Origin of the sequence: Pedobacter petrophilus (assembly GCF_009674725.1) — a bacterium.
GTDB lineage: Bacteria > Bacteroidota > Bacteroidia > Sphingobacteriales > Sphingobacteriaceae > Pedobacter > Pedobacter petrophilus.
In genome coordinates this window covers 172,361-230,031 of the sequence record NZ_WKKH01000002.1, presented here as the reverse complement: position 1 = coordinate 230,031, position 57,671 = coordinate 172,361, and the positions used below count along the sequence as shown (strand labels likewise).

The following is a 57,671-nucleotide window of genomic DNA, read 5'->3' as shown; positions in this document are numbered from 1 at the left end:
CAGAATATTTCAACCTTCGTTATTAATACAAACACCAATAATTTTTTAAGCTACAATAAGACGACAGGAAAAAGTGCTTTTGATGTTATTTTAGGTACAAGTTATCAAAAATCTACTACTAAATATAGTACCATCGAAGGACAGGATTTTCCTAGTGATTCTTATATAAAATTAGGGTCTGCTGCTACAAAGGTAATAGCAACCAGTAACGAAAGCGCTTTTAGCTTTTTATCTTACTTTTTTAGAGCGAATTATAAGTACAATGATCGTTATTTAGTTGGTTTCAGCGTTAGAGCAGATGGATCATCTCGTTTTGGAGCCAACCAGAAGTACGGTTATTTCCCTGCAGGATCAGTTGCCTGGATAGCTTCTGAAGAAGATTTCTTAAAACAAAGCGAAAGCATTAGCTTATTAAAACTAAGGGCCAGCTACGGTTTAACGGGTAATGCGGAAATTGGAAACTATTCAGCACGTGGCTTATTTAGCGGAACAGGTGCATACGGTGGCCTGCCCGGACAAATCCCCTCCAGAATTGCTAATCCGGATTTGACCTGGGAAAAAACCAAACAACTTGACATTGGCATTGATTTCGGTATTTTCAAAAACCGGATTACTGGTGTTTTTGATTTCTATCAGAAAAATACAACAGATTTATTATTAGATGTACCCGTACCACAAACTACAGGGTTTTCTACCAAAACCCAAAATTTAGGTTCATTAAAAAATACGGGATTTGAATTGGGTATCAACACCGAAAACCTTATTGGTGCTTTTAAATGGTCTACCGCAATAACGGGTGCAATCAATAACAATAAAATTACTGATCTGGGCGGCCAGGTTCTAAATACTAATGAGATTAATGCAGCTGTTGCAGGTCAGCCGATCGGTGTATTTTATTTACCAGAATATGCAGGCGTGGACCCGGCAAACGGAGATGCACTTTACTACCGAAACTCAACAGATGCTGCCGGTAATTTAGATCGATCTACTACTACAAATATCAATGAAGCTCAACGAATATTTGCAGGCAATCCTAACCCAAAGTATACTTTTGGCTTGAATAACACTTTTTCATATAAAAATTTCGACTTAGGCGTATTTTTTCAAGGGGTATCCGGAAATAAGATTTTCAATGCCGGCGGTCAGTACATGAGTGCTAATGCCTCAAATGGTTATGATAATCAAACTGCTGATCAAATGGATTATTGGGATAAGCCCGGAGATGTTACAATTGTACCGGAACCACGCTTATTTGCGGGTAATGGTATTGGAAACTCTACCAGGTACCTATCAGATGGAAACTACATCCGACTAAAAACTCTAACCCTCGGCTATACTTTCCCTACATCAGTATTATCTAAAATCAAACTCAGTAAATTGCGCTTATATGCAACAGCCCAAAATTTAGCTACCATTACAGGTTATAAAGGATGGGATCCGGAAGTAAATGCAGATTATCAATCATCAAACATTAATCAGGGTGTAGATTTTTACTCTGCGCCCCAACCACGGGTGATTTCAATTGGTCTAAACATTGGCTTGTAATTTAAATAGAATCGAAATGAAAAAAACATATATAAATAACCTCATATTCGCTTGCCTGCTATTAATAGCTTTATCATCGTGCAAAAAAGCCCTCGATATAGATCCTGTTGATACCATTGAACAAAGTAATGCTTTACGTACCTCTAAAGATGTAGAAGGTGCTTTAGTTGGCGCGTACTCAGATCTCGGTAGCCGTAATTTCTTTGGCGGCCGTCCGTTTTTAATTACCGATTTCCTGGCAAATACCGATGCCATTGAATGGTTTGGAACTTATGAAGAATTAACCCAAGCCATTAACAAATCACTACTTAAAACAAACACCTTTGTTGATAATGTTTGGGCTTCAGGTTATACTGCAATTAATGATGCCAATAATGTAATTGCGGCGATAGATAAAGTAGACGCAGCCAAAAAAACCAGGGTTGAAGGAGAAGCCAAATTTATTAGAGGAGCTGCCTACTTTGAATTGGTTCGGATATTCGGAAAAGCCTATAATGATGGCTCACCAACAACAAATTTAGGAGTGCCAATAGTGTTAACACCAACAAGTTTAGTAAATGAATCAAGCTATGTAAGTAGAGCAACAGTATCTGCAGTATATAATCAGGCAATTGCCGACTTAACCGATGCGGAAGCTAAACTCCCGGCAACGAATGGTTTCTTCGCCACTAAATCTGCTGCAGCAGGCATGTTAGCCCGGTTGTACCTACAAATGAGCAATTACAGCGCGGCAGCAGCAGCGGCAAACAGGGTAATTACATCAGGAAACTATCGTTTAACACCTACCTATCTGGATGCTTTCCCACAAATGCCGGAAAGTGGTAAACCAGCAAAACCAGGGGAAAATTCTACAGAAGATGTTTTCGCCATGCAGGTGACGACATTAACTGGTTTTAATGGTTTTAACGAATTTTATGGCTCTTCAACATTTGGTGGACGTGGAGATGCCGTAATTTCACAAGATTGGATCGATGCTACCTATAGTGCAGATGATGATCGTATTAATGCCTTTTATGACGATGGCGATATTTTCACTGCTAAATTTGGAAACCAGTATGGAAATGTTCCTGTAATTAGATTGGCAGAAATGTATTTAATTAGGGCAGAAAGCAATGTTCGTTTATCACCGGCTGCGCCAGTAGGCGGCCAAACACCTTTGCAGGATTTGGCTGCAGTTAGGGAAAGGGCAGGATTAACGACCACTACAGCTACCTTAGCAAACATCCTCAATGAAAGAAAACTGGAATTTGCATTTGAAGGATTCGCTTTAAACGATGCGAAGAGAACCCAAACCAATATTGGTAATTTAGCCTGGAATTCTAACAGATTGGTTTTTCCTATTCCTCAAAGGGAAATGGATGCAAACACAAAGTTAGTTCAAAACCCGGGATACTAACCCTAATCTTTTAAAACAAGAAATGCTCCTGAAGTCGGGAGCATTTCTTGTTTAACTGATATTTTAATTATTTCAGCGCCTTCGCTGCTTCAATTATTTCTTCTACCACATTTGGATCAAGTAAGGTAGACGTGTCGCCTAAATTAGCGGTATCGCCCTCAGCAATTTTCCTTAAAATTCTCCGCATAATTTTACCAGATCGCGTTTTAGGTAATCCGGAAACAAATAATATTTTATCTGGCTTTGCAATAGCGCCAATCACCCTGGTAACGGTTTGCAGGATATCTTTTTTAGTTAGCTCTGCTTCACCATGCATTTCCGGATTGATCACAAAAGCATAAATCCCCTGCCCTTTCACATCATGCGGATAACCCACCACTGCGCTTTCTACTACACCTGCATGCATGTTAATGGCATTTTCTACTTCAGCGGTGCCAATTCTATGGCCTGATACATTTAAAACATCATCTACCCGGCCAGTAATCCTGTAATAACCATCCTGATCGCGCAAACATCCGTCTCCGGTAAAATAAAGATCCGGGTAAGTAGAGAAATAAGTTTGCTTGCAACGTTCATGGTCGCCATAAGTTGTTCTTAACATGCCTGGCCAGGGAAATTTAATACAAAGATTCCCCATTACATCATTGCCCAGAATCTCTTTTCCGTTCTCATCAACCAGAATAGGCTGAATTCCGGGTAAAGGTAAAGTAGCGAAACTAGGTTTAGTCGGCGTAACGGTTGCTATCGGCGAAATCATAATCCCCCCGGTTTCCGTCTGCCACCAGGTGTCTACAATTGGCGCTTTACCATGACCAATCTTCTCATCAAACCAATGCCAGGCCTCTTCGTTGATGGGCTCTCCTACCGACCCTAAAACACGAATACTGCTTAGATCTTTCCCCTCCAATGGCCCCTCACCATAACTCATCAAAGAGCGAATAGCTGTAGGTGCGGTATATAAAGTATTTATTTTATGCTTTTCTATAATATCCCAAAAACGTGACGGCGTTGGGTAAGTAGGAATGCCCTCGAACAATACAGAGGTAGCACCCTGAGAAAGCGGACCGTAAACAATGTAGGAGTGGCCTGTAATCCAGCCAATATCTGCAGTACAAAAATAAACTTCGCCGGGTTGATAGTTAAATACATTGGTAAACGTGTAACCTGCGTAAACCATATAGCCGCCACAAGTGTGAACTACACCTTTCGGCTTTCCGGTTGAGCCTGAAGTATAGAGAATGAAAAGCATATCTTCTGCATCCATCTCTTCGGCTTCACAAATATCATTTACGTGTTTAACTTCATCTTCCCACCAAACATCACGCCCTTTTAGCATGGAAACCGGCGTACGCACATGGGTTAACACGATACACTTCTCTACGGTAGGGCATCCGATTAAGGCATCATCTATTACATCTTTTAACGGTATTTGTTTACTTCCACGGTAGGCGCCATCTGCAGTGATGACTAACTTACATTGGGAATCGTTGATGCGATCTGCAATAGATTTAGCAGAGAAACCACCAAAAATTACAGAGTGCACGGCACCTATTCTTGCACAGGCCAAAACGGCAATTGCAAGCTCCGGAACCATAGGCATATAAATACAAATCCGGTCGCCCTTTTTTGCCCCATTGCGTTTTAAAACGTTGGCAAAGCGGCAAACCCGTTCGTGCAACATCTTATAAGTTAGGGTTACACTTTCCTCTTCATGGCTATTGGGTTCCCAGATAATGGCTGGTTTATCGCCATTTTTTTCGAGGTGACGATCAAGACAATTTTCGGTAATATTAAGTTTTGCACCTTCAAACCATTTGATATTGGGTTCTTTGAAATCCCACGATAATACTTTATACCAGGGTTTTCGCCATTGAAAATTCTGCGCAACTTCACCCCAGAATTGCTCGGGATTTTCTACGCTTTTCTTAAAATCTTCTTCGTATTGCTTAAAAGATGTAATTTGCATCGCTCGATTATATGTTTTGGATTAGTATCGGCTAATTTAATTAAATAATGATAAGGAGAAATATTCAAACGAGATTAAAATCAATCTGCCGGAGTAATTAAAAAATATATGAAAATATTTAGCGGTGCTCTTGCTCTTTTCATTTATTATTCAGATATTTGCACACTCTTAAAAAAATTAAGCGGACGATATTAACAACTATATTTACAAGTCATGTCAAGAGTTTGTGATTTAACAGGAAAAAAAGCAATGGTAGGTAACAACGTTTCTCACTCAAACGTTAAAACCAAACGCAAATTTTACCCGAACCTTCAACTTCAGAAATTTTATATTCCTGAAGAAAACCGTTGGATTACGTTGAAAGTTTCGACTTCAGCGATTAAAACCATTAATAAAGTGGGTATCAGCGAAGCCATCAACCGTTTCGTTAAAAAAGGATTTTTGTAAAAAACATTAACTGTTGAGATTAACAGTTTAAATTTATATTATAATGGCAAAAAAAGGTAACAGAGTTCAGGTTATTTTAGAATGTACTGAACATAAAGAAAGTGGCATGCCAGGTATGTCTAGATATATTTCTACCAAGAACCGTAAAAACACAACAGAGCGTTTAGAATTGAAAAAATTCAATCCAGTGTTGAGAAAAGTAACCGTACATAAAGAAATTAAATAGTTGAATGATAGATTGACCGAAAGGTTGAATTAATTTCAATCCTTCCAACATTCTCTAACTCAATCATTAAAAACATAAGAACATGGCAAAGAAAGTAGTTGCGACCCTTAAAACAGGTAGTGGTAAAGAATATTCGAAAGTAATTACAATGATTAAATCACCAAAAACCGGTGCTTATTCATTCAAAGAACTTATCGTACATAACGACCACGTAAAAGATGCTATTGCATCTAAATAAGATTAATATTTTTAATATTTAAAATATTAAAGGCCGTTCCGTTTTAACCGGAAGGGCTTTTTTTCGTTATATAAATTTAGATATGGGTTTATTCGATTTTTTCAAAAAGAAAGAAACTGCACCTGAAGCGCAGGAAGCACTGGATAAAGGCTTAGAAAAAACAAAAGATGGTTTTTTCAATAAGATAACCAAAGCTGTTGCAGGTAAATCTTCTGTTGATGATGAGGTACTGGATAACCTGGAAGAGGTTTTGGTTACTTCTGATGTTGGTGTAAGCACCACATTAAAAATTATTAAACGGATTGAAGAACGCGTATCGAAAGATAAATACCTTAACACATCTGAACTGAATTACATTTTACGCGATGAAATTCAATTTCTACTGGCAGAAAATAACAGCAACGATTTCCGTCAGTTCGAATATGGCGACCATAAACCTTACGTCATTATGGTAGTTGGGGTTAATGGAGTTGGTAAAACTACCACCATTGGTAAACTGGCCCATAAGTTAAAAGAATCAGGACTGAAAGTAGTGTTAGGTGCTGCAGATACTTTCAGGGCTGCTGCGGTAGAACAGATCAAACTTTGGGGTGAACGCGTGGGCGTTAGGGTGGTTGCGCAGGCGATGGGTTCAGATCCGGCTTCTGTTGCTTTCGATACTTTACAATCTGCTGTAGCCGCTGGTGAAGATGTGGTGATTATTGATACCGCTGGCCGGTTGCATAACAAAGTTGGCTTGATGAACGAGCTTGGCAAAATTAAGCAGGTGATGCAAAAGGTTATACCCAATGCACCGCATGAAATTTTATTGGTTTTAGACGCTTCAACTGGTCAGAATGCTTTTGAACAATGTAAACAGTTTACTGAAGCTACTGATGTGAATGCATTAGCCATTACTAAACTAGATGGAACAGCTAAAGGTGGAGTTGTGATCGGGATTTCAGATCAGTTTAAAATACCTGTTAAATATATTGGTGTAGGAGAAAAAATAGGCGATTTGCAGCTGTTCGATAAAAAAGAATTTGTGAATAGTTTGTTTAAGTAACGTGCAAGCAGTTGATTACACAGATTTTTAAGTGATTCCATCGATCTGGGTAGTTGACATTTCTGAATGATTGAAGATGGCTGGGCGATAAGATAGATTTTTGATATCTTTAAATATGATTGAAGATCAAAAAGATAGCCTGACTGCAACAATAATCGGATGCTGTTACCAAGTCCATAATCAGCTTGGACCAGGATTTCTGGAAAAGATCTACGCAAATGCCCTAAAAATACAATTGAAAGAGGCTGGTTTAATATTTGAGGCCGAGAAAGAATTTGATGTAATATTTCAAAACGTGAGGATAGGGAAATTTAGATGTGATCTTTTGGTAGAGGATAAAGTCATCGTTGAATTGAAATCTGTAACTGGCTTTCAACCGAAATTGTTCCAAAGCCAGCTGTTGTCTTATCTAAAAGCCAGCAATATAAAAACAGGTTTATTAATTAATTTCGGAAACACCAGTTGCGAAGTTAAAAGATTGTCAATGTAAAGGTATAAACTGGTGGAAAATCATCGGCAATAGTGATGAACACTTAATCTGTGAATCATGTATAATCGGTGAAATCATATAAATATGAATACAAAAATAGCAAGAAATAAAACAGCAGTTAAACAACCTAAAATCAATGTAATTACTTTGGGTTGCTCAAAAAATATCTACGATTCGGAGGTGTTAATGGGTCAGTTGCGTGGAAACAATTTAAATGTGGTTCACGAATCTGATAAGATGGGGAAAGATGATATCGTGGTAATTAATACCTGTGGTTTCATCGACAATGCTAAACAAGAATCAATTGATACCATCCTGCAATTCAGTGAATTGAAAGAAGCTGGTAAAATTGGAAAAGTGGTAGTAACGGGATGCTTATCTGAGCGTTACAAACCAGAATTAGAATCAGAAATTACCAACGTTGATGCCTTTTTCGGCACAAACGATTTACAAAATATCCTGCACGAATTAGGTGCAAATTACAAACACGAACTTATTGGTGAACGTTTGCTTACCACGCCATCACATTATGCATATTTTAAAATTGCAGAAGGCTGTAATCGTCCATGCTCATTTTGCGCCATTCCGCTGATGCGCGGAAAGCACATGAGTAAACCAATGGAAGAATTGGTTAATGAGGCTAAAATTCTTGCTAAAAACGGCACTAAAGAACTTATTTTAATTGCGCAGGATCTTACCTATTACGGATTAGATTTATACGGTGTTCGTAAGTTAGATGAGTTAATGCGCCGCATTTCTGACGTACCAGGTATTGAGTGGATTCGCTTGCAATACGCCTACCCTTCTGGCTTCCCAATGGAAATTTTAGATGCCATGAATGAGCGTGATAACATTTGTAAATACCTGGATATGCCGCTGCAGCACATTACAGATAACATGCTGAAATCAATGCGCCGCGGTACCACCAAGCAAAAAACAATCGACCTGGTTAATCAGATCAGAGATAAAGTACCCAATATTGCCATGCGTACCACTTTAATTTGTGGTTATCCAGGCGAAACACAACATGATTTTGAAGAAATGGCTGCCTGGGTGGCTGATACCAAATTTGATCGCTTGGGTTGCTTTACTTATTCTCACGAAGAAAAAACCCATGCACATACACTTATTGATGATGTGCCTGAAGAAGTAAAACAACAACGCGTTGATGACATTATGGAAATTCAACAAGGGATTTCCTTCGATATCAATCAGGAGAAAGTAGGCCAAACGTTTAAAGTATTGGTTGATAAAAAAGAAGGGGATTTCTTTGTTGGAAGAACTGAATTTGATTCTCCTGAAGTAGATAATGAAGTTTTAATTGACGCTGCAACCGGTTATGCTGCAAACGGAAGTTTTGTTAAAGTTAAAATAGACCGGGCAGAAGACTTCGATTTATACGGAACGATTGTTTAAAAATAATCATACTTACATCAATCCCGATAGCTACGCTAACGGGATTTTTTTTGCTGTATATTCTGCAGTCTTTGTAGCGATATTTATAGTAGCCCCGTTTAAAGGAAAAAACTAATTATGAAAAAAGTCTTTATTACGCTCGCCGTGATGTTTATTATTGGTATTGGTTGCAAAAAGAACCTTGATCCCGGAGGCGGGCCATGTGCTTGTTCCCCCGTCACAGAAGCTTACTTTAGTTTGTCGATAAAAAGCAGCAATGGTTCTGATTTGTTAAATGCAACAAATACTGGTGCCTTTACTAAAGATCAGATTCAACTTTATTATAAAGATGCTCAAGGTGTTTCAAAACCTGTTGAGTTTAGTATCAGGCCGCCTTTTTCAACACCGAAAACGGCATATGCATTTAACCAGATATTTTCCACTACCCTTGCCGAGATTGCAAGAGGAGGAAATAATATTTTTTTCCTAAAGTTGGGCAATCGTCCACCCATGGAAATGAATGTTAAAGTTATCGGAACTAAAACAGAGCGGCTTCTTATTGATCAGACTGAAGTGCCGTTAGAAACTTCCGTGGCAGACGATGATTTCTATATTAAAAGCATATTTTCTCTAAAATTATAGAAAAAAAAAGCAGCTCATTTCGTTGAGCTGCTTTCTTTAAAAATATGCCAGATACTATTTTTTAGATGCTGGTCTCGTTTTAATCTGGCTAGGTTTTAACCAAATCTTCGCGCCTTTAGCATTAACGTAATACTTTTCATTTTTTGCGTTGATGTACACATCAGAGCCATCTGGTGCCATTTTACCTTTCCAGGTTTTATCTGCAACTTTCGAACCTCCTTTAACAGCAACTTCAGCGGTTTTATTACCTACTGATTTTGCTCCTTTTCCAATTGCTTTACCCGTATGATCTAATGCTTTACCTACTTCTGTTTTTTTCTCTTGTGCACCGGCACTGAAGGTTAATCCACCAACTAATGCAAGCGCTAATAATCCGATTGAAAATTTCTTTTTCATGGCCTTTATATTTATTTCATGTGATAACAGACAACGCATTGATTTGTTTTAATTCGAGGCATTACAAACTGTTAAATTTGTTTTTCTTCATGAATTTTTCATTTAACTGGTAGAAAGGAATTCGCCTGGATTAAGGTGCTCGACAGATCTCCTTGTTAAAAATCAATTTAATTTCTCTGCCAGTAATTTCATCTCAATCCGTGGTGAACGATTTCCATATAAAATATTGTGCACAGCTTTACTAATGGGCATATCTACTTCATAAGCCTGATTTTTAATATGCATACATTTTACTGCATAATAACCCTCAGCAACCATATTCATTTCCAATTGGGCTGATTTTACCGTGTAGCCTTTCCCTACCATGTTTCCGAATGTGCGGTTACGGCTAAATTGAGAATATGCCGTAACTAATAGGTCGCCGAGATAGGCCGATTCTTTAATGTCGCGGTTAATAGGGTGTACTGCATCAACAAAGCGCTTAATTTCCCGGATGGCATTGCTAATCAGAACCGCCTGGAAATTATCGCCATAACCAATACCATGACAAATACCACTGGCAACAGCATAAATGTTTTTCAACACTGCAGCATACTCCGTTCCGAAAATATCATCAGAAACATTTGTTTTGATATATCTGGTATTCAGGAAAGCGGCAAAGGTAGATGCAACCTGAATATTGGTACAGGCAATGGTAAGGTAAGACAGTTTCTCAAAAGCAACTTCTTCTGCGTGACACGGACCACTTACCACTAAAATATCGTCGTAAGGAACACTATAAATTTCATGTAAAAATTCTCCGATAATCAAATTATCTTCCGGTACAATTCCTTTAATGGCAGAAACAATCTTTTTTCCTTTTAAGTCTTCAGCCGTGATCCCATTTAAACTCGCTTTTAAAAAAGCAGCAGGAACATTTAAGATTACAAAATCAGCCGATTTAATGATGCAGGCAATATCTGAGGAGATATTATCTTCGGGTAACTTGATCTCTACCGAACTTAAATAATGAGGATTATGCTTGAACTTTTTGATATGTTCTATCGCAACTTCATTCCGCATCCACCAATATATATCTTTCTCTGATGAATTATCAGATAGCATTTTCACAATAGCTGTAGCCCAACTACCGCCCCCTATCATCGCTATTTTAGGTACCATGTTATAAAAAAAGGTTTAAGGTAAAAGGTGCAACATATTATGAAAAAAGGTAAAGGTGTAAGACTTAAGATTTAGACCATTGCCTATAACCCTAAACCTTACACCCCAAACCCTAAAGTTTACACCTCAAACCTTTGCAAGTTACTATTTCTTGCGATTAATTATAAACTACTTTTTACCGTCTTTGCTAAATAATTGGTCTTTAGCCGTTTTCTCTACAATCATTCCGTCCTTCAGTTTATTCTGAATAGCAGAATAGGGACCAGTTACAATTTCCTGTCCGGATTTTAGACCAGATTTAACAATGATAAACTGATCATTCTGAATTCCTGTAGTTACTTCAACCTTTTTAACTTTTTTAGTTTTTGCATCATAATTGTATACAAACTGCTTAACTTTCTTATCAGCTAATTTTGATTTTTGCTTATCAGAGTTCTCCCCGGTATTTTCGTTCTTATCTGAACTTTTACCGCTATCAGTAAACACAGCCTGAATTGGAATGGCTAAACCGTTAAGAGAGGCACTTTCAATATCTACCGTTGCAGACATTCCCGGACGGAAGATCGACTGTTGCTTTCCTTCCATAACCTCTGTGATTCTGATTTTTACAGAGAAATTAGTCACCTGATCTACCGAGGTAGCGGTTACCGTTCCAACAGCAGTTGATGAACTGGCAATTTCAGTAACCACTCCTCTAAATTTCTTATCTGAAAATGCATCTACTTCTATTGATGCTTTATCTCCTACTTTGACACGGGTAATATCATTCTCATTAACATCAACATTAACTTCCATTGAAGATAAGTTTGAAATCCGCATGATTTCTGTTCCGGCCATTTGCGAGGTACCTAAAATACGATCGCCCAATTCTATAGAAAGTTTTGAAACCACCCCATCAGCCGGGGCATAAATGGTTGTTCTGGCTAAGTTTGCACCAGCTTCCTTAACATTTGCGCCAGTTTGCTCGAGCGTAAATTTAGCACCTGTTACGCTTTCTTTTGCACTGGCTAATGTTGCTTTTGCTGTTAAATATGCTGCTTTTGCCGAATCAAATTCAGACGCAGAAATTACCTTTTTCTTAAAAAGCTCTACATTACGTTTATAAGTAGCTTCTGCGTTAACAAAATTAGCCTGATTTTGTATCAGCTGTTGTTGTGCCGCGGCAACGCTAGCTTTTTGCGCATTAAAAGACGCAACTGTTCGCTCGTATCCTGATTGTAAAATATCCGGCCGAACCTTACAAAGCAACTGGCCTGCTTTTACAATATCACCTTCTTTAACCGTTAATTGCACCACTTCTCCTGAGACTTCAGAACTTAATTTCACTTCAGTTTCTGGCTGGATTTTACCACTAGCCGTAACTGTTTCAACAACCGTTTTTGCCGATGCTTTCTCTGTAGTTACTTTTTCAGTTTTATCGCCCCCGATTACTCCAGTAAGCTTCAGTGTGATTAAAATGGCTATGATAACACCAATGGTAATTAATATGTGCTTCAGTTTCATAATTGTTAATGTGTTTCCTTTGTGGTTATTTAAAATGTTATCTGTTTCCCTAAATAATAATCAATCACCTTTGCCCTGAACAAAAGGTCGTATTTAGCCTGTATAAAATCTATTTCAGCTTTATTTCTATTGGTTTGCGCTGTGCTGAAATCCAAGGAATTTACCAAGCCAACATTATAGCGTTGTTCAACTACATAAAAGGCATCTTTTTGTGCGTCAAAAGCATTTTGGGTCGAACCATAACGGCTTTGCGCAGCTTTCAGATCTGTTGTAGCCTGAAAAATAACTTTATTTAAATTATTTTTCGCAAGTTGCTCAGTCGTTAAACTATTCTGATATGTAATTTTCGCTCTGCGAACAGTTGATCGAGCTGTAAACCCATTAAAAATTGGTATCTGCAAACTCATTCCAACACTTTGCCCTAAACGTTGATTTATCTGGTCGGCAAAAGAAGACTGAGGAAATGCCCCGGCGTAATTAAACTGGTAGGAATAGGAGGTATTAAGCCCAGCCCCGAAACTTAATGACGGATAATAAGCCCCTTTCGCAACGGCGATTGCTTGCTTATCTGCCTGAGTACGTAAACTTGCTAATTTGATGTCGGGAAAAATATTTAATGCATTATTATAAATTTCATCAGCGCTTGCTGTAGAAGGAACAGCTTTCACATTATCAATTAACGGTGCCTGAACGACGAATTTTTGATTTGGCTGCATCTCCATTAATTGCCCTAGTGTAAGATAGGAAATAGACAATGCGTTTTGAGCATTAGTTAAGTTAAGTTCTGCAGTCGCAACCTGTGATTTAGCCTGAGAAACATCAGCAAGAGTTTTATTACCAGCATCGAGTAATGCATTTTCTCTTGTTAAAGTTTTGTTTGCAATATCTAATTGTTCTTTAGACGCCCTTTCTAAATCCGTATTATATAGTACCTGAAGATATGCCGTAACAACATTCAAGATTAAATCATTTTTAACTTTTTCAACATTAGTTTGATCAGCAGCTAACAGCAGCTTATTTTGTCGAATTTGATTGATTTTAGAAAAACCCTGAAACAAATCTACATTGGTAGTTAAGTTACCACTTGTATATAAAGATGTTTGATTGGTAACCTGAAAAGTCGTTTGATCCAAACCACGTCCGAAAGTTAAGTTTGGATTTATACTTGCAGTCAAATTTGGATAAAGCGCATATTTAGATTGTCTTAAATTCTCATCCGTTATTGCAGCACTAAACTGAGCCTGCTTAATGGTAAGATTATTTTTTAAGGTATTATCAACCGCTTGTTGTATGGTTATTACTTCCTGTGCTTTAAGTGTTTGGCTAAAACCAAGCGCAACTAATATTACAGAACCGGCGAAAAATTTTGTTTGGGTAAACATCTTCATAATTTGGTTTCAAATCTATATAAACGACTTTAATAATTTCAATCTGTACAAGCATTTACTAACTTTGAAGTTAAATGTACCTGATCAAATCACCGCTTCTGCTAAAATGGTATTACCCATCATTACTTTGGAATAAATCCCGCACCGAAAAAGTTATTTATTTGACCTTTGACGATGGACCTATACCCAATGTTACAGATTTTGTTTTAAAAACTTTAAAAGCTTTTAGTGCAAAAGCTACTTTTTTTTGCATCGGTGATAATATTGTTAAGCATCCCGACGTTTACGCACAGGTCATAAACGACGGACATGCCATCGGAAACCATACTTTTAATCATTTAAAAGGATGGAAAACCGACGATGAAACCTATATTCAAAATACTTTAAAGTGTCAGGCACTTACGCAATCCAATCTTTTTCGGCCACCTTACGGAAGAATAAAGAAATCTCAGATTAAAAGTCTTAAGTCTTTAGTCGTAAGTCCAGACTCAAGACTCAAAACTCAAAACTCCCAACTAAACATCATCATGTGGGATGTGCTCAGCGGAGATTTTGACATTAACCTTTCTCCCGAAAAATGTTATCAAAACGTGATAAAACATACCGAAAATGGCTCCATTATTGTATTTCACGATAGCCTGAAAGCATTCGACCGGTTAGCATACGCGCTACCCCGGGTTCTAAAATATTTTGCAGATAAAGGTTTCACTTTTTCAACATTGTAGTTAGAAGCCATTCTAATGCCATTACAGCTGAGGGCTGTTATTGATCGCATGAACACAGATAATGCTGGTTCTTTATTTTTCAGGTGTTCACAATTGAACAGTACCGTTCGTTAACGGACATTATATGGCAATACCTTACTAAGCTTCAGATCTCAATTCCTATTTTACATTTATTTAGAATATTTCCAAATAATACAATGATCTAAGGATGACCGCAAGAGGTGCTTTTTTTTTGTAAATTCGCAGCTATTAGAATAGAAGTATTACCTTTTAACCAATAAAAATCGATGGCTTTTGACATAGACATGATTAAAAAGGTTTATGCAAACTTCGGCCCTCGTGTAGATGCGGCCCGTAAGATTGTTGGCAGACCTTTAACATTATCAGAAAAAATATTATATGCTCACCTTTGGGATGGCGATCCTAGAAAAGCATTTTCACGCGGAACGGATTACGTAGATTTCGCTCCAGATCGCGTTGCAATGCAAGATGCAACGGCGCAAATGGCACTTTTGCAGTTTATGCAAGCTGGCCGCCCACAGGTTGCTGTTCCTTCTACAGTTCACTGCGATCACTTAATTACGGCTAAAGAAGGTGCATCAGTAGATTTACCTCACGCCAGAACAGAAAGTGCTGAAGTTTTTGATTTCTTATCATCTGTATCAAATAAATATGGTATCGGTTTCTGGAAACCAGGAGCAGGTATTATTCACCAGGTAGTTTTAGAAAATTATGCTTTCCCGGGTGGAATGATGATTGGAACAGATTCACACACTGTTAATGCAGGTGGCTTGGGCATGGTTGCAATTGGTGTTGGTGGTGCTGATGCTTGTGATGTGATGGCTGGCTTACCATGGGAGCTTAAATTCCCTAAGTTAATCGGTGTAAAATTAACGGGTAAACTAAACGGCTGGACTGCAGCTAAAGATGTTATTCTTAAAGTGGCTGGTATTTTAACTGTAAAAGGTGGTACTGGTGCAATTGTAGAGTATTTTGGTGATGGCGCCATTAACTTAAGCTGTACCGGTAAAGGTACCATTTGTAATATGGGGGCTGAAATTGGTGCAACTACTTCTACCTTCGGTTATGACGAAAGCATGGAACGTTATTTACGTGCTACAGATCGTAGCGAAGTTGCTGATGAAGCTAATAAAATTGCAGCATACTTAACGGGCGACAGTGAAGTTTATGCTGATCCGGAAAAATATTTCGATCAGGTTATTGAGATTGATTTAGATACTTTAGAACCCTATTTAAACGGTCCGTTTACGCCAGATTTAGCTACTCCTGTTTCTCAAATGAAAGTGGAAGCTGAAAAAAATGGCTGGCCTTTGAAAGTAGAATGGGGATTAATCGGTTCTTGTACCAACTCTTCTTACGAAGATTTATCAAGAGCAGCATCTATCGCTAACCAGGCTATTGCAAAAGGATTGGTAACCAAAGCTGATTTCGGTATCAACCCGGGATCTGAGCAGGTACGTTATACAGCAGATCGTGATGGTTTCTTAAAAACTTTCGAAGATTTAAATGCAACTATCTTTACCAATGCCTGCGGACCATGTATTGGGATGTGGGACAGAACAGGTTCAGAAAAAGCAGAAAAAAATACAATCGTACACTCTTTCAACAGAAACTTCGCTAAACGTGCTGATGGTAACCCCAATACCTTCGCTTTTGTAGCCTCACCAGAAATGGTTGCTGCTATTACAATTGCCGGAGATTTAGGTTTCAATCCACTAACCGATACATTAACAAATGATAAAGGCGAGCAGATTAAACTGGATCCGCCTACTGGTGATGAATTACCTACAAAAGGTTTCGCGGTAGAGGATGCAGGTTATCAGGCACCAGCTGCTGATGGTTCTTCGGTAGATGTTTTGGTTTCTCCAACTTCTCACCGTTTACAATTATTAGATCCTTTCACTCCTTGGGAAGGTACAGACTTAAAAGGCTTAAACCTTTTAATTAAAGCTAAAGGTAAGTGTACAACGGATCACATTTCTATGGCTGGTCCATGGTTAAAATTCCGTGGTCACTTAGATAACATTTCTAACAACATGTTAATTGGTGCAGTAAACTACTTCAACGATAAAACAGATAATGTTAAAAATAGCTTAACAGGCGAATACGGACCTGTTCCGGCAACCCAACGTGATTACAAAGCCGCTAGTATTGGAGCAATCGTAGTAGGTGATGAAAACTATGGGGAAGGTTCATCTCGTGAGCATGCAGCTATGGAGCCCCGCCACTTAGGTGTTCGTGCAGTATTGGTAAAATCTTTTGCCCGTATTCACGAAACTAACCTTAAAAAACAAGGTATGCTGGGTTTAACCTTTGCTGATAAAGATGATTATGATAAAATCCTTGAGGATGATAAAATCGACATCTTAGGCTTAACAGAATTTGCACCAGATAAACCATTAACCCTGGTATTGCACCATGCTGATGGCTCTGAAGAGCAGTTCCCTGTTAACCACAGTTATAATGCACAACAAATCGACTGGTTTAAAGCTGGTGGTGCGTTGAACATTATCAGAGCTGAAGCTGCTGCAAAAGCGGCGCTTTAAGAGACCAGAAAGTCTTTAGTCGGAAGTCTAAAGTCTATATATCGAAAAACCGTTTGAGTTAACTCAAACGGTTTTTTTTTGTGATCGTCTTTGCGAGGAGGTACGACGAAGCAATCTCATCAGCAACCTTATAAAAAAAGAGTTTAAGTGTATCCCATATTTGGATAGTAATTTCAGAAACTCTTTTTCAACCAGTAAATCATTTCTGTATCACTGCTCAATTCTTTAAATGCTAATTTTTGCAAAAGCTTAGCCGAGCCGGCATTAGACTTTAAACAACTTGCTGTTACAGCCCTCACGCCTTGCTGCTGGAAAGCCCAATTCATCAGCCCTTCGGCAGCTTCCAGGGCGTAACCATTTTTTCTTTCGCCTGCGGCTATAGCATATCCCAAATCTATTCTACCATCATGGTCTGGCCGCCCTTTAAAACCAGCATCACCAATAATAGCTAAACCATCCTCTTTAACAATCAGCCATGATTCAAATCCAGTCGGAAGCGTAACAAGTGCCAGGTTTCTCTTAATCTTCGGGAATGTTTCCAGAGCGTCTTCATCTGGCCATCCTTTGCTGTAAACCAGTTTATTTGCTTTCAATAATGCCCCCTCATCATTTTCGATAGACGTTAAAATCTCTGTAGTGAAGGGAATTAAAATCAGTCTATCTGTATAGATGAAGGCCACCCCTGTTTGTAATTTTTTCAAGCCCAATATTACAGCTTATCTGTTAGATTGAAAAGCAAATCAATCTCAAAATTAATTCCGTAAAAACTCCTGCCACCAGTATCCTGAATATTTAATCGTTCGTGCTAATGTTTTAAAATCGGTATGAACCAAACCAAATCTTGCATTAAATCCTTCTGCCCATTCGAAATTATCCATAAGCGTCCAGGCCATATAGCCAGTAATATTGATACCTTCATTCTTCGCCTTCAGCATGGCAGTGAGATACAATTCGAAATACTCAATCCGTTCGGCATCTATTACTTTACCATCTGCAAGTTTATCATGATAAGCTGCACCATTCTCCGTAATCATCAGGTTTTTAATATTTGGGTAGGCAGCGAATTGCTTAATAATCCGATAAAAACTATCAGCATTAATTTCCCATCCCATTGTTGTATGTGGCTTTTTCCTGCTTTTGGCTTTTATTTCCCAGGCCTGAATAACAGGGATAAAGGCGTTGTATTTTATCGTTAAGGGGAAGTAATTCTGGAGGCCGGTAAAATCGAAATCAAATTTCATCCGATCATTTAAACGCCAGGTTCCGTATTCAATTTGAAATTTCTCCAGCAAATCCCAATTGGCCGTGGGAAAGCCCAAACCCTGCGCTGGCTCCACAAATAATCTGTTTATAAGACAATCTACCCGGTTTGCAGCCAAAATATCGTTGTCGCTTTGCGTATAGGGAATAATTTCTGAACAAGAGTACGTGGTACCAATATTAGCCTGACTAACTTCTGCACGTAAGATTTTTCCACCTTCTGCTTGTGCAATTGCGGTATGTAAAACTGCGGGGAAGAAATTACTTAAGCCAGTCTTTCCCGGCGCATGGATTCCCAGCATATAACCAAGTGAGGTAAAACCGAATGGCTCGTTCAACACCAACCAGTTTTTAACCTTATCACCATATTCTTTAGCACAAATACTAACAAACGAATTGAAAGCGGCATTGATACTGAAGCTCGTCCAGCCACCTTCATCTTCGAGTGCCTGGGGCAAATCCCAATGATACAAGGTAATGTATGGAACAATTCCCTGCTTGAGGCACTCATCAATTACATTGTGATAGAACCGGATTCCTTCCGGGTTCACCTCACCCCTGCCGGTGGGCAAAATTCTAGTCCAGGCCATAGAAAACCGAAACACTTCAAAACCTAAAAGTTTAACCAATGCAATATCTTCCCGGTATTGATGGTAGAAATCACAGGCAATATCAAGTTTATGCCCTTTTTTAATTTTGCCGCTTCTTGCGGAAAAGGTATCCCAAATGGATGCCCCTTTGCCATATAACTGCGAAGCACCTTCAATCTGTGGTGCCGCAGTGGCTACGCCCCATGAAAAATCTTTCCCAAAATCACTTGCTTTGATCATCTTATCAATTGATTGACCGTAAGTTGCAAGTTTACTATTAAGAAATCATTAACAATTAAATTCCGCGGGAAGTTTTCTGAAGAAAACTCATCAGTCTGAAAGGTTAAGATAACGATAAACCAATTTCTTTAAGCAAAATTGCTGCATTAAAGGCAGAACAAGGACCTTGTTTTAATTTATAATCAAACTTCATCTCTCCTTCTGCAATTTGAATATCGAAGTGAAAATTACGCAACGTTTTTTCATGATCATTTTTCAGGTCTGCCAACTGCAAATCGTGGGTAGCAAACAATGCAGGGGTTCGCTCAGCAATCAGTTTTTCTACAAAAACTTTTGAGCCTAAATACTTGTCACGGCTATTTGTTCCGCGTAACATTTCATCAATTAGAACAAAAGTATCTTTATCAGCAACTACATGATCTAAAATCATCTTCAGGCGATTTAATTCTGCCTTAAATGTAGAAGTGCTCTCATTCAGCGAATCTTTAATTCGCATGTAGGTGTTAATCGAAAAAACAGATAAACTCATGGATTGGGCACACACAGGTGCACCAACATAAGCCAAAACCATATTAATGCCCAAAGTACGCAGGAAGGTACTTTTCCCGGCCATGTTTGATCCGGTTACAATATCCACCGTTGGCTGATTTTCCAGGCTGAATGAATTATTTACCCTGATATCAGGAGAGATTAACGGATGACCAATCTCCCTTGTACTAAGTGTAAATTCATTGGTAATTTGCGGAAAAACCCAGGCCGGCTGATTATGAACCAAAGTAGCAAGGGAAATTAATTCTTCAAAATCGCCCAGGTGGTTCAATGCAGAAATTACATCTTTTGATGATGACTGATACCAGCGATCAAGGCTAATACAACATTTTAAATCCCATAAAAGTAATGCGTTCAGCGCTGTACCTACCACAATATTTAATCTTGCATCAAAACTTTGAATAATCCTGGATAGATTTTTTATTTCTACACTTGCCGGCGTTTTAGATTTAAATAAAGCTGAAATATAAGTGCTGGTCCATTGGTGTTTCTCCGTCCATAAAATGGCTTCGGCATAACCATTTAGCAGATTCGATCCACCACCAAAACTATAAAACACCTTATTTATCTTCGAATTCTGCAATACAATAAAACCAATGTTAATGATAAGATAAAGAATAAGGAGATTCCAAAATGCACTGTTTAAAAAAATGGCAGCCAGAATAATTGCACCGGAGATGTACGGTACAACCGCAACATAAAATTTCAGCAGCTTATTTCTTACAAAACTGAGCTGTTCGCCTAGCTGCGACTTCAACTGCAATTTGATTTGTTCAATCTTTTCTACATCATGGCCGTGAAGATTCGCCCTAAAATCAAATGTATCGTTAATTTTAGTATGCATTTCTTTTACCGCTTCCTGGCGTGCCAGGATGTGATCTCCAGAAGATTTATTAGCGAGGTTTTTAGCCAATAATTCTTTTCCGTTTCTGGTGTAACACCGATTCAATAAACCATATAATGAGGCATGACCAAAAATATCAAGATCTGAAGTATAAGCATGCGTTTCTGATTCGAAAGCCTTACCATGATCATAACCATTAGCAATGCCATTTAGCACGTTCCATTCATTTTGATAAACCCAGAGTAATTGTTTTTGATAGTCTATTTCCCGATCGAGTTTACTTTGCTTTTTTACAATGAGTGCAAAAACAAAAACAGGCAGGATTAATAGAACCTGAACAAGCGTTCTCCATTCGTCATCAGCAGAATTTAGAAGCAAAACAAAAAACAAAATCTCAGCAAGGAATAGTCCTATCCGTACAAAAGAAAGCTGGTCTATTGTTTTTTTTGTTTGATCTATCCGATCACTTACATCGGTAATTTTTTGGCTGTAGCCAGATATTATTTGTGCTTGAGTATTTAACATTATCTTTGATTCGCGGAAAACTCTAAAGATAACAAAATATTAAATGAAGATCACTTTAATAGCCATTGGCAAAACCGAGGATAAGTATTTGATCGAGGGGATTGATAAATATATTAACCGCCTGAAGCATTACATTAATTTCAGTTTCCTACCTATTCCGGATGTTAAAAATGTAAAAAACCTGAGTGAAGCACAGCAAAAAAATAAGGAAGCAGAACTCTTACACAAACAAATTAATAATGGTGATGTTGTTATTTTATTGGATGAGAAGGGCAAAAAGTACACCTCAGTTGATTTTTCAACTTACCTGAATAAGCAAATGATCGGAAGTGTGCAGCACCTCATTTTTATTATCGGAGGGCCTTATGGCTTCGATGAAAGCATTTATAAAAGGGCAAATGGTTTAATCTCCCTATCTGACATGACTTTTTCGCATCAAATGATCCGGTTGTTTTTTGTGGAGCAATTGTACCGTGGATTTAGCATCCTAAAGGGCGAACCTTACCATCATGCCTAAAATATAAAACCAAATTTAGTACGAAAAGCACTATGGAATTAGAATTCCAAAATCATCATTTAATAAAAAAGACATGTTAGATAAATATAAACGCCAATACCGCTACAGAAGTAATCAAAGTGGCAACAATAGAATGTTATGGATTAGTATTATCATCTCACTGGTAATTGTGGCAATCCTTTACTATTTCTTTTAAAGAAAAAGCACCAGACAGGCTGCCTGGTGCTTCTAAAATTTTTAGCAAAAAGCTTAAACGCCTTTCTTACTGGTCATGCTGGCTTTCTTAGCAGGCGCTGAAGTTTTTGTAGTTGCTTTAGCACTGGCCGAACCTTTTGAACTTGAAGATTTCTGCTTTTTATCAGCAGCAACTTTTTCTTCAGCCAGGCTTACTTCTGCAGGAGAACCTGGAGTTTCCGGAGTCTCTTCTGTAAATAAAGGTAAATCTTTTAGCAGGTTGTACCAGGTAATAATTTTCTTCATATCAGAAGCATAAACCTTTTCCTGATCATGACCAGGGGCAACTTCTAAAAAATAAGTGCGTAAATCACCTTTTAAATCTGGTGTAGTACCTTTCTCAGATATTTTAGCGAAGATCTCTGATAATTTGATTTCTTCATCTTCACCATATACCGTAATATCTTCTAACGAAGCTAATTTTGTATTGGTGATATTGGCTACAACTTTAGTTTTCTGAGCATCTAAACCCTCTAAAATGTAACCCACTTTATTTTGTCCAACCAGTTTAAATAAACCTGGTCTGCCGGATACGGCAACAATTCCTCTTAAATTCATAATATTTTGTTAAGCGGTTAGCGGTTGGAGTTTAGCGGATTAAACCACTTATTGCCAAACGCTCAACGCGTTTTAATCTTCGATTATTTCAATTCCTACAATTTTATCTCCCTGGCGGATATCATCCACAAGATCAACATTTTCGATAGCTTTACCAAAAACAGTATGGTTACGGTCTAAGTGTGCTGTGTTTGCTCTGCTATGGCAGATGAAAAACTGAGAACCACCAGTGTTGCGACCAGCGTGAGCCATTGACAATACACCACGATCGTGATATTGATTTTCACCATCTAATTCACAATCTATTTTATAGCCCGGGCCACCTGTACCTGCCAAATGTGCTTTAGCCGGATCTTTTGAATTCGGACAACCGGTTTGAACCATGAAGTTCGGAATTACACGGTGAAAAGTTACACCATCATAAAAGCCTTCATTCGCTAATTTTTTGAAGTTTGCAACTGCTTTTGGAGCATCTTTTTCAAAGAACTCAACAGTCATATCACCTTTTTCGGTTTTTATTATTGCTTTACTCATATCAATTTTGGGTACTAAATTTAATTTTTAACGCCTTAAAAAACAATTCATTTTTTAAAGTAAAAGGCAAAAATAACAAAATAGTATTACATCTGATATTATTAAATTTTTCTAAACAGTTTAAATGAGGTATTTTAGTATTTTAAGCGAGGTCATTTTGAGAAAGAAATATTATATCCTATTGTTTTGTCTGTTTTGCGCACTCAGTGTTCGGGCTTCTTCCCTATTAATTTATATGGACGAAGATCAGAAAAACCACCTCAAAGCTTATGGAATTGCCTACTGGACGATCAGTAAACAGGTAGAAGTAGATTGGCTTTTAAACTATCGGGGCGGAAGTTTTCTGATCAAGTACAATAAAAGTGTTGAGGATGAATTAAAAATCAGAGGTGTTTCTTATGAAGTAATGGCTGATGGTAAAGTAGTGAATCTTTTAAACGAGATCAGTGACCCGTCAGTAAACATGGAAATGGTTAAGCTGGAGAAAACACCTAAAATTGCGGTTTACTCTCCTAAAAGTAAATTGCCCTGGGACGATGCCGTAACCCTGGTACTCACTTATGCTGAGATTCCTTATGAGGTGATTTATGATGATGATATTATCAATGATAAACTCAGTAAATACGACTGGTTACATCTTCACCATGAAGATTTTACCGGGCAATATGGTCGTTTCTGGTCTAACTTCAGGTATGCAACCTGGTATCAGGAAGATGTGAAAAATCAGGAAAAGTTAGCAAATCGCCTGGGTTTCAAAAAGGTTTCTGAAATGAAGCTTGCTGTTGCGAAACACATTAAAGAATATTGTGCCGGAGGTGGCTTTATGTTTGCCATGTGCTCCGGAACGGATAGTTTTGACATTGCTCTAGCCGCTGACGGCGTAGATATTTGTGCACAGATGTTTGATGGTGATGCTGCTGATCCAAATGCACAGGCAAAATTAGACTTTAATAAAACATTGGCTTTTCAAAATTTTAAGCTGGATAACAATCCGATGAATTACGAATTTTCGGATATTGATGTTACCCAGTTTAGAACACTTAACCAAACGAACGATTATTTTACCTTGTTTGATTTTTCTGCAAAATGGGACTTGGTTCCTAGTATGCTTACCCAAAACCATGATAAGGTAATTAAGGGCTTTATGGGACAAACCACTGCCTTTAAAAAAAGTTTAGTTAAACCAAGTGTAACGGTATTGGGTGAAAATAAAGGTGCTGCGGAAGTGAGGTACTTACATGGAGAGATTGGTAAAGGACAGTTTACATTTTATGGAGGCCATGATCCTGAAGATTATCAGCACGCAGTTGGCGATCCTCCAACAGACTTAAATTTACATCCTAATTCTGCGGGGTACCGCTTAATCTTAAATAATGTACTTTTTCCGGCAGCGAAGAAAAAACCTCAGAAAACTTAAATCACATCATCACTATAAAAATTGATGGAATGTCATATTTAATCAGTTTTCAAATTCGTTTTTCTGTTAAAAAATTAGTTAAGACTAGAAACTGTTATTAAATACTAACCCGCTAAAAGTTGGTTTATGAGTCGAAAAGCGCTCGCTTTTCAATAGATTCCTGATTTGTATACAATTTACAACCCGGTATTAAAGAAAAGCAAATCTGCTATTTCTGACAAAATTTATTAAAAAAAGAACCTGATAGCCAATTCATTAGTGCCGGATTTATTAGTGAGTTAAAGACTTTGGCACAGCTTTTGGAATTGAGGCTGGTAATTAACAATAGGTTATACCTTAAATTTTAAACAAGATTCTTTACCTAAAAGAAAAAATATCATGAAAAAATTATTATTAAGTGCATCAGTATTATTAATGGCAACAGGTGCTTTCGCACAAACAACAACAATGACAGGTTCGGATGCTAGATTCGGAATTAAAGCAGGGGTTAACTTGGCAAGATTCCACACTAGTGGTGGAAATAATGAAGCCTTTAACGACAATGTAAAAGATAACGTTGGTTTCAATGTTACCGCATTTGCAGATTTTGGTGTGGGAAACAACTTCTTCATCCAACCGGGAATTTCCTTACAAAATAAGGGTGCAAAGTTCGAGTCGACAAATGTTGTAACGGCTGCGAATATTACTACTACAACAATTTCTAGCAATAAAACTAGTTTAATGACTATTGAGGTTCCAGTTAATGCAGTATTTAGAATCCCTACTGGTGATGCAGGAGCGATTCAAATCAGCGCTGGTCCGTACATTGGTTTCAACGTGTCTGGAAAAAACAAATTAGAATCTACTGCTACTGCGGTTAATAATACAAATAACTCAAGTTCAACAATCACAAGTTCAGGTGAAAATGACTTATCTTTTGGTAGTGCAACTGATAAAAACTATGGCAGCACAGAATTTGGCGCTAATTTTGGTTTAGCTTACCGCTTAAATTCAGGTATTTCTGTTGGTGCTAACTATGGTTTAGGTCTTACAGATTTAACACCAAAAGACAGAAGAGCAAATAACAACGATAACAAATTAACTAACCGCGTATTAGGTTTCTCGGTTGGTTATTCTTTCTAAGAAAAATTAAAAATTTAGTCAAAACCGTTCTGAATAATCTCAGAGCGGTTTTTTTATATCATATAAGCTGATTAAAGTTTTGACAACTTTAAGATCAAAATCGCTGGTAAGTTGTCAAAGCTGAATTGTAAGTCGATGCAAAGTTTTGACAACTTTAATTCTTGTGGGGAAAACTAAGTTTATTAAAGATTCTATCTACAAAAGATACTGCGGCAGTCTTAGTGCGCCAACGCCCGGGTATTGCGAATAGAATTTGCTTCTTCATCAATGTCAAAAATTCAGGTTAAAAAAAATGTCCGCTTAGTGATAAGCAGACATTTCTATTTTGTTATGAGAAATCTACAACAACCCGTATAAACCGTGCGCATATGATCTTAAAGATGATGATACACTCTGCATTTTTTCTGGTGAAGGACCTTTAACTTTATAAGCCTCCGGGTGTAATTCCAATGATTGATCGTTTAATAATTCTGAGGTGTTTTTATTGCTCAACGTAGCATGCTGTTCTTCGCTTATTTTTAATGGGGCCATGTTAATAAATTTTATATCAGAATAACATGCCTATTAAAAATATGTTTGCCATCTCAACATAATTTTTATAATTAGTTTTCAATGGATGAAATCCAGTTCTCCGTATCAGAAACTTTAACAGGCTCTGCGGCAGAAACAATTTTTAATACACCACCCGCATTGATTTCATCCTGCGTAATGTAATTCCTTTTGAATGGTTTATCATTTAAAAATACAGCCTGGATATACTTATTTTTCAGGTCAAAATTTTCTGTTTCTATTTTGAAAGTTCTTCCTTTTGGTAAGTTATAAGTTAAAGAAGGGAACAGAGGAACATTCAAATAATACACTGGCCACCCTACGCAGGCCGGAGAAAACCCACTGGCCGTAAAAACATACCAGGCACTCATGGCTCCGGCATCATCATCCATTGTTCTTAAATAGGCTTCCGGCTCATTTTTATAAATCTTTCCGATGTAAGAACCAATCCCCCGACTATTATCATTAAAATAATTCTGAATTACCGTATCTGCAGCTAACTGATGCATCCAATATTGAGATTTGTAACCCGCCCGGGTAACGTTATACATCAATGGTACCTGCAAATCAGGCTCATTGGCATGATTATATAAATCTTTGGCGAAAAATTCATCAAGGTGAGCGAGGTAAGCTTCTTCCCCACCATCTAGCGTTATTAATCCTTTAACATCATAAGGTACAAACCAGCGATATTGCCAGATGGTTCCCTGATATAAACCCCGGGCCTGCATCCGGTCTACATCATTCTTATTTAAATCTTTGAAATCTTTATTCCAGTATTTCCGGTATTCCAAAGCCTTATTTTTATAAAAATCAGCCCGCTCTTTATTTTTTAAAATGGCAAATATCTCTGCTAAAGCCCAATGATCATAACTTGTTTCTAAAGCTTTATCCGGCGATTTATAATCCAAACCATTTACTTCCTTAACCAGCGAGTCTGCTATTTTTTTGAAATCAACCGGATAACCTTTCCGGTAAGCATCTAAAAGCACCACAATGGCATGCTCAGAACGGACGGTATTGGAAGGCTCATTCTGCCCCGCATAATCCTTTTTGCCCGACTCGTATAGTTCAGCGATCGATGATACCATTCCTGCATATTCACTTTGATTAATGAGAGATAACAAAGGCAATTGAGTGCGGTAATTATCCCAGATGGCCCATCCATTATAATGCACTTGTTTATCTTTCTTAAGGTCTCCTTTCGTGTTTCTATACTGCCCGTTCTTCTCCGAAATTACGTATGGCGATTGCATGGTGCGGTACAAGAGCGAATAAAACAACCTCGCATCTGTTACATTGCCCTTCACTTCAATCTTTTTTAAATTCCGGTTCCAATCTATCGCACTTTGCAATTTAAATTGATCAAATGAGTTTTTGTTAATTGCTGATGCTGCCGCTTCTGCACTGACAGACGATAAGGCCACATTAATTTCTGCAACAACAGCGTCTTCAGGAAGCATCAGCACCAACTGATGATTGCCATTATCTTTCCACGAGACTCCATCTACTACAGATAGCGAATAATAGATTTTATATTTCCCGACGCTGCAGGTCGTTTTGGAGGTAATCCATCCGGTAACCGTATTACCTTTAATCTGATGCTGTTCATCCACAAACGCATTATTAAAAGCATAGCTTAGATCCAGATAAAAACCCTTATTGCCTTTTGGAAACTGATAAACATGCTTTCCGGCATTACCTAGAACACTTAATTCGGCGCTTATTTTGTTCTCAAAACCTACCGCATAATAACCCGGACTAGCCTTTTCTGTAACTTTCAACAATTCTGTTTTCGAAGGATCATCACCTAGAAAAGGCTTAATTAGTATATTTCCTCCAGAACCCTGACAACCTACCCCCTCAAAACGGTTATGTGTAAAGCCTTCAAATTTCTTGGCCAGGTGCTCGTAACCCGTATGCGTTTTTGGATAAGTCTGCGGCCCGATACTCAACATGCTAAATGGATAGGAAGCTGCAGGTGACATTTGACCATGATCTCCTGAAGAACCCAAAAATACATTAACCAACGCTACAGGTTGCTTTCCATTAATAGAGAAGTTGTCTTTACTTTGCTGAGCTAAAACGTTTAACTGAGAAAGCAGCAGGCAGGACATTAGTCGGATAAAAATTTTCATTATGTGGTTTTAATATCTGACTAAAATAATATTTTAGAATGAAGTTAGGGTTATGTTATCTTTTCTTTACAAATACATCTGGCAACAAAAAAGCCATTCCGAAATCGGAATGGCTTTTAAAATGATTGTAATTTTCTTATTTAATTGATACAGGAACAGAAACCTTATCCCAATCTAAAGAGAAACCTGCTTTAGTGATTTTGTAGACTAAACGCTCTTGAGTCGCTTTTAATGGTTTTACTTTAACATCAACACGTAAAGCATCTTTAGCTTCTTCATATTTATAAGCACCCCATTGTTTTGGCTCTTTGTTAAAAACAGCTGTCCAGGTTCCGCTTTCTTTAGGAACTAAAAAGAAACTATATTTTCCAGCTGCTAATGGTTTTCCTTCTACCATAATATCTTTATCAGTTTCAAAAACTGTAGCTTCATTTGCACCTGCACGCCAAACTTTATCGTATGCCTCTAAGCCGCCAAAAATTTTACGCCCTTTTACTGCCGGACTGCTGTAGTTGATGGTGATGGTTGCCCCTTTTACTTTTCCGGTTGCAGTAGCTGCCGGACTTGGTTTTGGCTGAGCTTCCTGTGCCATTGCACTGGTTGAGACCGTTATTGCCGTTAAAAGCAATGTAATAGATTTAATGATCGTTTTCATATTAGTATAATTATTTGTTTTTGTTGTTTTTTGACTTTACGAATTTAGTGCTTTGGGGCGATAAAATAATAATCCTAAAGTCGAAAAAATGATTACCGCAGCCGCTCCGATTACATTTAACCAGAGAAAAGAGACAATATCGAATTCATAAACGGCAACTACGGCAATTTCTGATAAGATGGCAGAAATAAATACCAGAGCACCATCTATCTTCTTAAAATAAAATGCCACCAGGAAAATACCCAGAATTGGTCCGTAGAAAAGTGAACCCAACACATTTACGGCTTCAATCAGCGAACCCATTTGTGTGGCGAACATGGCTACTGCGATAGAAAATATCCCCCAGGCCAGGGTATGCAATCTGCTATATTTCAATTCTGTTGCATCATCAATTTCCTTTTTACTGAAAATTAAATGTACATCCTTTAATGAGGAAGATGCCAATGAGTTTAACGCTGCAGAAATAGAGCCCCAACTTGCCAGAAAAATTACTGCAAATAATAATCCTATCATCCCAACGGGCAACGTACTCTTTACAAAATAGAGAAAGATATAATTGGTATCTGTTTTTTCTGCATTGAAATTAGATTGATTAATAGCCTCTTCCACCCTGCCATGTAATGCTTTAACATCATTTTGAGTGGCTTTGAAATTTGCAATGGATGTATTTAAGTTAGGTGAATGACTTTCTCTTTGTGCCAGGATAGCCTGAGACTGATAATTGAATTTCTTAGCCAAAGCCTGATGTTCCTTCTCAAAAACTGCCGCCTGCTCTGGCTTTGTTTCTTTTAGATATTGGTACGATCGCTCATTAAAATAAATGGGTGCTGGTTTTAACGAAAAGAAAGCAAACAGCAATGCACCAATTAAAAGAATGGCAAATTGCATCGGTATTTTAACCAAACCATTTAACAATAAACCCATCTTTGCATTGGTATTATCTTTTGCAGTGATGTATCGCCCTACCTGGCTTTGATCGGTACCAAAGTAAGAAAGCGCCAGAAAAAAACCACCAATTAATCCACTCCAAATGTTGTATTTATCTTTCCAATCGAAGTCTGTGGTAATGACATTTAGTTTCCCGGATTTGCCGGCGAGATAAAGCGCATCGCTAAATCCAACTCCATTTGGCATATTTTGCACCAATAAGTAACCTGCAAAAGCTATGGTGCCTAATATGATTAAAAACTGTAATTTTTGCGTGTGGGCAATGGCTTTGGCGCCACCAACATAGGTGTAAATTAAAAGAATCCCACCGGTTAAAACATTTGTTAAATAAATGTTCCAGTTTAATGCGCTTGATAAAATTATACTCGGTGCATAAATGCTGATCCCGGTAGATAAGCCTCTGGAAAACAAAAAAAGCAAAGAAGTTAAAACTCTTGTTTTTTTATCAAATCGGTTTTCCAAATACTCATAAGCGGTGTAAACATTTAGCCTTTGAAATATTGGAATGAAAGTAATGCAAATCACAATCATCGCCAATGGCAAACCAAAATAATATTGCACAAAGCGCATTCCATCGGTATAGGCTTGCCCGGGAGCTGATAAAAAAGTAATGGCACTTGCTTGTGTAGCCATAATGCCCAGCAACACAATGTACCAGGGCATTTTACTATCTGCTTTTAAATAAGATTCGTTACTTTTTTGGCCGCGGCCGATGAAAACTCCGTAAACCACAACGGCTGATAAGGTAAAAATGAGTACGCACCAATCGATAGTACTCATGCCCAATATTTAGTAAAAAAATAATAAAATACTATCTGGAATACCAACGCGAGTGCAAGTAAAATATACCAGGCGTTCCAGTTTTTGAGCTGATTTTTCATTTATTTCAACAAAAGTTATTTCTCCACGATTTGTATAAAATCTTCTTCCATAAACCTGGAGATCATAGTAATTTTAGTTTTTTCAATGTAGTTTAAGATTAGTAAATCTTTATCTCCAGTTAATAGAAAATCTACATGACCATCTACGGCTAAAGAAAGCAGAAAATTGTCTTTTTCATCTCTGCAAAGATTTATCTCCGTTTTAACTTTAACAAATTCTGCATACTCGTCTATTGTTTCCAGTAATTCTTCTAAATCTTGAATCTGAAAATACCTGCGAAGTTTTGGTCGTTTAACCACCTCCAAAAATTCATTTAATAATTCCTTGCTAAAAATTAAAACAGCTTTTTTTGAAAAGATGATTTCGTCGAGTTTAGAGAAGTCTTTAGTAATTAAAAAGCTAATCCAAAGATTAGTATCAATAATAATTCTACTTTTCTGATTTTGCATAACGCTTAAATCGTACTATTTCCACCTCATTGGTAATTTCTTCAATTGTAGGGACCGATTTAGATTTAGACCTCAGTTTTTTAAGGATATCTGCAAAACCATTTTTAGAAGTATCTTGAATTGCGATAAGATTTAAGGCAGCCAAGTCTTTTAAAAGCCTGGTAGCTTTAGGGTTTAATATATCAATTCGCATAGTATCCATATTTCAAATTTAATGAAAAGAATTAATTATTACTACTAAAATGCCTATTTACCAGCCGATATAAAGTTAAAAAACAACCTTGTTGCCCCAACATTGCCAGCAGGCAACTGCCTGAAAAATGCCAACGGCGAATAAATAAAGTTACCTTTTCCGTACTTCGCATACAACGTTGATCCTTTTAAAGGCTCTTCTCCGGTATCGTTCATTTCAAAAAGTGGTTCATATTTATCATCCCATTTATCCGGAAAATAAGCCCCACGCTCCTGCACCCAGCCATTAAAGTCTGCTGCAGTAATTTTATTCGGATAGTTTAACAATTTATGATTTGGAATCAGGAATTTAACTACAGCATTTTCTTCAGTAACCCTTTTTCCGCTGATACTAAAAGGATAAATACCAAAATCTGTTAGCGCCATATCCTGGGTGGTGTTGTATTGCATCACAATAGTTCCCCCATTTTCCACATAGCTTTTTAAAGCAGGTTGCCAGTTTTTGATTCGCTTTTCTGTGTTAATTACCCTGACACCGGTTACAACAGCATCATAAGTGGCAAGCTTTAAAGGATTAAGAATATCTGCTTCCGTTAACACATCAACCTGCAAACCAGCCTGACGTAAAAACCCTGGAATTAAATCGCCCGCACCCTGAATATAACCTACTTTTTTAGCAAGGACTTTTACATCACCTTTTAACAGCCAGGTAGCCGCCGGTACAAAATATTGTAGGGAAGGTAAATGAGGATACTGAATCAATACCTGTCCTTTATTGAAAGCGTTGTTCTCTGCAGAAAAAACCGCCTCCAGCTTATTCTGACTGGTTTTAATTTTCGATAAATCTTCCGCAGGAATTAAAAAATCTTTAATGGTAACGGTATTTTCCGGCAAATTAATTCCGGTAAAGGTTTTGAGAGTACTGTTTCCTATTTTGAAACTTACACTTCCATAATTGATATTTTGATTAGCTTTTAAGCGTAAAGTAACTGATAATCCCTCCTTCTCTTTAGCGAAATAAACAGGCTCAGCAAAACTTAAGTCGAGCGCAGGAACAATTCTGAGCTGCTCTACCACATCACCTTTAACCGGATCTAACTTTTTAAAAGATAGCGGCAGTTTCACGGTAAATTTCTCCGTCCCGATTTTAAGTGCCAATGTAACATTTAATACAGACTCGTTTTCGGCTAAACCAATTAAGGTATCATTCGCTACACTAAAGGTAGCGGCATTTTTTGCGGTTTTTTCCAACCAGTAAGGTTCTGTTAAAGCTGCTCCTGCCGGAATTTGAATTTTACGTTCGATGGTTAGTAATGAATCTCCGGAAACTTTCCGGTTTAGATTATCAGTCTGATTAATCCAGTTTACCTGCTCCAGCAATACCGGAGCAGCAGATCTTGCAATCACATTTAAACGGAAATTATAACTGTTACCTGCTATGGCTTCTGCCTGGTTGGTTACCACTTCACCCATAAAACCTGTACAGCTTAAAATGATATGATCAATTGCAGCTGATTTATCTTTTCTGAGGTTTGGATCTTGCAACTCCGAAATCTTTTTGCGCAACATGAGCAGGCTATGTAAACTCTTATCAGGATGGTTATAATCGAAAGACAAAAGCACAATATCGATCAATTCATCCAAATCATTCACACCTTTTTCAGACCAGTTCATGGGAATTCTATCAAACAATGAACCTTTAGCCGGATCGCCTAAAACTGGTGTAAAATATTCTGTTCTCACCCCAGCTACGGATTGTGTACCTGCACCCTGACTTTTATGTAAACTCCGGCTTAAACCAGCCAACTCACCGTAACCCATTCCCAATTGGGCGTCATACTGACCAACTGTTGCTTTCATTTGGTTTTCGGCTGTGGTATTTACCGAGCCAAAACGAAAAGTATTCCAAACCAATCTTTTGGGCTGCCAAACATTAACATATTTAAGCTGACCGGGGAAAGCAGTTTTATCTCCGGCGAGTTTAAATGCCTTTTCTGCCACTACCGCTGAAGCCGCGTGTTGTCCGTGCCCGGCCGCAGCTGTTGGTGGAAACCGACAGATAATCACATCTGGCCTGAATTTTCTAATTACCCAAACCACATCAGCAGTAATGCTATCTGCGTCCCATTGTTTAAAGGTATAATCTATATTTTTTGAGAAGCCAAAGTCAATGGCACGTGTAAAAAACTGCTGTGCACCATCCAGCTTACGTGCTTCTAAAAGTTCGTGCGTTCTGATCAAACCCAGGGCAGCACCTTGTTCGGTACCCAATAAATTTTGTCCGCCATCTCCTCTTGTCAGCGATAGATAACCGGTTTCTACATTTTGCTCATTAATTAGCCAGGAAAGTAAACCTGTATTTTCATCGTCTGGGTGGGCAGCCAGATAAAGCACCTTCGGGAGATGCTTAAGCGTTTTCAGCTCCCGGTAAATTTCTGAAGATTTTGCTGGCCTAACTTGTTGGGCAAAACAGAAATTTACAAAAATACAAAGGGTGAATATAAGGGTTAGTCTTTTGAACATTAGAATTTGCTTTGGCTAGCAAATATGCTTAAAATGGTTTTATTTAGCGCATTTGGAAACGAAAAAGGTAGAAAAAGAATATGATAACGATTTGTTTCTACACAAATTACTTTCTGGTGATGATGGAAGAATTTAATAAAAAAAATCGATCTCAAATCTTTAATATTGCATTATAAATTACACCTATGAACGGGATCATCCTCATCATTGATGATGAAAAAAAAATCAGCAGTCTACTTTCCAGAATTATAGAATTGGAGGGGTTTAAAACCTTACAGGCCGCCACCGGCAAAGAAGGCTTAAAGCTGTTAAAAAACAATGATGTAAGTATTGTCATCAGCGATGTGAAATTGCCTGATGTAAATGGCGTGGCCATGGTTAAAGATATTAAACTGCTGAAACCTTATGTGGAAGTAATCAATTTAACCGCTTACGGGACCATTTCTGATGGTGTTTTAGCCATTAAAAATGGTGCTTTTGATTACCTGGTTAAAGGCGATGATAACGATAAGATTATCCCTTTGCTCTATAAAGCCATTGAAAAAGCCAATCTGCAACAGCGTGTAGCGGAATTATCACAGAAGATTGCCGGTAAACATCAGTTCAATACCATTATCGGACAATCGAAAAAGTTAAACGAAGCGATTGATTTAGCAAAAAGGGTGAGCCAAACGGATACAACCGTTTTGCTTTTAGGCGAAACCGGAACAGGAAAGGAAGTTTTCGCACAATCTATTCATTATGAAAGTCTGCGGGCGGCGAAGCCTTTTGTGGCTTTAAACTGTAGCGGATTTAGTCCTGATTTGTTAGAAAGTGAACTATTTGGCTATAAAGCAGGTGCTTTTACCGGCGCAAATAAAGATAAAAAAGGCTTATTGGAAGAAGCCAATGGCGGAACATTATTTCTGGATGAGATTGGTGAAATGAACCTCGATTTACAGGCCAAGCTTTTGCGGGTACTGGAAAATCAAAGTTTTATTAAAGTTGGAGATACGCATACGCAGCAGGTAAATGTTCGCATTTTGGCAGCCACAAATAAAGACCTGAAAGCAGATGCAGCAGCTGGAAAGTTCCGTTCTGATTTATATTACCGTCTTTCGGTTTTCACCATTATGCTTCCTCCCTTGAGAGAAAGGAAGGTTGATATTCCGCTTCTGGCAAAATTTTATTTAAAGGAATTTGCGATCAAATCCAACCGGACTTCACTGCGCATCGATGATAAAATTCTGGAGATTTTTGAAAAACATCATTGGCGGGGAAACATCCGGGAATTGAAGAATGTAATGGAGCGCCTGGTGATTTTATCTGATGGAGAAGAGCTAAACTTATCAGCCCTGCCGTCAGAGTTTTTTGAACTTACACCGCTTCAAAACGATTTTAATCTCCAGCAGGTTGAAAAACATCATATCCAAAAGGTTTTGATCCACACCAAAGGCAACAAAACCGAAACTTCGAGGCTTCTGGGAATCGGACTGACAACACTTTACCGGAAAATAGAGGAATACGGGATTTTAGAAGTATAAAACAGCATCAGGCAAAGGTCTTTTAAGAAATAATTGTTAAATTTGTTATATGAGCATTCAATATTTATCAAATGAGGATGGGCAAATTACCGCGGTCCAACTTTCTATTGACGATTGGGAAAAGATTAAAAACATGTATCCAGAAGTGGAATCAATTGATATTTCTTTACCGGAATGGCATCAGGAAATTTTAGATTCTAGATTGCAATCAATAGCCAAAAATTCAAGTAAAATTGAACCTTTATCAGCGTTAATGAACGAATTCGATCAATAATGAACTTTAGTGTACATTTTTTAGATAAGGTCAGATTAGATATAAGGGAAGCTAAAGAATGGTACAAAAACAAAAAACCGGGATTAGAAAAGCGCTTTGCACAAGAGATTAAAAAAGCAATAGCCAGAATTCAGAAAAATCCTGAAATTTACGAACTCAAGTATAAAAACGTCCGTTCAGCTTATACAGGTGTTTTTCCTTATTCCATCTATTTCATCATCAATGATAAACTTAGTCAGGTCGTAATCATTGCCATTTTGCATCAGGCCCGTAATCCGGCACTTCAATACGATAGAAATAAATAGTTTGCGAAATCGTTTAAAAATGAGTGTTTGTGAAAGGTTCTTTGCAAATACTTATAATAATTTAAATACAATACCATCAAATAATCAGTATGCAGAAATACATTTTAACCTTATTATTAGCAACACTTTCCTTTTCCATCTTCGCCCAGGAAAATTACTTCCAGCAAAAATTAACCTACAACATTGATGTCACTTTAAATGATAAAAATAAATCCTTAAAGGGTTCGGAAACCATTACCTATAAAAATAATTCGCCTTCAACACTCGATTTTATCTGGTTTCATATCTGGCCAAATGCCTATAAAAGTGAATCAACGGCGCTTTTCAAACAGATCAGGAACGACACTTCCCGTAAGGAAAAGCTGAAAAACGTAACCTATGGCAGTATCGACGGACTAAACTTCAAGGTTAATGGTAAAGCAGCAAAAACGGAAGCGCATCCAAATCCTGAATACATTGATATTATTAAAGTGCTGTTGCCAAATCCATTAAAATCTGGAGATTCCATTTCCATTTCAACTGATTTCAATGTACAGCTTCCGAGTTATTTTTCACGTTCTGGTTATGCCGATACCGAATTTATGGTGACGCAATGGTACCCAAAACCTGCAGTATTTGATAGAAATGGCTGGCATGAATTCCCATACCTGGATATGGGTGAGTTTTACAGTGAATATGCAGATTACAAGGTAAACATTACGCTTCCATCTGCTTACGTGGTAGGTGCAACCGGCACACTCCAAAATGCAGATGAGTTAAAAGCTTATAAAGCTATCGGTTCGAAAAACACAGCCAACCGCAACAATCAACCAGTAATCTACAGCCCTACTCAAAAATCTGCGACAAAAACACTTACCTATTCCATCAGCAATGTACCTGATTTTGCCTGGTTTGCGGATAAAGATCTGGTGATTCAATATGATACGGTACAACTGGCATCGGGCAAAGTTATTGATGCATTTAGCTATTATCACAACAAGAAAAACACGCTTTGGGTAAATAGTATCGATTACATTAAAGATGCCACCAAAAAATATAGTCAGTGGATTGGTGAATATGAATACCCTGTAGTACAGGCCATTGAAGGACCAAAAAATAATGCCAGCGGTGGGATGGAATATCCAACGATTACATTAATTACCAGCCCGGATGCAAAGAAGGAAACATTGGATGGCGTAATTACACATGAGGTCGGCCATAACTGGTTCATGAGTATGCTTGGCAGTAATGAAAGAATCCATACCTGGCAGGATGAAGGCTTCAATACTTTCTATCAGTTTAGGTACGAAGCAGAGAAATACAAATCGAATTCTATTTTCGGTGATGCCATTCCCGAAAAAATTAAAGCTTTACCTACCGATCAGTTTTTAGCCAGCATTTATGGAGCATTATCTAATGTACCAATGGAATCTGCAATCGAAACGCCTGCGGCAGACTTCAAAACTTCAGAAGAGTATGGCCTAATCTCTTATGCCAAAACAGCATTATGGTTATACCTGTTGCAATCGCAAATCGGAAAGGAAAAATTCGACAAAGCATTTCAGGATTATTTTAAAGATTGGAAAAACAAACATCCAACACCAGCAGATTTTAAAGCTTCAATGGAAAAATCTCTTGGTGTAAATTTAGATAAGTATTTCGCATTGTTAAATCAGAAAGGGAAGTTTTAGAAGTGGGGTTTGAGTTTTGAGTTCGAAGTCTGGAGTTGGCTTCAGAGCCAATTAGCTAACTTAAATAAACTATAAATCTGCCTTGCATAAAAGTTAAATAAAGCAGCAATGAAATAAATAACAATTGTTGCATAATCATTGATATGTATTAGCCACATTCAAACAGGCATCTAGACAACTGAAAGTCATTTACAATATTCTCTTATCCATTCCAAAATGATAAAAACCCTTCCAAAACGGAAGGGTTTTTTTATGCCCGAAGCTTTGGTTTCAATCAAAAACACAATCAAAGCGCAATAAATCAAGCACTTACAAAAAAGTATTTTTCAACGGCACGAGAGTTGGCAACAGGCCTTTTATAAATCAATAAGTTATGATAATTATCCTGTTTCTAATTCTAATCCTGCTCTGTTGGGCAATCTACCTCTCTATTGATTGGTTTGAAAAAATCTAAAGAAAATGTTAGCACTATTCATCATCGCAATCGCCGTATTTATCTATATGATTTACGTACTGATTAAACCAGAAAAATTTTAACTCAGAAAATAGAATTTGTAAATAAAGAATAGAATTTGGAGACCTCTATAACACTCCGGCTATTATCATTTTCAACTGACTATTTCCATTACAAAAGAAAAATGAACACTGAATTAACCGGCATCATTGCCACATTTTTACTCACCTTAATTATCGCCATCCCTCTGGGGAAATATCTGGCAAAGGTTTTTGCAGGAGAAAAAGTCTGGACAGATTTTTTGAAACCCTTGGAAAACATCATCTACAAACTTTCAGGCATCAACGTGAAAGAACAGATGAACTGGAAACAACAACTAAAAGCCCTCCTTACCATTAATATGCTATGGTTGGTTTACGGTTTTTTTATTTTGATTTTCCAGGATAAACTACCTTTTAATCCTGATGGTAATCCAGGAATGACGCCAGATTTGGCTTTTAATACCATCATCAGTTTTGTAGCCAATTGTAACCTTCAACATTATTCTGGCGAAAGCGGCGTAAGCTACCTCACCCAGCAATTCGTATTGATGTTTTTGCAATTCGTTAGTGCTGCCACGGGGATTGCCGCAGCTGTAGTTTTATTTAAAGCTTTCAGAGATAAAACCGCCACACAACTTGGTAACTTCTGGGAATTTTTTGTGAAAGCAATTACCCGTTTATTATTGCCATTATCAATGGTGATTGCCTTAATATTAACATTTAATGGTACACCAGCAAGTTATGAAGGCAAAGACCAATTCGTTTCTATGCAAGGCGATACCGTAAATGTTTCCCGCGGACCAGCGGCACAAATGATTGCCATAAAACATTTGGGAACGAATGGTGGTGGGTATTTTGGTGCAAATTCTGCCCACCCACTCGAAAACCCAAGTTACTTAACCAACATGGTGGAAATGATTGCGCAAACTATCATTCCTATAGCAATGATTATTGCCTTTGGATACTTCATTCGCAGAAAAAAGTTAGCCTGGACCATCTTTGGCGTCATGACGATTGGCTTATTAATGTTGATGATTCCTACCCTGACCTCTGAATTAGGCGGCAACCCGGCTTTAGCAAAAATGGGAATTTCGCAAACTACAGGTGCCATGGAAGGCAAGGAAGTAAGGTTTGGTCCTGCAGCAACAGCTTACTGGAGCACATTAACCACCGTGATTTCAACAGGGTCGGTAAACGGAATGCATGACAGTACGATGCCATTAACAGGCTTATGGCAGCTACTCGCCATGATGATTAACGCAATTTATGGTGGCTGTGGCGTTGGTTTGTTAAATTATTTTGTTTACCTGATTATTGCCGTATTTATTTCAGGATTAATGGTAGGCAGAACACCAGAATTTTTAGGTCACAAAGTAGAGGCCAGGGAAATCAAAATTGCTGCCATCGTTACCTTATTAAGTCCGTTTTTAATCCTGGCTGGAACAGCAATCGCCACTTACGTTTTTACCAACCACGGCGATGCAGCCTGGGCTGTTCAACCGAAAGCATGGTTAAATAATCCCGGGTTCCATGGCTTCTCCGAAATGCTTTACGAGGTTACTTCTTCTAACGCCAACAATGGTTCTGGCTTTGAAGGTTTAGGTGACAATAATGTTTTCTGGAATGTTTTAACAGGCGTAATTATCTTCCTTGGTCGTTTCTTACCGATTATCGGCCCAGTCGCAATTGCAGGTTTGCTAGCCAGCAAAAAGTTTATTCCAGAATCTGCAGGAACACTTAAAACCGATACCAAAACATTTGCGCTGATGACTTTCGCTGTGATTTTAGTATTAACCGCATTGTCTTACTTCCCTGCTTTGGCTTTAGGGCCCTTAGCGGAATACTTTACTATTCTAAAATAAATCAAAATGTCATTCTGAGCTTGTCAAAATGCACTAATTCTTCGACAAGCTCAGAATGACAAACTGCAAAACAAATCTGTGAAATCATTTTAATCTTGAAATCACTTTAAAACATAAAAAATGAAACCCAATAATAAATTGTTCGAACCTGCTTTAATGCAAACTGCATTAAAACAATCTTTCATCAAATTAGACCCACGGGTAATGGTTCGAAACCCGGTGATGTTTACTGTTGAAATCGGAACAGTGGTTATGGCCTATGTTACCGTGTATTCTTTCAGCCACAGCGGACAAGGTTCTCCGTTATATAATTTCTTCATCTTTCTGGTGCTCTTACTAACAGTATTGTTTGCCAATTTTGCAGAGGCAATTGCAGAAGCAAGAGGTAAAGCACAAGCAGATAGCTTACGTAAAACAAGAGAAGAAACACCTGCTAAAGTACTTTTGGAAGATGGTACAATAGAAATCCGTTCGTCCAATCAGTTAAAAAAAGGCGATGTTTTTGTTTGCGAAACAGGCGATACCATCCCAACAGATGGAGAAATTATTCAAGGCATTGCAACCATCGATGAATCGGCCATTACCGGAGAATCTGCCCCTGTAATCCGAGAATCTGGTGGCGATAAATCATCGGTAACTGGTGGAACAAAGGTTTTATCAGATGAAATCAAAGTACAAGTAAGTACTGCTCCAGGTGAAAGCTTTCTGGATAAAATGATTGCTTTGGTTGAAGGCGCATCGCGTCAGAAGACACCAAACGAAATCGCCTTAACCATCCTTTTGGCTAGTTTTACACTGGTATTTATCATTGTATGCGTAACGCTTAAACCTTTCGCAGATTATGCTAATACCCCAATTACCATTGCCTCATTAATCTCTTTGTTTGTTTGCCTGATTCCAACCACCATCGGAGGGTTATTATCCGCCATTGGCATTGCCGGGATGGACAGGGCATTAAGGGCGAATGTAATTACCAAATCTGGTAAAGCGGTAGAAACTGCTGGTGATATAGATGTTTTGCTTCTGGATAAAACCGGAACCATCACCATCGGGAACCGTAAAGCAACCAACTTCTATCCTACTGCTGATGTAATCATTAAAGATTTTACCGATGCCTGTGTGTTAAGTTCATTAGCTGATGAAACCCCGGAAGGAAAATCGATTATTGAATTAGCAGCAGAACAGGGTTTTAAAAACGCAGGAACTCCAGCTGGTTCTACATTTATCAAGTTTACTGCAGAAACCCGCTCTAGCGGATTAGATACCCTTGATGGTAGAAGAATTAGAAAAGGGGCTTTTGATTCCATCAGAAACATTGTTGAAAAGGCTGGAAATATTTTTCCTTCAGATATTGAAGACCATGTTAAAGCCATCGCCACCAACGGCGGAACACCATTAGTGGTTTCAGAAAATGAGAAGGCTTTAGGGGTTATCGAATTGCAGGATATTATCAAACCCGGCATTAGCGAACGTTTCGAACGTTTGAGGAAAATGGGGGTTAAAACCGTAATGGTTACTGGCGATAATCCTTTAACGGCCAAATACATTGCTGAAAAAGCAGGTGTAGATGATTTTATTGCAGAGGCAAAGCCCGAAGATAAAATGAATTACATTAAAGATGAGCAGGCTTTAGGGAAATTGGTAGCCATGATGGGTGATGGTACAAATGATGCTCCAGCGCTTGCACAGGCTGATGTTGGCGTGGCCATGAATAGCGGGACTCAAGCTGCAAAAGAGGCAGGGAATATGGTTGATTTGGATAACGACCCTACCAAATTAATTGAAATAGTTGAAATTGGTAAACAGCTGCTAATTACAAGGGGAACCCTTACTACCTTTTCGATTGCTAATGATGTAGCCAAGTATTTCGCGATTGTTCCTGCCTTGTTTATTGCCTCAATTCCGGCATTGCAGCATTTAAACATTATGGGTTTACATTCGCCCGAAAGTGCGATTATGTCCGCGGTAATTTTTAACGCCATCATCATCCCGATCTTAATTCCATTGGCTTTGAAAGGTGTAGCTTACAAACCCATCGGGGCAACGGCTTTGCTTCGCAGAAACTTATTTATTTACGGAATCGGGGGCGTTGTCGCACCATTCATCGGGATCAAATTAATTGATCTGGTAATTGGATTATTGGTTTAGAATATAAAAAGAAAGCGGGAAATGAAGAATAGGAAATAGACATAAAGTCGAATATTGAATACAAAAAATGCATCATATTGGCCACCTATTTCCGCTGCCCTGTTTCCGCTCACAAATAATTAAAATATAATATCATGAAAAAATACATCATACAATCTATCCGCTTAACCTTGGTTTTAATCGTATTGTTATGCATCATCTACCCAATCAGTATTGCCCTTGCAGGCAAACTTTCTAAAGGAAACGGTAGCGGAGAAAAAGTCATTAAAAATGGAAAAACAATTGGCTATGCGTTGCTTGGTCAATCCTTTACCAAACCAGAATATTTTTGGGGCAGACCATCTGCCGTAAACTACAATGCCGCGGGTTCTGCCGGCTCAAACAAAGGCCCCTCTAATCCCGATTACTTAAAAGATGTTCAATCCAGAATTGACACCATTTTAAAATATAATCCGGGATTAAAAAAATCTGAAATTCCAGCGGATATGGTTACAGCATCTGGAAGTGGTTTAGACCCAAATATCTCTGAGCAGGGTGCGGCCATTCAGATTGTAAGAGTAGCCAAAGCACGAAAAATCAGCGAACAAAAAGTAAAAGAATTGGTGGCAATGAATACCATAAAACCACTAATTGGCTTGTTTGGACCATCATCCATAAATGTATTGAAATTGAATTTAGCACTGGATAATTTGTAATCAATTAGCAGTTTACAGTTTTTAGTCCCCCCAGCATTTATACTGGAGCGCAGCGAAATGGAGAAACCTTTGAGGTTACTATATGCTTTCTGAAAAGATTTCTCCATTAAGGTCGAAATTACGACCAAAAAATAAAATTATCCCGAAGCACATCACTTTATCAAAATGAAAAAACTATTTATTTTTAGTACTATATTAACAGCAACGTTAAGCGCCTTCGCTCAAGACCAGCCTAAAGTTAAATTCTCTGGCTATCTGGAAACGTACTATGGTTATGATTTCAACAAACCATCAGATCACAATCGCCCTGGTTTTATTTATTCACATAACCGTACCAATGAAGTTAACCTCAATTTAGGATTCGTTAAAGCTGCCTATGAGAGTGGATCAATCCGTGCAAACCTGGCTGTAATGGCTGGAACCTATGCGAATGCCAATTTATCAGCAGAACCTGGCGTTTTGAAAAATATTTTCGAAGCAAATGCCGGAGTAAAATTATCGAAATCAGAAAACCTGTGGATTGATGCCGGTATCTTTTCATCACACATCGGTTTCGAAAGTGCCATTTCTAAAGATTGCTGGGTATTAACCCGAAACATTTCTTCAGAAAATACACCTTATTATGAATCAGGAGCTAAAATTACATACGTTACTAAAGATGGCAAACTTACCGCAACATTGCTTTACCTAAATGGGTGGCAAAAAATAACCCGTATAGATGGCAATAACAAGCCTGCTGGCGGAATGCAGTTGACCTGGAAACCAACAGATAAAATCACTGTGAATTACAGCAATTACTTAGGTACTGAGGGTGTCGATTCTGTTCGCGTAAACCGTTTCTATCATAATATTTATGGCGTCTTTCAAGTTACCGAAAAATTCGGATTAACAATGGGCTTTGACTATGGAACGCAACAGAAAGTAAAAGGGAGCAGCGATAAAAATGAAGTTTTATCACCAGTAGCCATTGCGCAATATAAATTCGCACCAAAATGGGCTGTTGCGGGCCGATTCGAATATTATGAAGATAAAAATGGTATTTTTATTTCTAGCGGAACACCTAATGGATTTAAAACAAAAGGTTATTCCCTGAACGTCGACTACGCTCCAATTCCAAATGCGGTAATCCGTTTGGAGGGTAAAACTTACGATAGCAAGGATAAAATTTTTGCAAGAGCGAACAATTCCGTGAACGCAAATACAACCTTGACAACAAGCATAGCTATAGCGTTTTAAAATATTGCCACGAAAGCACGGAAATCACAGTCAATCTGTGTTTCCGTGGCTAAAAAAAATATCAATGCAACAAAAAGACGATTCGGTTAAAAAGTTTCTCGAGCTGATTAAAAAATCACACAGGGGAAAACTCAAAATCTACATTGGAATGAGTGCTGGTGTGGGTAAAACCTATCGGATGCTGCAAGAATCTCATGCTTTGTTGCGCAATGGCATTGATCTTTGCATCGGTTATGTAGAAACACATAAAAGAGCAGAAACTGAGGCTTTGGTTGCCGGGTTACCCGTAATTCCCAGAAAAAATATTTTTTACAGGGGAAAGGCAATAGATGAAATGGATCTGCAAGGTATTCTGAATCGGCATCCGGAAATTGTGCTGGTGGATGAGTTGGCGCATACCAATGCTGAAGGCAGCAAAAATGCAAAACGCTGGCAGGATGTTTTTGATTTACTGGAAGCTGGCATCAGCGTGATATCTGCGGTAAATATTCAGCATCTGGAAAGTATTAATGAGGAAATAGCGCACATCACGGGCGTAAATGTTACCGAAAGGATACCTGATAAAATATTAGAACTGGCAGATGAAATTGTAAATATTGATCTAACTGCCGATGAGCTGGTGACACGTTTGAAGGAAGGGAAAATTTATGATCAGTCGAAAATTGAAAATGCCTTAAACAACTTCTTTCAGTCCGATAAAATACTACAGCTGAGGGAACTCGCGCTGAAAGAGGTGGTACATCAGGTAGAGCGGAAAATCCAGATCGAGATCCCCAAATCCATCAAACTCAGAACCGAAAGATTTTTAGCATGTATCTCATCTAATGCCGAAACAGCAGCTGGAGTGATTAGAAAAACAGCAAGATTAGCCTCTTACTACAGGTCTCCGTGGGTTGTTTTATATGTGCAAAGCGATGCCGAAAGTTTCGATAAAATTAAACTTGATAAGCAACGGTATCTAATTAACCATTTTAAGCTGGCTACAGAGTTAGGTGCCGAAGTAATTAAAATAAAAAGCAATCACATTACACAAACGATTATTGATATGGCAGTAGAAAAAGAAATTACCACCATTTGTATCGGTAAGCCACATTTAAATATATTTCAGATTATGATGCGAACGGCGATATTTAATCAACTGTTGCGTAATTTAGCGGCTAAGGAGATTGATTTAGTGATACTTTCTTAGGCGTTAACCGCAAAGAGCGGAAAGAAAGGCGCGAAGAGCGCTAAGTTGAAGAAGTTAACTGCAGCGTGAACAGAGAAATGGTATAGAGATAAAAGCGGAGATTTTTTTACTGCGCTCATAAATTCTCTCCTTCCCCTCTGTGAAGAACTCCACATTCTCTGTGATAAAACATCAACAATGGAAAATAAAAATGAAATTTTAAACCCATAGCTTTGCGTTCCTTTGCGAAAAACTCTCCGCTCTTTGCGGTCAAAACATTAACCAATAAAAACCAATTTTAAACCCATGGCTTTGCGTCCCTTTGCGAAAAACTCTCCGCTCTTTGCGGTCAAAACATTAACCATAAAAACCAATCTTAAACCCATGGCTTTGCGTTTCTTTGCGAAAAACGCTGTGCTCTTTGCGGTTAAAAAACAAAATCATCATGAAAATTAAAACCAAGCTTCGCCTCGGATTCGGGTTTCTCTTTATAATCGTTCTATCCTTCGGATTGATTGCCTTATTCTTCCTGAATGAGCTTTCAGATAAATCGAAAATCATTTTGAAAGACAATTATAAATCGCTGAAATATGTTAGCACCATGCGGAAGATAATCGATGAAAACACATTTCCATTATCGATCAAAGCGGCACAGGTTTTTGAACAAAATCTAAGAAACGAAGGCACTAACCTCACAGAGAATGGAGAAAAGATGGCCTTTCAAAAGTTGGAAAACACATACAAAGCACTAAAATCATCCGCTACAGGGATAAAGGAAAATAGCATCAAAAATCTTCGCTCGGCACTTCAAAACATTGAAGCAGTGAACATGAAAGCCATTTACGATAAAAACGAGATGGCGAACGCAGCAGCTGCAAGCGCAAATTTATACATCTCAATTGCGGCAGTTTTGAGTTTTTTAATCCTTTTTACATTCATCGTTAATTTCCCCGGTTTCGTTGCCAACCCGCTCGCTGAATTTAGTTCTGCTATTAAACAAATCAGCAGAAAAAATTATAAACAAAGGCTCCATTTTAAAAATCACGATGAGTTTACCGAACTGGCTGACGCTTTCAATGGCATGGTGGTTAAATTGAACGAATGGGAAAACAGTAACCTATCCAAAATTAAATCCGAGAAATCGCGTATTGAAGCCATTATTGCACAAATGCAGGATGCGATTATTGGTTTAAATGAAAAGGGCGAAATCCTGTTTTTAAACCATTTGGCAGCACAGCTGATGGATTTGAATGCAGAAAAAATTATTGGTCAGAATGCAGCAGAACTGATAAAGAAAAATGAACTTCTTAAAAGGATTATTAACCCCGAAACAGCAGATAATACCTTGAAAATTTATGCCGATGAAAAGGAATCTTATTTTTTATTGGAGCATAGAGAAATCATCATCCCCAACTATGAAGATCAAGATGAAAAAACCTTGAAATCATCTGTGAGATCTGCAGGAAGCGTTTTCGTATTGAAGAACATTACCCAATTTAAAGAACTTGATGAAGCCAAAACCAATTTCATCGCAACGGTTTCGCATGAACTTAAAACACCCCTATCTTCTATCAAAATGAGTTTGAAACTGCTGAATGATGAACGGGTAGGATCGATGAATGAAGAACAGGTTCAATTGCTAATGCACATAAAAGAAGACAGTGACAGGTTACTGAAAATAACCAGCGAACTGCTAGATTTATCGCAGGTAGAAACAGGAAACCTGAAGCTTACTTTGGCCCTTACTAAACCAGAAGATATTGTCCAATATGCGGTAGATGCCGTAATGTTTCAGGCAGAACAAAAATTGATTAAATTCGAAATTAATTGCAATAAAAACCTCGCTCAGGTAAATGCAGATATTCAAAAAACCGCCTGGGTTTTAGTTAATTTTTTATCGAATGCTTTACGTTATAGTTCAGAAAAATCAAAAATAGTTATTGATGTTTTTCAAAAGGATAAATCTATACAATTCTCTGTTAAGGATTATGGAAAAGGCATTGAGGAAAAATATCAGAAACGCCTATTTGAAAGATATTTTCAGGTTCCTACCGATGGACAAAACAAATCTGGCTCAGGCTTAGGACTTGCAATTTCAAAAGATTTTATCGAAGCAGAAGCTGGAAAAATATGGGTAATAAGTGCAATTGGCGAAGGTAGTAAGTTCTGTTTTTCCCTGCCGGTAGTGGACTAGCGCTGAACTACATAATAATAATAATAATAATAGCCCAGGGTTGAAACCCTTGGCATTGAAATAAATATGCATTAAAACCATATAACATTGCCTTGGGTTTCAACCCAAGGCTGTTAGAAATGTTTATTAAACAAAAAAACGCCCAGGGTTGAAACCCGGGGCTGTGAAATAAACATGCATTAAAACCATATAACATTGCCTTGGGTTTCAACCCAAGGCTGTTAGAAATATTTATTAAACAAAAAAACGCCCAGGGTTGAAACCCGGGGCTGTGAAATAAATATCAATTAAACATATAACATTGCCTTGGGTTTCAACCCCAGGCAATTAGATAAACATTTTATAAACAAAAAAACGCCCAGGGTTGAAACCCGGGGCTGTGAAATAAATATGCATTAAACCGTATAACATTGCCATGGGTTTCAACCCATGGCTGTTAGAAATATTTATTAAACAATATAGGGTTCCATTTCTTTATCAATACTTTTTCTTAACTCCATGAGCTTAATTGCATAACCATGCATGGCATTTTCCTTTTCTGTTTTTGGTTTAAATGAAGGGATCACTTTGGGTTGCCCTTCTTCATCAACTGCTACGAAAACGATAATGCAGTGGGTATTTTTAACGAAATCTGATTTCCCTACAGGCTTTGAGTAAGCATCTACTGCGATGTGCATACTCGTTTTACCTGTGTAAATAATCCGGGCTTCCATTTTTACCAGGTGGCCGATATGAACTGGCCTAAAAAACCGAATGCCGCCAACATAAACCGTTACACAGTAAGAGTCACTCCATTGCAAAGCGCAAGCAAACGCCGCCTGATCAATCCATTTCATCATCATGCCACCATGCACTTTACCACCATAATTAACGTCTGATGGTTCGCTTAGAAACTGAAGTTCGATGTGATTTTTTGTTTTTGACATGTTTGGTTGGTTTAATATTAACCGCAAAGTACGCAAAGCTAAAGCGCAAAGAAAGCTAAGTTAATTGTAATTTAAAAAACTTCAACCCAATTGTTCTTAAATTATTCTTTAAATCTTTGCGAAAAACTCAGCGTTCTTTGCGGTTAAATTTGCAATTCTAATTTGCTATAATACTAATCGCATATCCGCCACCCGGTGCACAATACTGCGATAACTTCGTTTTATTGGTTACCTGAATTTTACGAATAGTGTAGGCCTTTGGATTCGTTTCATAATGCGCATCTTTTGCATCAGCGTAAATAGTTGCCGTATATTTTTTACCAGCATCTAAAAAGCTGAAATTAATGTTAGATGTGCGGGCTTCCTCATCATTTGTACGCCCAACAAACCAATTATTTTTTCCTTTTGCTTTACGGGCGAAAGTAATGTAATCTCCGGGCTCGGCCTCTAAAACTTTAGTATCGTCCCAATCAACAGCAACATCCTTAATAAATTGAAACGCATCCATATACTTATTATAAGTTTCAGGTAAATCTGCTGTCATTTGCAACGGACTATACATGGTTACGTAAAGCGCCAGCTGACGGGCAAGTGTAGTGTGAACGAAAGAATTATTTTCAGGATTATAAGCACTTACCTTCGTTTCAAAAATACCAGGTGTGTAATCCATCGGTCCGCCAATTAAGCGGGTAAAAGGCAAAATCGTAGTATGATCAGCATTGTTTCCGCCAAAAGCTTCATATTCCGTTCCACGGGCAGATTCGTTTCCAATCAAATTCGGATACGTGCGCGCTAAACCTGTCGGACGAACAGCCTCATGCGCATTAACCATAATTTTGTATTCTGCTGCTTTTTGAATGGCATATAAATAATGATTGTTTAACCACTGCCCGTAATGGTGTTCCCCACGAGGAATCATGTTACCTACATAGCCGCTTTTCACTGCATCATAACCATTTGCTTTCATAAACTTATAAGCGGTATCGATATGGCGCTCATAGTTACGAACCGACGAAGAAGTTTCATGATGCATAATCATTTTAATGCCTTTACTTGCTGCATAGCGATGTAATTCCTGAACATCGAAATCCGGATACGGTGTTACGAAATCAAAAACATAATCTTTTGTTTTCCCAAACCAATCTTCCCAGCCCTCATTCCAACCTTCCACTAAAACAGCATCTAAACCATTCTTCGCTGCAAAATCGATATATTCCTTTACATGAGCCGTATTGGCCGCATGTTTACCGTTCGGTTTTGTCTTTGAGTAATCAGTTACCCCTAATTGCACGCTGGTTAAATTGTTATAAGCCCAGGTACTTTTACCAGTGATCATCTCCCACCAAACGCCAACATATTTGATCGGTTTTATCCAGGAGACATCTTTGAATTTTGTTGGTTCGTTCAGGTTGTAAGTTAGCTTAGACGTTAAAATATTACCCGCCTTATCGCTTACAATAATGGTTCTCCATGGCGATAAACAGGGTGCTTGCATATAGCCTTTATCTCCTACTGCATCAGGCGTTAACCACGATTCCAGGACCATGTTTTTATCATCAAGATTTAATGACATTAAAGAATAGTTAATCAAGGCAGCTTCATGGATATTGATATACAATCCATCTTTGCTCTTCAACATTAAAGGTGTTTGCAAACCTGTAGGAGAGAACGTAGTTTGCGAAGCATTTGGCGTAACTGCTTCTTTCATTTTTGCACGAACTTCAGATAAGTTTGAAGTCGTGGTGCTATATTCCTGGGTGTCGTAATCGCCGGGCAACCAAAAAGCTTTGTGATCACCAGCTAAAGCAAACTGTGTTTTTTCTTCTTTAATTACAAAGTAATCCAGATTCTTCTGCTCAGGAAATTCATATCTAAACCCAAGGCCATCGTTAAATAATCGCAAACGAACAATGATATAACGGTTGGTTTCCTGCTGTGTTAATGTTATCGCCAACTCATTATAGTGGTTGGTAATCTCTTTAACTTCACCCCAAACAGGCTTCCATTTTTCGTTAAAAGTTAACGTTTTACTATTTGTTATAGAGAAGCCATTCGCTAAAGATTTCCCCTCTTTAAGTTCCAAACCAAGTTTACTCGTTTTAATTACCTCTTTACCCTTATATTTCAAACTATAAGTTGGCACGCCACCTTCGGCAATAGAAAATTTTGCCACCAGGTTTGCATCCGGAGATTTTAATTCCTGTCCGGAAACAGGGCCGGCAAAAAGGCTAAATAATGCGATAAACAAAAGTTGAGAGATGTTAAAGGCTTTATTTTTTTCGTTTTTATTCACTGTAATAATTTATTTTTAATTCTTTAAAGTCTTCATTTTAATCCTTCGGATAAATCATTTTAATTGCTTTAAGAGGCTCTTTCCATTTCGCTATGCTCCAATCGAAATGACGATTATACAAGTTATATGCAATGGTTCAATCCTCTAAACCATTTAGAACAGATCAGTTTAGATGTTCTCAGATTCCTTAGATGCAAAGATGATTTTAATCCAGTAACAAATCCTCATCATCAGTTAAACTCAATTGAATGCTGTCGTTTCCGGCGATCCCTTCGATAGAGCCACGGATGTGCGTTGCATTTAGCAATACTTTTTCGAGTTGTTTCTCACGGGCTTTCCACAAACGTTCCATGGCATCGCGTTCCCGCTGGATAGATAACTTCATACTCATAAAACCTTCACGAATCGCTTTCCATTGCTCGGAGAATTCTGCGCCTGTTAAATAATCGTATAGCATATGCATCTTATCGCCACGGTTTTCTTGTGATTTCATTGCAGTTGATAAACGGAGAATACCATCGCGAAGCATATAAGCAACGGCGTTAACTTCTTCAAAAGAACAAATCCAGACACCATCACGTTGCCCGAAACAATCCATTCCTTTAGGGTAACACTGGCTTACGATTACCGCAACATCAACCCCCATGCTGCGCATGTCTTTTTTGAGTTTTTCTATCCAATCGCCACCAAAATCCTTGGTCCGCTTGCTCTCATAAATAATTTTACCGCATTCCTGTCCGAACTGGTTGCGCACCACCTGAACACAATCTGCGCCACGAACCCCTTTTCCAACCTCTTCAATCATATCAAAAGGGAAGTTACTCCGCAATAGCTCTTCCAATATCAATTCCTGCACTTCACCTTGCAACTGCATACTGCCCTGCTCCGCTTTGCGCTTCATTTCTTCAGCCAGTTTTTTCTGATCATCAAGTTGTTTCTCAAGTTCCCTCAAACGCAATTGATGTTCAGTATCTTTAATGCTATTTTTCTCTGCCTCCTGCTTACGGATTTGCTCCACCAATTCATTGCGCTGCTCCTGCATTTTCCGCTGAAAAGCTAGCTCCATTTCCTCTTCTTTTAGCTTCAGACTTTGCTCTCGACGCAGAAATTCCAATTCTTTCTCTCGTGCAAGTTTTAATTTTTCTTCATTATCTTTTGCATTGCCTTCCAGCATTTGCAATTTAGTTTCGAAATCGGCAGCAATACTTTTGCGTAGGTTTTCTTCTAAATCATCTTTTAATTTGGTCTTCTCAGCTGCAAGTTTCAGATCGAAAGCTTTTTGCTGAAGTTGCTTTTCATTCTCCATCGCAGCAAGCTTACGCTGAAATTCTTCGTCCTTCTGTTTAGTAAAAGTAACCATTTTCTCACGCAGCTCTTTCTTATAATCTTCGGCCATTGCTTCTTCCATAGGAAAAACATGGGCACAACTAGGACATTTAATTTCGGTAGCCATAAATAATTTCACTTCAGAAAAAACTGAAGTTATACAAAGATATTAAAGCTTTTCAGGTTTATGTAAACGAGTTTTGCACCTTTTTAAAGCACTTTGGATCTCACCTCATGTCCAACAGTTAAAATTTTACTCACCGGGCATTTAGATGCAATGTCTTCCAATCTGCTTTTTTGTTCATCTGTTAACTGGCCAGTACAGGTGATCACTTCAAAAAATACAGTTTCACCATTCTCGGTATCGATATTAACCTCAACCTCGATTTTTTCAATCGGCCATTCTTTACGATCGGCATACATCCTCAAGGTGATGGCTACACAAGATGCCAAAGATGCCATGAGCAATCCCTTCGGTGCAAAACCTTTATTTGTTCCCCCTAAATCGAACGGCTCATCTACCACAATATCGTGTGTGCCATTGGTTACCGAACAAGCATAATGTTCTTTATTTATCGTTGCTTTTACCATCTTTCTACTTCTGTTTTGGATAATAAACTTAATCAATATTATGCGCTATCCTATCTGATTTAGATTTCTCCAAACATTCTCAACTAGCAATTGTTCTTTTTAAAAACGCATAGTTATGAAATACAGAAAGTTAATCGGAAAATATTTAGTACATAAATCGAACAACAATGCTCAAATTGCTTTGGCATTAGTAGCAGGTTTAGCGGCAGGTGCCATTGTAAGTGTTTTATTTGCACCAGATAGTGGTGCTGGTACAAGAGAAAAAATTGCTGGTGGTGCAAAAACTCTACGTTACGGCTTTAAGGATAAATATAACTTACTAAAGGAGAAAGTATTCGGTGTTGAAGCGATAGAAGAAGATATTGTTGAACATGAAGTGCCACATTTCAAGCAAAAGCCTGTAAAGAAGCCAAAATCAGATATTAAAGAAATTATTGAACATGCACATGAAAATGTGCAAACAGACGAAGGACAAGGATAATTATTAACTAAGGTAGATACGCTAATTTAATTACATTTGGTTTTGAAACCGCCAAATGATATTTATTTTTTCAAAAATCTTAATTTTTATTTTACAACCCATTGTTTGGGTGTTTGTAACCTTATTATTTAGTCTTTTTTCGAAGAGTAAAATACGCAAAAAAAATCTTTTGATTTTCGCTGTTATTTTACTCTTCGTTTTCTCCAATCGTTTTTTAGCAGGTAAAGTTTATAATTTTTATGAAGCTGAATATCCCAAAAAAAAGAAGTATGATGTTGGCATATTATTAGGTGGGTTCTCAAAATCTACGCAAAGCGATGAATTTGCTGTGAATGAAAGGGGTGACAGGCTTGTTCAAACCATTTATTTATACAAGACTGGTATCATTAACAAAATTTTAATAAGCGGAGGTTCAGGCAAGCTGATTGGTTCAGAATCTATTGAAGCGGATTTAACTTCAGATTATTTGAAAAAAATTGGCATTCCAGATACGGCGGTGATAATAGAAAATAAAAGCAAAAATACGATTGAAAATGCAAAGTATAGCCTTGTTCTGATTAATAATAACAAGCCAAATTCATCTGTGATGGTTATTACGAGTGCTTGGCATATTCCTCGTTCAAAAATGATTTTCAATAAAGTCTTTAACCGTGAACTTGATTATTATCCTACAGATTTTATTGGAAAGGCACATTACAATATTTCAGATTATTACCTTCCGGATGCGGGTACGTTAAGCTACTGGGAATATATCCTGAAGGAATGGGTTGGCCTCATCGTAGATAGAATACGAAGTTAACATTACTTTAATCTCAAAATTTAACTCAACTCAGTCGCCTGACGCATATTATCCCTCAATTGCTTTCCAAAGTATATCTTTTAACTCAAGGATATTTTTTTCTGCTACAGATGAAATAAAAATTGATGGAATACCTGGTAAATCCTGTTTCATTTCGGCTATTAACTCTTCATCTAACATATCAGATTTAGTGATGGCCAACACATGCGGCTTCTGCATTAATTCTGGATTGTATGATTCTAACTCACGCTTTAGAATTTCGTATTCCTCTTTGATTGATCTGCTGGTATCTGCCGGAACCATAAATAACAGGACAGAATTACGCTCTATATGACGGAGGAACCGATAGCCCAAACCTTTTCCTTTGGATGCACCTTCGATAATTCCGGGAATATCAGCCATTACGAAAGATTTTCCGCCGCGGTAACTTACAATTCCAAGATTAGGTACAATGGTGGTAAACGGATAGTCGGCGATTTCTGGTTTTGCAGCAGAAACTACAGATAGTAAAGTGGATTTGCCTGCATTCGGGAAACCAACCAAACCAACATCTGCCAGCACTTTAAGCTCCAGAATGTTCCATACTTCTTTACCTTGCTCGCCTGGTTGTGCAAACCTAGGCGTTTGCTGTACAGAGTTTTTAAAATGTGCATTGCCTAATCCGCCACGGCCGCCCGGTGTTAAAATCTTTGTTTCACCGTGTTTGGTAATTTCGAAAAGCACTTCCCCTGTTTCTGCATCTTTAGCAATTGTTCCAAGTGGAACCTCTAAAATTTCGTCTTTACCCTGCCTGCCGAATTTATGAGAACTTCCGCCCGCTAATCCATCTTCAGCAATAATATGCTTGCGGTATTTAAGGTGTAATAATGTCCAGATGTTGCTACTTCCTACAACAATGATGTGGCCTCCACGACCGCCATCACCACCATCAGGACCGCCCATTGATGTTAAAATATCACGATGTAAATGTGCAGAACCCGCCCCGCCTTTACCAGAACGGCAACAAATTTTTACATAATCTACGAAATTCGAACCCTGCGACATATTATTTACGATTTTAGATTTACGATTTTAATTGCAAAAATCGCTAAAAAACAAACATCCGCAAAAAACAACTAATGCTTTTTTTGCGGATGTTCAGATTTAAAATATGGTATTAAAATTTATCAATAACCGAACAGAGATTACTATAAACTGTTTCTATTTCACCAATTCCGTTTACTTTTTCTAACTTTCCCTGCTCCTCGTAGTAAGGTAAAACATGAATGGTTTTTTCGAAGTATTCTGAAATACGTTTTTTCAACTTTTCTGCATCATCATCTGGTCTGCCACTCACTTTATGGCGCTCAGCGATGCGTTTTGTTAATTCTACCTGATCAACATCTAAAGCAATAACACCGGCAATACTACTGCCTTTACGCTCCAAAAATAAATCAAGTTCTTTTGCTTGTGGAACAGTGCGTGGAAATCCATCGAATACAAATCCTTTTGCATCAGGATTTTTATCTACTTCTTCCTCAAGCATCGCTATTGTAATCGCATCCGGAACCAATTCTCCATCAGCTAACAATTGACTAACTTTTTTTCCTAACTCTGTTTCTCCTTTAACGTGTGCTCTAAAAAGATCGCCTGTTGAAACATGTACTAACTGATATTTCGCAATCAGTTTTTCAGATTGGGTGCCTTTACCCGCCCCTGGAGGGCCAAAGAGAACTAAATTAAGCATTAACGTGGTTTAGGTTATCTTTAAAATTAAAAAGCCTTATTCCTATGGCTATACAAAGAAAGTTAAACACAAAGTGTTGCCTTTCAAGGCTGCAAATATATAATTATTAATTTAGATGGCATTTATTATTCAAGTTTTATTTAAAAACAAGCCAGTTTAAATCGTATCTAAATTATTTCAAGAAGAACCTAAGGGATTATGTATCTTGAACTAAATATCACAAGGATTTGATGCTGATTTAGCAAATGAAATTATAAAATTGTGGTTTTGATTAGCTTAGACGTAATAATTAGACATCTATTCCTATCAAATGAAACTGCTCAATATCAAATATTAAGATAGATTATGATATTGTTATATTATTATAGGTTAATAAGCATCAATAGTATGAAACATCATCACCGTTTTACCAAACTCTTCGTGGCCCAATTAAGACTGCTCTCCTTACATCATTTCTTTTACAAAAGGATAAAATAAAGAAAAATAGAGTCGTTTTTGCATCGCTCTATAAATAGAATGTACCTCTCTAGAAACCCACTAAGGATTTATATAATGCAACATTTCAATTATTTTTGCAGCCGGAATAACAGATGATATTTTCATGAAAAAGCTTATTATCCCAAAAACATGAAAAATAAGCAGATTTGAAACTATCTATTTTACCGATATTCAAACTAATAGCTAAAATCTTCAATATAATTTTCTTAATATTTGAGATGCTTAATTAAAATAATGACAATAGGTAAATTCTTTAAATAGGTAAGATTGTAGGTGACTAGAAAATATTAAGGCACAAGGGTGTGATTAGTAATAACGTTGTTGAACCTAGCTTAAAACCCTGTAAACAAAAAAAGAGGACTTCAAATTGAAATCCTCTTTCTGTGCACTTGTAGGGATTCGAACCCCAAACCTTCTCATCCGTAGTGAGATGCTCTATCCAATTGAGCTACAAATGCGTTTTCCGTATCGTTAACGGACTGCAAAGGTATAATTTGAGATTTTAATTTCCAATTAATTTTTAAAAAAAATCTCAGATTTTTCTCGCAATAATGCCACTATGCTTTTAAGGCATCATCAATCGCTTTAAAATCAGGCAATTCACCTGCATCTTCTAAAACTTCAGCATATGCAATTTTACCTTCCTCATCGATCACAAAAGCGGCTCTTTTGGAAACACCTTTTAATCCAAATACAAATTCAGGATAAAAAGCACCATAAGCTTCTGATATCTCTTTATTGAAATCAGACAACAATGGGAATTGGTAATTCTGAACTTCTTTGAACTTCGCTAAAGAAAATGGAGAATCAACAGAAATACCTAAAACCTGGGCATTTATCCCTTCGTAAAAGCTAAAATTATCTCTCATCGTACACAATTGCGCTGTACAAGTACCTGTGAAAGCCATCGGAAAAAAGTGAATAATAACTTTTTTACCTTTGAAAGCTGATAAGGATACTTCTGCCAAATCAGAACTGTATAATTTAAAATCCGGGGCTTGATCGCCAATTTGTAATGACATATAATATATATTAGTGTTTATTATTTTAATGGACAATGTTCATAAGTGCAATAGTTCATTAACGTTTACCCATTGCAATACAATATAAAGCATAGAATTAATATTAAATAAACTAATGCCTTTTAAGCTGCTCATCTACCATTTTGAGTCCTTCCTCAAAACTATGTGGATTATATTTCAACTCCTTAATTGCTTTATCTAATATGAAGCCTGTTTTACCGGGGCGTTTGGCAATCTGGTTTAAACTTACCGAACTTACTTCTAAAATTAACGATTGATCCAGCAACCAATAATCGGCAACTTTTCTTACTAAATCTGCAATACTCATATAATCTTTACCCGAGATGTGGTAAATGCCTTTCGCATTATTCTCAGCAACCAATAAGCAAGCCTCCGCTAAATCTTCCGCTAATGTTGGTGTCCGCCATTGATCATTCACCACATTAATCGCCCCCCCTTTCTCCAATGCACCCTTTGCCCACAACACAATATTGCTCCGGCTCATATCATGAGTTATCCCGTAAACCAACACCGTTCTTAAAATAGTCCAGGCTGCATTTGATTTCTGCACCGCGACCTCGGC

General features: G+C 37.8%; 53 protein-coding genes and 1 tRNA gene (2 of these 54 running past the window's edge). 28 read left to right on the top strand and 26 right to left on the bottom strand.

What is annotated here, in order from left to right; all coding sequences use genetic code 11:
* Both GJU39_RS02230 and GJU39_RS02225 read left to right on the top strand, forming a co-directional pair.
* On the top strand, nt 1-1,545 hold the end of the coding sequence (locus tag GJU39_RS02230) for a SusC/RagA family TonB-linked outer membrane protein (protein WP_167515631.1). It extends 1,548 nt beyond the left edge of the window; only the last 1,545 of its 3,093 coding nucleotides appear in the window; its start codon lies beyond the left edge, outside the window; the stop codon is at nt 1,543-1,545.
* A gap of 16 nt (nt 1,546-1,561) precedes the next feature.
* A complete protein-coding gene (locus tag GJU39_RS02225) occupies nt 1,562-2,941 on the top strand; it encodes a RagB/SusD family nutrient uptake outer membrane protein (protein ID WP_154279053.1) in 1,380 nt (459 codons plus the stop codon).
* A gap of 67 nt (nt 2,942-3,008) precedes the next feature.
* On the opposite strand, the gene acs is transcribed toward GJU39_RS02225, so the two are convergent.
* Nucleotides 3,009-4,907: an acetate--CoA ligase gene (gene acs / locus GJU39_RS02220; protein ID WP_154279052.1), complete on the bottom strand. Its 1,899-nt coding sequence runs from the start codon at nt 4,905-4,907 to the stop codon at nt 3,009-3,011.
* A gap of 213 nt (nt 4,908-5,120) precedes the next feature.
* Here acs and rpmB point away from each other — a divergent pair, with 213 nt between their 5' ends.
* From rpmB to GJU39_RS02185, 7 genes are all read left to right on the top strand, one after another.
* Nucleotides 5,121-5,354 (top strand): 50S ribosomal protein L28, encoded by a 234-nt coding sequence (gene rpmB, locus GJU39_RS02215; RefSeq protein WP_025145121.1) that lies wholly within the window; start codon nt 5,121-5,123, stop codon nt 5,352-5,354.
* Nucleotides 5,355-5,397: 43 nt separating this feature from the next.
* Complete coding sequence (rpmG, locus tag GJU39_RS02210) at nt 5,398-5,580, top strand: 50S ribosomal protein L33 (protein WP_010599807.1); 183 nt, start codon at nt 5,398-5,400, stop codon at nt 5,578-5,580.
* An 82-nt stretch (nt 5,581-5,662) separates the two neighbouring features.
* Nucleotides 5,663-5,818 (top strand): DUF4295 domain-containing protein, encoded by a 156-nt coding sequence (locus GJU39_RS02205; RefSeq protein WP_154279051.1) that lies wholly within the window; start codon nt 5,663-5,665, stop codon nt 5,816-5,818.
* An 82-nt stretch (nt 5,819-5,900) separates the two neighbouring features.
* Nucleotides 5,901-6,863, top strand: a complete 963-nt coding sequence (ftsY, locus tag GJU39_RS02200; RefSeq protein WP_154279050.1) for a signal recognition particle-docking protein FtsY — start codon at nt 5,901-5,903, stop codon at nt 6,861-6,863.
* 115 nt (nt 6,864-6,978) lie between these two features.
* Nucleotides 6,979-7,353: a GxxExxY protein gene (locus GJU39_RS02195; RefSeq protein WP_154279049.1), complete on the top strand. Its 375-nt coding sequence runs from the start codon at nt 6,979-6,981 to the stop codon at nt 7,351-7,353.
* An 84-nt stretch (nt 7,354-7,437) separates the two neighbouring features.
* The gene (rimO, locus tag GJU39_RS02190; RefSeq protein ID WP_154279048.1) at nt 7,438-8,769 is read left to right on the top strand and encodes a 30S ribosomal protein S12 methylthiotransferase RimO; all 1,332 of its coding nucleotides are present in this window, start codon (nt 7,438-7,440) and stop codon (nt 8,767-8,769) included.
* Between the two features lie 117 nt (nt 8,770-8,886).
* Complete coding sequence (locus GJU39_RS02185) at nt 8,887-9,390, top strand: hypothetical protein (protein WP_154279047.1); 504 nt, start codon at nt 8,887-8,889, stop codon at nt 9,388-9,390.
* A gap of 54 nt (nt 9,391-9,444) precedes the next feature.
* On the opposite strand, the gene GJU39_RS02180 is transcribed toward GJU39_RS02185, so the two are convergent.
* The 4 genes from GJU39_RS02180 to GJU39_RS02165 all read right to left on the bottom strand — a co-directional run bounded on the left by GJU39_RS02180 (nt 9,445) and on the right by GJU39_RS02165 (nt 13,838).
* On the bottom strand, nt 9,445-9,786 hold the full coding sequence (locus GJU39_RS02180; protein WP_154279046.1) for a hypothetical protein: 342 nt from the start codon (nt 9,784-9,786) through the stop codon (nt 9,445-9,447).
* A 162-nt stretch (nt 9,787-9,948) separates the two neighbouring features.
* Nucleotides 9,949-10,947, bottom strand: a complete 999-nt coding sequence (locus tag GJU39_RS02175) for an NAD(P)H-dependent glycerol-3-phosphate dehydrogenase (protein WP_245227652.1) — start codon at nt 10,945-10,947, stop codon at nt 9,949-9,951.
* Nucleotides 10,948-11,115: 168 nt separating this feature from the next.
* On the bottom strand, nt 11,116-12,450 hold the full coding sequence (locus tag GJU39_RS02170; protein ID WP_154279045.1) for an efflux RND transporter periplasmic adaptor subunit: 1,335 nt from the start codon (nt 12,448-12,450) through the stop codon (nt 11,116-11,118).
* Nucleotides 12,451-12,479: 29 nt separating this feature from the next.
* Entirely contained in the window at nt 12,480-13,838 is a 1,359-nt protein-coding gene (locus tag GJU39_RS02165) for a TolC family protein (RefSeq protein ID WP_154279044.1), read from the bottom strand.
* A gap of 74 nt (nt 13,839-13,912) precedes the next feature.
* On the opposite strand from GJU39_RS02165, the gene GJU39_RS02160 reads away from it, so the two are divergent.
* Entirely contained in the window at nt 13,913-14,563 is a 651-nt protein-coding gene (locus GJU39_RS02160) for a polysaccharide deacetylase family protein (protein ID WP_154279043.1), read from the top strand.
* 287 nt (nt 14,564-14,850) lie between these two features.
* A complete protein-coding gene (locus tag GJU39_RS02155) occupies nt 14,851-17,130 on the top strand; it encodes an aconitate hydratase (protein WP_154279042.1) in 2,280 nt (759 codons plus the stop codon).
* 173 nt (nt 17,131-17,303) lie between these two features.
* Here the strand turns inward: GJU39_RS02155 and GJU39_RS02150 are convergent, their stop codons facing one another.
* The 3 genes from GJU39_RS02150 to GJU39_RS02140 all read right to left on the bottom strand — a co-directional run bounded on the left by GJU39_RS02150 (nt 17,304) and on the right by GJU39_RS02140 (nt 21,138).
* Nucleotides 17,304-17,831, bottom strand: a complete 528-nt coding sequence (locus tag GJU39_RS02150) for a GNAT family N-acetyltransferase (RefSeq protein WP_154279041.1) — start codon at nt 17,829-17,831, stop codon at nt 17,304-17,306.
* 51 nt (nt 17,832-17,882) lie between these two features.
* Nucleotides 17,883-19,220, bottom strand: coding sequence for a GH1 family beta-glucosidase (locus tag GJU39_RS02145; RefSeq protein WP_154279040.1), 1,338 nt, complete (start codon nt 19,218-19,220; stop codon nt 17,883-17,885).
* Nucleotides 19,221-19,323: 103 nt separating this feature from the next.
* On the bottom strand, nt 19,324-21,138 hold the full coding sequence (locus GJU39_RS02140) for a MutS-related protein (protein ID WP_154279039.1): 1,815 nt from the start codon (nt 21,136-21,138) through the stop codon (nt 19,324-19,326).
* Between the two features lie 43 nt (nt 21,139-21,181).
* Between GJU39_RS02140 and rlmH the strand changes: the two genes are divergently transcribed.
* Nucleotides 21,182-21,655, top strand: a complete 474-nt coding sequence (rlmH, locus tag GJU39_RS02135; protein ID WP_154279038.1) for a 23S rRNA (pseudouridine(1915)-N(3))-methyltransferase RlmH — start codon at nt 21,182-21,184, stop codon at nt 21,653-21,655.
* Nucleotides 21,656-21,728: 73 nt separating this feature from the next.
* On the top strand, nt 21,729-21,851 hold the full coding sequence (locus GJU39_RS24040) for a hypothetical protein (protein WP_280790403.1): 123 nt from the start codon (nt 21,729-21,731) through the stop codon (nt 21,849-21,851).
* 53 nt (nt 21,852-21,904) lie between these two features.
* Here the strand turns inward: GJU39_RS24040 and GJU39_RS02130 are convergent, their stop codons facing one another.
* Nucleotides 21,905-22,447, bottom strand: coding sequence for a DUF5606 family protein (locus GJU39_RS02130; protein WP_154279037.1), 543 nt, complete (start codon nt 22,445-22,447; stop codon nt 21,905-21,907).
* A 72-nt stretch (nt 22,448-22,519) separates the two neighbouring features.
* The gene (locus tag GJU39_RS02125) at nt 22,520-22,981 is read right to left on the bottom strand and encodes a peptidylprolyl isomerase (protein ID WP_154279036.1); all 462 of its coding nucleotides are present in this window, start codon (nt 22,979-22,981) and stop codon (nt 22,520-22,522) included.
* Between the two features lie 235 nt (nt 22,982-23,216).
* Here GJU39_RS02125 and GJU39_RS02120 point away from each other — a divergent pair, with 235 nt between their 5' ends.
* Both GJU39_RS02120 and GJU39_RS02115 read left to right on the top strand, forming a co-directional pair.
* The gene (locus GJU39_RS02120; protein ID WP_154279035.1) at nt 23,217-24,398 is read left to right on the top strand and encodes an asparagine synthetase B; all 1,182 of its coding nucleotides are present in this window, start codon (nt 23,217-23,219) and stop codon (nt 24,396-24,398) included.
* Between the two features lie 378 nt (nt 24,399-24,776).
* Nucleotides 24,777-25,520 (top strand): outer membrane beta-barrel protein, encoded by a 744-nt coding sequence (locus GJU39_RS02115; protein ID WP_154279034.1) that lies wholly within the window; start codon nt 24,777-24,779, stop codon nt 25,518-25,520.
* Nucleotides 25,521-25,859: 339 nt separating this feature from the next.
* Here the strand turns inward: GJU39_RS02115 and GJU39_RS02110 are convergent, their stop codons facing one another.
* The 7 genes from GJU39_RS02110 to GJU39_RS02080 form a co-directional block, all read right to left on the bottom strand.
* Entirely contained in the window at nt 25,860-26,051 is a 192-nt protein-coding gene (locus GJU39_RS02110; protein WP_154279033.1) for a hypothetical protein, read from the bottom strand.
* 71 nt (nt 26,052-26,122) lie between these two features.
* Nucleotides 26,123-28,207 (bottom strand): glycoside hydrolase domain-containing protein, encoded by a 2,085-nt coding sequence (locus tag GJU39_RS02105; RefSeq protein WP_154279032.1) that lies wholly within the window; start codon nt 28,205-28,207, stop codon nt 26,123-26,125.
* Nucleotides 28,208-28,343: 136 nt separating this feature from the next.
* Nucleotides 28,344-28,862 (bottom strand): DUF2911 domain-containing protein, encoded by a 519-nt coding sequence (locus tag GJU39_RS02100; protein ID WP_154279031.1) that lies wholly within the window; start codon nt 28,860-28,862, stop codon nt 28,344-28,346.
* A gap of 36 nt (nt 28,863-28,898) precedes the next feature.
* Nucleotides 28,899-30,590, bottom strand: coding sequence for a sodium:solute symporter (locus GJU39_RS02095; protein ID WP_154279030.1), 1,692 nt, complete (start codon nt 30,588-30,590; stop codon nt 28,899-28,901).
* A gap of 116 nt (nt 30,591-30,706) precedes the next feature.
* Nucleotides 30,707-31,141: a putative toxin-antitoxin system toxin component, PIN family gene (locus GJU39_RS02090; protein ID WP_154279029.1), complete on the bottom strand. Its 435-nt coding sequence runs from the start codon at nt 31,139-31,141 to the stop codon at nt 30,707-30,709.
* Nucleotides 31,122-31,343 carry a hypothetical protein gene (locus GJU39_RS02085; RefSeq protein WP_154279028.1) on the bottom strand — a complete coding sequence of 74 codons (222 nt, stop codon included), beginning with the start codon at nt 31,341-31,343 and terminating at the stop codon, nt 31,122-31,124. The genes GJU39_RS02090 and GJU39_RS02085 overlap by 20 nt, the downstream gene beginning before the upstream one ends.
* Before the next feature lie 44 nt (nt 31,344-31,387).
* On the bottom strand, nt 31,388-33,856 hold the full coding sequence (locus GJU39_RS02080) for a PIG-L family deacetylase (protein ID WP_154279027.1): 2,469 nt from the start codon (nt 33,854-33,856) through the stop codon (nt 31,388-31,390).
* Between the two features lie 185 nt (nt 33,857-34,041).
* On the opposite strand from GJU39_RS02080, the gene GJU39_RS02075 reads away from it, so the two are divergent.
* The 11 genes from GJU39_RS02075 (at nt 34,042) to GJU39_RS02025 (ending at nt 47,426) form a co-directional block, all read left to right on the top strand.
* Nucleotides 34,042-35,379, top strand: coding sequence for a sigma-54-dependent transcriptional regulator (locus GJU39_RS02075; protein WP_154279026.1), 1,338 nt, complete (start codon nt 34,042-34,044; stop codon nt 35,377-35,379).
* Between the two features lie 49 nt (nt 35,380-35,428).
* Nucleotides 35,429-35,653 carry a hypothetical protein gene (locus tag GJU39_RS02070; RefSeq protein ID WP_154279025.1) on the top strand — a complete coding sequence of 75 codons (225 nt, stop codon included), beginning with the start codon at nt 35,429-35,431 and terminating at the stop codon, nt 35,651-35,653.
* Nucleotides 35,653-35,958 carry a type II toxin-antitoxin system RelE/ParE family toxin gene (locus GJU39_RS02065; protein WP_154279024.1) on the top strand — a complete coding sequence of 102 codons (306 nt, stop codon included), beginning with the start codon at nt 35,653-35,655 and terminating at the stop codon, nt 35,956-35,958. Before GJU39_RS02070 ends, GJU39_RS02065 begins: the two co-directional genes overlap by 1 nt.
* 89 nt (nt 35,959-36,047) lie before the next feature.
* Nucleotides 36,048-37,628 (top strand): M1 family metallopeptidase, encoded by a 1,581-nt coding sequence (locus tag GJU39_RS02060; RefSeq protein WP_154279023.1) that lies wholly within the window; start codon nt 36,048-36,050, stop codon nt 37,626-37,628.
* A gap of 459 nt (nt 37,629-38,087) precedes the next feature.
* Entirely contained in the window at nt 38,088-38,165 is a 78-nt protein-coding gene (locus GJU39_RS24155; RefSeq protein ID WP_082468366.1) for a potassium-transporting ATPase subunit F, read from the top strand.
* Between the two features lie 101 nt (nt 38,166-38,266).
* Complete coding sequence (gene kdpA / locus GJU39_RS02050; RefSeq protein WP_154279022.1) at nt 38,267-39,985, top strand: potassium-transporting ATPase subunit KdpA; 1,719 nt, start codon at nt 38,267-38,269, stop codon at nt 39,983-39,985.
* Between the two features lie 120 nt (nt 39,986-40,105).
* Nucleotides 40,106-42,133: a potassium-transporting ATPase subunit KdpB gene (kdpB, locus tag GJU39_RS02045; protein WP_154279021.1), complete on the top strand. Its 2,028-nt coding sequence runs from the start codon at nt 40,106-40,108 to the stop codon at nt 42,131-42,133.
* 134 nt (nt 42,134-42,267) lie between these two features.
* Nucleotides 42,268-42,828 carry a K(+)-transporting ATPase subunit C gene (locus tag GJU39_RS02040; protein WP_154279020.1) on the top strand — a complete coding sequence of 187 codons (561 nt, stop codon included), beginning with the start codon at nt 42,268-42,270 and terminating at the stop codon, nt 42,826-42,828.
* 165 nt (nt 42,829-42,993) lie between these two features.
* On the top strand, nt 42,994-44,064 hold the full coding sequence (locus tag GJU39_RS02035; protein WP_154279019.1) for a porin: 1,071 nt from the start codon (nt 42,994-42,996) through the stop codon (nt 44,062-44,064).
* A 64-nt stretch (nt 44,065-44,128) separates the two neighbouring features.
* On the top strand, nt 44,129-45,253 hold the full coding sequence (locus GJU39_RS02030) for a sensor protein KdpD (RefSeq protein ID WP_154279018.1): 1,125 nt from the start codon (nt 44,129-44,131) through the stop codon (nt 45,251-45,253).
* Between the two features lie 424 nt (nt 45,254-45,677).
* Nucleotides 45,678-47,426, top strand: coding sequence for a HAMP domain-containing sensor histidine kinase (locus GJU39_RS02025; protein ID WP_154279017.1), 1,749 nt, complete (start codon nt 45,678-45,680; stop codon nt 47,424-47,426).
* 449 nt (nt 47,427-47,875) lie between these two features.
* On the opposite strand, the gene GJU39_RS02020 is transcribed toward GJU39_RS02025, so the two are convergent.
* The 4 genes from GJU39_RS02020 to GJU39_RS02005 form a co-directional block, all read right to left on the bottom strand.
* The gene (locus tag GJU39_RS02020; RefSeq protein ID WP_154279016.1) at nt 47,876-48,352 is read right to left on the bottom strand and encodes an acyl-CoA thioesterase; all 477 of its coding nucleotides are present in this window, start codon (nt 48,350-48,352) and stop codon (nt 47,876-47,878) included.
* A gap of 157 nt (nt 48,353-48,509) precedes the next feature.
* A complete protein-coding gene (locus tag GJU39_RS02015; protein WP_342448165.1) occupies nt 48,510-50,645 on the bottom strand; it encodes a glycoside hydrolase family 97 protein in 2,136 nt (711 codons plus the stop codon).
* Nucleotides 50,646-50,850: 205 nt separating this feature from the next.
* Nucleotides 50,851-52,098: a DUF2130 domain-containing protein gene (locus tag GJU39_RS02010; protein ID WP_154279015.1), complete on the bottom strand. Its 1,248-nt coding sequence runs from the start codon at nt 52,096-52,098 to the stop codon at nt 50,851-50,853.
* Between the two features lie 83 nt (nt 52,099-52,181).
* A complete protein-coding gene (locus GJU39_RS02005; RefSeq protein WP_154279014.1) occupies nt 52,182-52,562 on the bottom strand; it encodes an OsmC family protein in 381 nt (126 codons plus the stop codon).
* A 115-nt stretch (nt 52,563-52,677) separates the two neighbouring features.
* On the opposite strand from GJU39_RS02005, the gene GJU39_RS02000 reads away from it, so the two are divergent.
* Complete coding sequence (locus GJU39_RS02000) at nt 52,678-53,043, top strand: YtxH domain-containing protein (RefSeq protein ID WP_154279013.1); 366 nt, start codon at nt 52,678-52,680, stop codon at nt 53,041-53,043.
* A gap of 169 nt (nt 53,044-53,212) precedes the next feature.
* Nucleotides 53,213-53,842 (top strand): YdcF family protein, encoded by a 630-nt coding sequence (locus GJU39_RS01995; RefSeq protein WP_167515630.1) that lies wholly within the window; start codon nt 53,213-53,215, stop codon nt 53,840-53,842.
* 48 nt (nt 53,843-53,890) lie between these two features.
* Here GJU39_RS01995 and obgE read toward each other — a convergent pair whose 3' ends face one another.
* The 5 genes from obgE to GJU39_RS01970 all read right to left on the bottom strand — a co-directional run.
* Nucleotides 53,891-54,886 (bottom strand): GTPase ObgE, encoded by a 996-nt coding sequence (obgE, locus tag GJU39_RS01990; RefSeq protein WP_154279011.1) that lies wholly within the window; start codon nt 54,884-54,886, stop codon nt 53,891-53,893.
* Between the two features lie 112 nt (nt 54,887-54,998).
* Nucleotides 54,999-55,568: an adenylate kinase gene (locus GJU39_RS01985; protein WP_154279010.1), complete on the bottom strand. Its 570-nt coding sequence runs from the start codon at nt 55,566-55,568 to the stop codon at nt 54,999-55,001.
* 882 nt (nt 55,569-56,450) lie between these two features.
* Nucleotides 56,451-56,524: transfer RNA gene (locus GJU39_RS01980), tRNA-Arg, on the bottom strand.
* 99 nt (nt 56,525-56,623) lie between these two features.
* Nucleotides 56,624-57,088: a redoxin domain-containing protein gene (locus GJU39_RS01975; RefSeq protein WP_154279009.1), complete on the bottom strand. Its 465-nt coding sequence runs from the start codon at nt 57,086-57,088 to the stop codon at nt 56,624-56,626.
* A gap of 112 nt (nt 57,089-57,200) precedes the next feature.
* Nucleotides 57,201-57,671 carry the 3' portion of an SDR family oxidoreductase gene (locus tag GJU39_RS01970; RefSeq protein WP_154279008.1) on the bottom strand. The gene runs 435 nt beyond the window's last position, so only the last 471 of its 906 coding nucleotides appear in the window; the start codon falls outside the window, past its right edge; the stop codon is at nt 57,201-57,203.

Bases quoted from the DNA above. Each gene is read 5' to 3' on its own strand.
- GJU39_RS02225 (WP_154279053.1), top strand. From the start codon at position 1,562: ATGAAAAAAACATATATAAATAACCTCATATTCGCTTGCCTGCTATTA.
- acs (WP_154279052.1), bottom strand. From the start codon at position 4,907: ATGCAAATTACATCTTTTAAGCAATACGAAGAAGATTTTAAGAAAAGC.
- rpmB (WP_025145121.1), top strand. From the start codon at position 5,121: ATGTCAAGAGTTTGTGATTTAACAGGAAAAAAAGCAATGGTAGGTAAC.
- rpmG (WP_010599807.1), top strand. From the start codon at position 5,398: ATGGCAAAAAAAGGTAACAGAGTTCAGGTTATTTTAGAATGTACTGAA.
- GJU39_RS02205 (WP_154279051.1), top strand. From the start codon at position 5,663: ATGGCAAAGAAAGTAGTTGCGACCCTTAAAACAGGTAGTGGTAAAGAA.
- ftsY (WP_154279050.1), top strand. From the start codon at position 5,901: ATGGGTTTATTCGATTTTTTCAAAAAGAAAGAAACTGCACCTGAAGCG.
- GJU39_RS02195 (WP_154279049.1), top strand. From the start codon at position 6,979: ATGATTGAAGATCAAAAAGATAGCCTGACTGCAACAATAATCGGATGC.
- rimO (WP_154279048.1), top strand. From the start codon at position 7,438: ATGAATACAAAAATAGCAAGAAATAAAACAGCAGTTAAACAACCTAAA.
- GJU39_RS02185 (WP_154279047.1), top strand. From the start codon at position 8,887: ATGAAAAAAGTCTTTATTACGCTCGCCGTGATGTTTATTATTGGTATT.
- GJU39_RS02180 (WP_154279046.1), bottom strand. From the start codon at position 9,786: ATGAAAAAGAAATTTTCAATCGGATTATTAGCGCTTGCATTAGTTGGT.
- GJU39_RS02175 (WP_245227652.1), bottom strand. From the start codon at position 10,947: ATGGTACCTAAAATAGCGATGATAGGGGGCGGTAGTTGGGCTACAGCT.
- GJU39_RS02170 (WP_154279045.1), bottom strand. From the start codon at position 12,450: ATGAAACTGAAGCACATATTAATTACCATTGGTGTTATCATAGCCATT.
- GJU39_RS02165 (WP_154279044.1), bottom strand. From the start codon at position 13,838: ATGAAGATGTTTACCCAAACAAAATTTTTCGCCGGTTCTGTAATATTA.
- GJU39_RS02160 (WP_154279043.1), top strand. From the start codon at position 13,913: ATGTACCTGATCAAATCACCGCTTCTGCTAAAATGGTATTACCCATCA.
- GJU39_RS02155 (WP_154279042.1), top strand. From the start codon at position 14,851: ATGGCTTTTGACATAGACATGATTAAAAAGGTTTATGCAAACTTCGGC.
- GJU39_RS02145 (WP_154279040.1), bottom strand. From the start codon at position 19,220: ATGATCAAAGCAAGTGATTTTGGGAAAGATTTTTCATGGGGCGTAGCC.
- GJU39_RS02140 (WP_154279039.1), bottom strand. From the start codon at position 21,138: ATGTTAAATACTCAAGCACAAATAATATCTGGCTACAGCCAAAAAATT.
- rlmH (WP_154279038.1), top strand. From the start codon at position 21,182: ATGAAGATCACTTTAATAGCCATTGGCAAAACCGAGGATAAGTATTTG.
- GJU39_RS24040 (WP_280790403.1), top strand. From the start codon at position 21,729: ATGTTAGATAAATATAAACGCCAATACCGCTACAGAAGTAATCAAAGT.
- GJU39_RS02130 (WP_154279037.1), bottom strand. From the start codon at position 22,447: ATGAATTTAAGAGGAATTGTTGCCGTATCCGGCAGACCAGGTTTATTT.
- GJU39_RS02125 (WP_154279036.1), bottom strand. From the start codon at position 22,981: ATGAGTAAAGCAATAATAAAAACCGAAAAAGGTGATATGACTGTTGAG.
- GJU39_RS02120 (WP_154279035.1), top strand. From the start codon at position 23,217: ATGGACGAAGATCAGAAAAACCACCTCAAAGCTTATGGAATTGCCTAC.
- GJU39_RS02115 (WP_154279034.1), top strand. From the start codon at position 24,777: ATGAAAAAATTATTATTAAGTGCATCAGTATTATTAATGGCAACAGGT.
- GJU39_RS02110 (WP_154279033.1), bottom strand. From the start codon at position 26,051: ATGGCCCCATTAAAAATAAGCGAAGAACAGCATGCTACGTTGAGCAAT.
- GJU39_RS02105 (WP_154279032.1), bottom strand. From the start codon at position 28,207: ATGAAAATTTTTATCCGACTAATGTCCTGCCTGCTGCTTTCTCAGTTA.
- GJU39_RS02100 (WP_154279031.1), bottom strand. From the start codon at position 28,862: ATGAAAACGATCATTAAATCTATTACATTGCTTTTAACGGCAATAACG.
- GJU39_RS02095 (WP_154279030.1), bottom strand. From the start codon at position 30,590: ATGAGTACTATCGATTGGTGCGTACTCATTTTTACCTTATCAGCCGTT.
- GJU39_RS02090 (WP_154279029.1), bottom strand. From the start codon at position 31,141: ATGCAAAATCAGAAAAGTAGAATTATTATTGATACTAATCTTTGGATT.
- GJU39_RS02085 (WP_154279028.1), bottom strand. From the start codon at position 31,343: ATGGATACTATGCGAATTGATATATTAAACCCTAAAGCTACCAGGCTT.
- GJU39_RS02080 (WP_154279027.1), bottom strand. From the start codon at position 33,856: ATGTTCAAAAGACTAACCCTTATATTCACCCTTTGTATTTTTGTAAAT.
- GJU39_RS02075 (WP_154279026.1), top strand. From the start codon at position 34,042: ATGAACGGGATCATCCTCATCATTGATGATGAAAAAAAAATCAGCAGT.
- GJU39_RS02070 (WP_154279025.1), top strand. From the start codon at position 35,429: ATGAGCATTCAATATTTATCAAATGAGGATGGGCAAATTACCGCGGTC.
- GJU39_RS02065 (WP_154279024.1), top strand. From the start codon at position 35,653: ATGAACTTTAGTGTACATTTTTTAGATAAGGTCAGATTAGATATAAGG.
- GJU39_RS02060 (WP_154279023.1), top strand. From the start codon at position 36,048: ATGCAGAAATACATTTTAACCTTATTATTAGCAACACTTTCCTTTTCC.
- GJU39_RS24155 (WP_082468366.1), top strand. From the start codon at position 38,088: ATGTTAGCACTATTCATCATCGCAATCGCCGTATTTATCTATATGATT.
- kdpA (WP_154279022.1), top strand. From the start codon at position 38,267: ATGAACACTGAATTAACCGGCATCATTGCCACATTTTTACTCACCTTA.
- kdpB (WP_154279021.1), top strand. From the start codon at position 40,106: ATGAAACCCAATAATAAATTGTTCGAACCTGCTTTAATGCAAACTGCA.
- GJU39_RS02040 (WP_154279020.1), top strand. From the start codon at position 42,268: ATGAAAAAATACATCATACAATCTATCCGCTTAACCTTGGTTTTAATC.
- GJU39_RS02035 (WP_154279019.1), top strand. From the start codon at position 42,994: ATGAAAAAACTATTTATTTTTAGTACTATATTAACAGCAACGTTAAGC.
- GJU39_RS02030 (WP_154279018.1), top strand. From the start codon at position 44,129: ATGCAACAAAAAGACGATTCGGTTAAAAAGTTTCTCGAGCTGATTAAA.
- GJU39_RS02025 (WP_154279017.1), top strand. From the start codon at position 45,678: ATGAAAATTAAAACCAAGCTTCGCCTCGGATTCGGGTTTCTCTTTATA.
- GJU39_RS02020 (WP_154279016.1), bottom strand. From the start codon at position 48,352: ATGTCAAAAACAAAAAATCACATCGAACTTCAGTTTCTAAGCGAACCA.
- GJU39_RS02010 (WP_154279015.1), bottom strand. From the start codon at position 52,098: ATGGCTACCGAAATTAAATGTCCTAGTTGTGCCCATGTTTTTCCTATG.
- GJU39_RS02005 (WP_154279014.1), bottom strand. From the start codon at position 52,562: ATGGTAAAAGCAACGATAAATAAAGAACATTATGCTTGTTCGGTAACC.
- GJU39_RS02000 (WP_154279013.1), top strand. From the start codon at position 52,678: ATGAAATACAGAAAGTTAATCGGAAAATATTTAGTACATAAATCGAAC.
- obgE (WP_154279011.1), bottom strand. From the start codon at position 54,886: ATGTCGCAGGGTTCGAATTTCGTAGATTATGTAAAAATTTGTTGCCGT.
- GJU39_RS01985 (WP_154279010.1), bottom strand. From the start codon at position 55,568: ATGCTTAATTTAGTTCTCTTTGGCCCTCCAGGGGCGGGTAAAGGCACC.
- GJU39_RS01975 (WP_154279009.1), bottom strand. From the start codon at position 57,088: ATGTCATTACAAATTGGCGATCAAGCCCCGGATTTTAAATTATACAGT.